The organism is Xenorhabdus yunnanensis, from assembly GCF_028598805.1.
Classification (GTDB): Bacteria; Pseudomonadota; Gammaproteobacteria; order Enterobacterales; family Enterobacteriaceae; genus Xenorhabdus; species Xenorhabdus yunnanensis.
The window spans coordinates 1-57,671 of the sequence record NZ_JAQRFI010000024.1 but is presented as its reverse complement, the minus strand read 5'-3'; the positions used below and the strand labels follow the sequence as shown (position 1 = coordinate 57,671).

At 40.4% G+C, this 57,671-nt stretch carries 49 protein-coding genes, 2 tRNA genes and 1 pseudogene (1 of these 52 running past the window's edge); 30 read left to right on the top strand and 22 right to left on the bottom strand.

Annotated features, from left to right (window positions below):
• Positions 1-129: the 5' end (the start) of a murein biosynthesis integral membrane protein MurJ gene (gene murJ / locus PSI23_RS11750; RefSeq protein ID WP_273555264.1), read on the bottom strand. The gene continues 1,407 nt to the left of window position 1, outside the view; only the first 129 of its 1,536 coding nucleotides appear in the window; its start codon is at positions 127-129; its stop codon lies beyond the left edge, outside the window.
• A gap of 171 nt (positions 130-300) precedes the next feature.
• On the opposite strand from murJ, the gene PSI23_RS11745 reads away from it, so the two are divergent.
• Positions 301-678 (top strand): IS1096 element passenger TnpR family protein, encoded by a 378-nt coding sequence (locus PSI23_RS11745; RefSeq protein WP_273555263.1) that lies wholly within the window; start codon positions 301-303, stop codon positions 676-678.
• Positions 679-825: 147 nt separating this feature from the next.
• Positions 826-1,706, top strand: a pseudogene (locus PSI23_RS11740) (ISKra4 family transposase); the annotation flags it as partial.
• Positions 1,707-1,786: 80 nt separating this feature from the next.
• Here PSI23_RS11740 and rimJ read toward each other — a convergent pair.
• Complete coding sequence (rimJ, locus tag PSI23_RS11735; RefSeq protein ID WP_273555262.1) at positions 1,787-2,374, bottom strand: ribosomal protein S5-alanine N-acetyltransferase; 588 nt, start codon at positions 2,372-2,374, stop codon at positions 1,787-1,789.
• Positions 2,375-2,549: 175 nt separating this feature from the next.
• Between rimJ and mdtH the strand changes: the two genes are divergently transcribed.
• Together mdtH and PSI23_RS11725 are read left to right on the top strand one after the other, a co-directional pair.
• On the top strand, positions 2,550-3,755 hold the full coding sequence (gene mdtH, locus PSI23_RS11730; protein WP_273555261.1) for a multidrug efflux MFS transporter MdtH: 1,206 nt from the start codon (positions 2,550-2,552) through the stop codon (positions 3,753-3,755).
• Between the two features lie 84 nt (positions 3,756-3,839).
• The gene (locus tag PSI23_RS11725) at positions 3,840-4,406 is read left to right on the top strand and encodes a lipoprotein (RefSeq protein ID WP_273555260.1); all 567 of its coding nucleotides are present in this window, start codon (positions 3,840-3,842) and stop codon (positions 4,404-4,406) included.
• A gap of 84 nt (positions 4,407-4,490) precedes the next feature.
• On the opposite strand, the gene PSI23_RS11720 is transcribed toward PSI23_RS11725, so the two are convergent.
• Together PSI23_RS11720 and ghrA are read right to left on the bottom strand one after the other, a co-directional pair.
• Positions 4,491-5,033, bottom strand: a complete 543-nt coding sequence (locus PSI23_RS11720; protein ID WP_273555259.1) for a TorD/DmsD family molecular chaperone — start codon at positions 5,031-5,033, stop codon at positions 4,491-4,493.
• Positions 5,034-5,115: 82 nt separating this feature from the next.
• Positions 5,116-6,063: a glyoxylate/hydroxypyruvate reductase GhrA gene (ghrA, locus tag PSI23_RS11715; protein WP_273555258.1), complete on the bottom strand. Its 948-nt coding sequence runs from the start codon at positions 6,061-6,063 to the stop codon at positions 5,116-5,118.
• Between the two features lie 311 nt (positions 6,064-6,374).
• Between ghrA and PSI23_RS11710 the strand changes: the two genes are divergently transcribed.
• Both PSI23_RS11710 and PSI23_RS11705 read left to right on the top strand, forming a co-directional pair.
• Positions 6,375-6,464 (top strand) — tRNA-Ser (locus tag PSI23_RS11710).
• A 137-nt stretch (positions 6,465-6,601) separates the two neighbouring features.
• Positions 6,602-6,691, top strand: a tRNA-Ser gene (locus tag PSI23_RS11705).
• 267 nt (positions 6,692-6,958) lie between these two features.
• On the opposite strand, the gene PSI23_RS11700 is transcribed toward PSI23_RS11705, so the two are convergent.
• The 4 genes from PSI23_RS11700 to PSI23_RS11685 all read right to left on the bottom strand — a co-directional run bounded on the left by PSI23_RS11700 (position 6,959) and on the right by PSI23_RS11685 (position 9,918).
• On the bottom strand, positions 6,959-7,468 hold the full coding sequence (locus tag PSI23_RS11700) for a DUF6622 family protein (RefSeq protein ID WP_273555257.1): 510 nt from the start codon (positions 7,466-7,468) through the stop codon (positions 6,959-6,961).
• A gap of 399 nt (positions 7,469-7,867) precedes the next feature.
• Entirely contained in the window at positions 7,868-8,203 is a 336-nt protein-coding gene (locus PSI23_RS11695; protein WP_273555256.1) for an alpha/beta fold hydrolase, read from the bottom strand.
• 24 nt (positions 8,204-8,227) lie between these two features.
• Entirely contained in the window at positions 8,228-9,073 is an 846-nt protein-coding gene (locus PSI23_RS11690; RefSeq protein WP_273555255.1) for a VOC family protein, read from the bottom strand.
• Between the two features lie 158 nt (positions 9,074-9,231).
• Positions 9,232-9,918, bottom strand: coding sequence for a helix-turn-helix transcriptional regulator (locus PSI23_RS11685; protein ID WP_273555254.1), 687 nt, complete (start codon positions 9,916-9,918; stop codon positions 9,232-9,234).
• A gap of 266 nt (positions 9,919-10,184) precedes the next feature.
• Here PSI23_RS11685 and PSI23_RS11680 point away from each other — a divergent pair, with 266 nt between their 5' ends.
• From PSI23_RS11680 to PSI23_RS11655, 6 genes are all read left to right on the top strand, one after another.
• On the top strand, positions 10,185-10,784 hold the full coding sequence (locus PSI23_RS11680; protein WP_273555253.1) for a CDP-alcohol phosphatidyltransferase family protein: 600 nt from the start codon (positions 10,185-10,187) through the stop codon (positions 10,782-10,784).
• 33 nt (positions 10,785-10,817) lie between these two features.
• A complete protein-coding gene (locus PSI23_RS11675) occupies positions 10,818-12,629 on the top strand; it encodes a bifunctional alpha/beta hydrolase/class I SAM-dependent methyltransferase (RefSeq protein WP_273555252.1) in 1,812 nt (603 codons plus the stop codon).
• 30 nt (positions 12,630-12,659) lie between these two features.
• Entirely contained in the window at positions 12,660-14,015 is a 1,356-nt protein-coding gene (locus PSI23_RS11670) for a dual specificity protein phosphatase family protein (RefSeq protein WP_273555251.1), read from the top strand.
• Between the two features lie 11 nt (positions 14,016-14,026).
• On the top strand, positions 14,027-14,425 hold the full coding sequence (locus PSI23_RS11665; RefSeq protein ID WP_273555250.1) for a hypothetical protein: 399 nt from the start codon (positions 14,027-14,029) through the stop codon (positions 14,423-14,425).
• Positions 14,426-14,603: 178 nt separating this feature from the next.
• The gene (gene dauA, locus PSI23_RS11660) at positions 14,604-16,292 is read left to right on the top strand and encodes a C4-dicarboxylic acid transporter DauA (protein ID WP_273555249.1); all 1,689 of its coding nucleotides are present in this window, start codon (positions 14,604-14,606) and stop codon (positions 16,290-16,292) included.
• 584 nt (positions 16,293-16,876) lie between these two features.
• Positions 16,877-17,176 carry a hypothetical protein gene (locus PSI23_RS11655; RefSeq protein WP_273555248.1) on the top strand — a complete coding sequence of 100 codons (300 nt, stop codon included), beginning with the start codon at positions 16,877-16,879 and terminating at the stop codon, positions 17,174-17,176.
• 179 nt (positions 17,177-17,355) lie between these two features.
• Here PSI23_RS11655 and PSI23_RS11650 read toward each other — a convergent pair whose 3' ends face one another.
• Positions 17,356-19,281 (bottom strand): sigma 54-interacting transcriptional regulator, encoded by a 1,926-nt coding sequence (locus PSI23_RS11650; protein WP_273555247.1) that lies wholly within the window; start codon positions 19,279-19,281, stop codon positions 17,356-17,358.
• Positions 19,282-19,581: 300 nt separating this feature from the next.
• Here PSI23_RS11650 and PSI23_RS11645 point away from each other — a divergent pair, with 300 nt between their 5' ends.
• The 7 genes from PSI23_RS11645 to PSI23_RS11615 all read left to right on the top strand — a co-directional run bounded on the left by PSI23_RS11645 (position 19,582) and on the right by PSI23_RS11615 (position 25,613).
• Positions 19,582-20,064, top strand: a complete 483-nt coding sequence (locus tag PSI23_RS11645) for an MSMEG_0572/Sll0783 family nitrogen starvation response protein (protein ID WP_273555246.1) — start codon at positions 19,582-19,584, stop codon at positions 20,062-20,064.
• Positions 20,065-20,220: 156 nt separating this feature from the next.
• Positions 20,221-21,213, top strand: coding sequence for a Nit6803 family nitrilase (locus PSI23_RS11640; RefSeq protein WP_273555245.1), 993 nt, complete (start codon positions 20,221-20,223; stop codon positions 21,211-21,213).
• A 27-nt stretch (positions 21,214-21,240) separates the two neighbouring features.
• Positions 21,241-22,356: an MSMEG_0568 family radical SAM protein gene (locus PSI23_RS11635; RefSeq protein WP_373567320.1), complete on the top strand. Its 1,116-nt coding sequence runs from the start codon at positions 21,241-21,243 to the stop codon at positions 22,354-22,356.
• Positions 22,357-22,368: 12 nt separating this feature from the next.
• Positions 22,369-22,932, top strand: coding sequence for an MSMEG_0567/Sll0786 family nitrogen starvation N-acetyltransferase (locus tag PSI23_RS11630; RefSeq protein WP_273555244.1), 564 nt, complete (start codon positions 22,369-22,371; stop codon positions 22,930-22,932).
• The gene (locus tag PSI23_RS11625; RefSeq protein ID WP_273555243.1) at positions 22,932-23,963 is read left to right on the top strand and encodes a sll0787 family AIR synthase-like protein; all 1,032 of its coding nucleotides are present in this window, start codon (positions 22,932-22,934) and stop codon (positions 23,961-23,963) included. The genes PSI23_RS11630 and PSI23_RS11625 overlap by 1 nt, the downstream gene beginning before the upstream one ends.
• A 57-nt stretch (positions 23,964-24,020) precedes the next feature.
• The gene (locus PSI23_RS11620) at positions 24,021-24,311 is read left to right on the top strand and encodes an MSMEG_0570 family nitrogen starvation response protein (protein ID WP_273555242.1); all 291 of its coding nucleotides are present in this window, start codon (positions 24,021-24,023) and stop codon (positions 24,309-24,311) included.
• Between the two features lie 12 nt (positions 24,312-24,323).
• A complete protein-coding gene (locus PSI23_RS11615) occupies positions 24,324-25,613 on the top strand; it encodes an MSMEG_0569 family flavin-dependent oxidoreductase (protein ID WP_273555241.1) in 1,290 nt (429 codons plus the stop codon).
• 102 nt (positions 25,614-25,715) lie between these two features.
• On the opposite strand, the gene kdsA is transcribed toward PSI23_RS11615, so the two are convergent.
• The 5 genes from kdsA to hemA all read right to left on the bottom strand — a co-directional run bounded on the left by kdsA (position 25,716) and on the right by hemA (position 30,729).
• Positions 25,716-26,570: a 3-deoxy-8-phosphooctulonate synthase gene (gene kdsA / locus PSI23_RS11610; protein ID WP_273555240.1), complete on the bottom strand. Its 855-nt coding sequence runs from the start codon at positions 26,568-26,570 to the stop codon at positions 25,716-25,718.
• A 104-nt stretch (positions 26,571-26,674) separates the two neighbouring features.
• Complete coding sequence (gene sirB1 / locus PSI23_RS11605; protein WP_273555239.1) at positions 26,675-27,484, bottom strand: invasion regulator SirB1; 810 nt, start codon at positions 27,482-27,484, stop codon at positions 26,675-26,677.
• A complete protein-coding gene (gene prmC, locus PSI23_RS11600; protein ID WP_273555238.1) occupies positions 27,468-28,343 on the bottom strand; it encodes a peptide chain release factor N(5)-glutamine methyltransferase in 876 nt (291 codons plus the stop codon). The genes sirB1 and prmC overlap by 17 nt, the downstream gene beginning before the upstream one ends.
• A complete protein-coding gene (prfA, locus tag PSI23_RS11595; protein WP_273555237.1) occupies positions 28,343-29,425 on the bottom strand; it encodes a peptide chain release factor 1 in 1,083 nt (360 codons plus the stop codon). Before prfA ends, prmC begins: the two co-directional genes overlap by 1 nt.
• A 41-nt stretch (positions 29,426-29,466) precedes the next feature.
• Positions 29,467-30,729 carry a glutamyl-tRNA reductase gene (gene hemA, locus PSI23_RS11590; protein ID WP_273555236.1) on the bottom strand — a complete coding sequence of 421 codons (1,263 nt, stop codon included), beginning with the start codon at positions 30,727-30,729 and terminating at the stop codon, positions 29,467-29,469.
• A 303-nt stretch (positions 30,730-31,032) separates the two neighbouring features.
• Between hemA and lolB the strand changes: the two genes are divergently transcribed.
• From lolB to PSI23_RS11565, 5 genes are all read left to right on the top strand, one after another.
• On the top strand, positions 31,033-31,650 hold the full coding sequence (gene lolB, locus PSI23_RS11585) for a lipoprotein insertase outer membrane protein LolB (protein WP_273555235.1): 618 nt from the start codon (positions 31,033-31,035) through the stop codon (positions 31,648-31,650).
• Positions 31,651-32,592: a 4-(cytidine 5'-diphospho)-2-C-methyl-D-erythritol kinase gene (gene ispE, locus PSI23_RS11580; protein ID WP_273555234.1), complete on the top strand. Its 942-nt coding sequence runs from the start codon at positions 31,651-31,653 to the stop codon at positions 32,590-32,592.
• Positions 32,593-32,651: 59 nt separating this feature from the next.
• The gene (gene prs, locus PSI23_RS11575) at positions 32,652-33,599 is read left to right on the top strand and encodes a ribose-phosphate diphosphokinase (RefSeq protein ID WP_273555274.1); all 948 of its coding nucleotides are present in this window, start codon (positions 32,652-32,654) and stop codon (positions 33,597-33,599) included.
• Positions 33,600-34,307: 708 nt separating this feature from the next.
• Positions 34,308-36,308, top strand: a complete 2,001-nt coding sequence (locus PSI23_RS11570; RefSeq protein WP_273555233.1) for an autotransporter outer membrane beta-barrel domain-containing protein — start codon at positions 34,308-34,310, stop codon at positions 36,306-36,308.
• Between the two features lie 282 nt (positions 36,309-36,590).
• Positions 36,591-38,573: an autotransporter outer membrane beta-barrel domain-containing protein gene (locus PSI23_RS11565; protein WP_273555232.1), complete on the top strand. Its 1,983-nt coding sequence runs from the start codon at positions 36,591-36,593 to the stop codon at positions 38,571-38,573.
• Between the two features lie 85 nt (positions 38,574-38,658).
• Here PSI23_RS11565 and ychH read toward each other — a convergent pair whose 3' ends face one another.
• The gene (ychH, locus tag PSI23_RS11560) at positions 38,659-38,934 is read right to left on the bottom strand and encodes a stress-induced protein YchH (protein WP_273555231.1); all 276 of its coding nucleotides are present in this window, start codon (positions 38,932-38,934) and stop codon (positions 38,659-38,661) included.
• A gap of 347 nt (positions 38,935-39,281) precedes the next feature.
• On the opposite strand from ychH, the gene pth reads away from it, so the two are divergent.
• Positions 39,282-39,872, top strand: coding sequence for an aminoacyl-tRNA hydrolase (pth, locus tag PSI23_RS11555; RefSeq protein ID WP_273555230.1), 591 nt, complete (start codon positions 39,282-39,284; stop codon positions 39,870-39,872).
• Positions 39,873-39,984: 112 nt separating this feature from the next.
• Positions 39,985-41,076, top strand: coding sequence for a redox-regulated ATPase YchF (ychF, locus tag PSI23_RS11550; RefSeq protein WP_273555229.1), 1,092 nt, complete (start codon positions 39,985-39,987; stop codon positions 41,074-41,076).
• 107 nt (positions 41,077-41,183) lie between these two features.
• Here the strand turns inward: ychF and PSI23_RS11545 are convergent, their stop codons facing one another.
• The 3 genes from PSI23_RS11545 to PSI23_RS11535 form a co-directional block, all read right to left on the bottom strand.
• Positions 41,184-42,647 carry a M60 family metallopeptidase gene (locus PSI23_RS11545; protein WP_273555228.1) on the bottom strand — a complete coding sequence of 488 codons (1,464 nt, stop codon included), beginning with the start codon at positions 42,645-42,647 and terminating at the stop codon, positions 41,184-41,186.
• Between the two features lie 264 nt (positions 42,648-42,911).
• Positions 42,912-44,300 carry an amidohydrolase family protein gene (locus tag PSI23_RS11540; RefSeq protein WP_273555227.1) on the bottom strand — a complete coding sequence of 463 codons (1,389 nt, stop codon included), beginning with the start codon at positions 44,298-44,300 and terminating at the stop codon, positions 42,912-42,914.
• 165 nt (positions 44,301-44,465) lie between these two features.
• Entirely contained in the window at positions 44,466-44,924 is a 459-nt protein-coding gene (locus PSI23_RS11535; protein WP_273555226.1) for a DUF7823 domain-containing protein, read from the bottom strand.
• Positions 44,925-45,298: 374 nt separating this feature from the next.
• Here PSI23_RS11535 and PSI23_RS11530 point away from each other — a divergent pair, with 374 nt between their 5' ends.
• From PSI23_RS11530 to PSI23_RS11520, 3 genes are all read left to right on the top strand, one after another.
• Positions 45,299-46,231 carry an AraC family transcriptional regulator gene (locus tag PSI23_RS11530; protein ID WP_273555225.1) on the top strand — a complete coding sequence of 311 codons (933 nt, stop codon included), beginning with the start codon at positions 45,299-45,301 and terminating at the stop codon, positions 46,229-46,231.
• A 136-nt stretch (positions 46,232-46,367) separates the two neighbouring features.
• On the top strand, positions 46,368-46,946 hold the full coding sequence (locus PSI23_RS11525; protein WP_273555224.1) for an NAD(P)H-dependent oxidoreductase: 579 nt from the start codon (positions 46,368-46,370) through the stop codon (positions 46,944-46,946).
• 552 nt (positions 46,947-47,498) lie between these two features.
• Complete coding sequence (locus PSI23_RS11520; RefSeq protein ID WP_273555223.1) at positions 47,499-47,678, top strand: hypothetical protein; 180 nt, start codon at positions 47,499-47,501, stop codon at positions 47,676-47,678.
• A gap of 252 nt (positions 47,679-47,930) precedes the next feature.
• On the opposite strand, the gene PSI23_RS11515 is transcribed toward PSI23_RS11520, so the two are convergent.
• Positions 47,931-48,761, bottom strand: a complete 831-nt coding sequence (locus PSI23_RS11515) for an alpha/beta fold hydrolase (RefSeq protein ID WP_273555222.1) — start codon at positions 48,759-48,761, stop codon at positions 47,931-47,933.
• A 451-nt stretch (positions 48,762-49,212) separates the two neighbouring features.
• Between PSI23_RS11515 and PSI23_RS11510 the strand changes: the two genes are divergently transcribed.
• Positions 49,213-49,458, top strand: a complete 246-nt coding sequence (locus tag PSI23_RS11510; protein WP_273555273.1) for an FAD-dependent oxidoreductase — start codon at positions 49,213-49,215, stop codon at positions 49,456-49,458.
• Positions 49,459-49,621: 163 nt separating this feature from the next.
• On the opposite strand, the gene PSI23_RS11505 is transcribed toward PSI23_RS11510, so the two are convergent.
• The 3 genes from PSI23_RS11505 to PSI23_RS11495 are packed head-to-tail and all read right to left on the bottom strand — an operon-like array spanning position 49,622 to position 57,101.
• On the bottom strand, positions 49,622-50,026 hold the full coding sequence (locus tag PSI23_RS11505) for a hypothetical protein (RefSeq protein ID WP_273555221.1): 405 nt from the start codon (positions 50,024-50,026) through the stop codon (positions 49,622-49,624).
• A gap of 5 nt (positions 50,027-50,031) precedes the next feature.
• A complete protein-coding gene (locus PSI23_RS22960) occupies positions 50,032-54,162 on the bottom strand; it encodes an Ig-like domain-containing protein (RefSeq protein WP_273555272.1) in 4,131 nt (1,376 codons plus the stop codon).
• Positions 54,163-54,176: 14 nt separating this feature from the next.
• Positions 54,177-57,101, bottom strand: coding sequence for an inverse autotransporter beta domain-containing protein (locus tag PSI23_RS11495; protein WP_273555220.1), 2,925 nt, complete (start codon positions 57,099-57,101; stop codon positions 54,177-54,179).
• Positions 57,102-57,671: the final 570 nt, after the last annotated feature.

Below are 57,671 nucleotides of genomic sequence, written 5' to 3'. Positions count from 1 at the left end.
AACGAAAAAGGCATCCGTTGTCATGCCAGCACCAAATATACGAGCAATGATGGCATCACGAATAAAGCCCAGAACGCGGGAGAACATCGTCATTGAGCTAACCGCTGCCAGTGATTTCAGTAAATTCATGGTATTTTCTAAAATTGATTTTTATGAAATGAACATAAGAGATATAAAAGCATTAAGCCAAAAAATCAAGATAATGTTATTGTATATCAATGAGTTCCATTCATTCCAAAGTTGAAAAGAATTGTGAACAATCTACATACAACCAAATGATTTTACAAGATATTATTTTTTTTGATAACCCCTACAAAATTACGCTTGATGACTTTGAATTTGATGCCGGTGACCGTTTTACCTAACGAGTACAACTTTTTCGAGAACTGGCTTCACGACATCCGTATTGAAGCTATTCTCGGTAATTCTGACCTGAAGTCCCCTTTTTGTTTGGCCGGGAATAGAATGCCCGGAGCGACGTTAGCTGATGAAAACGCTAAGACACTGGCATTGCTTAACGCGATTATTCATACCGATGAAACGGCAACAGTCAGAGAGATTCGTCCATTGATTGATGCTCTTGATGCTGTCAGATTTAACCGTCCAAAGGTTAACAGCCAATTACATAAATTTAATCTTGATTCACCTGAACTGGAGCCGATTGTGATATGGCTGTAGCGGATAGGGGTGATCGGTATCCCTAAAGGGATAAAATTAAAGCTGGCCTGCGATAATGTGGGATTAGGTGTTTCTACATATTATAAATTGCGTCACCGGCTAAAAAACGGGGATATACAGTAATCACAGCCCCGGGAGGACAGTATCATACAATTCACGATCCAAATAGCGGTGGTCGATAAATCAGGTCATAGCCATACTGAGAAACTATTCACGATAGAAAAACAGAACGATACCCCAAATGACATTAGGCTTTCCCTGTCTGAATCCAAATTACTCCTGAAGGCTATCCAGCAATCGGTGATCCAGAAACAGGCATCTGAATACCTGGATGAACATCGTGCTTGTCCTTGCTGCCAGCGAAACCGTCGGATAAAAGGCAAACAGAAAATCCAATATCGAACCTTGTTTGGCATCATCCCTGTGGAGGGATTTCGGGTTTACGGGTGTGCTTGTGAGAAAAATTCAACCCAAACCGTTAGCTTGCTCAATAACTGGTGTGATGCGCATACTCACCCGGAACTTAAGTATATAGAAACCCGATGGCTTCACTGATGTCTTATGGGCTGATGGCCAATCTGCTCAAAGATATTCTGCCGATGGGTGAGCGTTGTAATGCTGCTACAATCAGAAATCACCTCTGTCAGACCGCCAAAAGACAAGAGGCCGAATTAGATGGACTGCCTGATTTTCTTCCCGGCGCTCCCAGAGAATGGGAAAAATTACTCAAACCGGGAAAACCAATGACAGTGGGCATCGATGGGGACTACGTCAGAAACCGGGACGACAGAAAACACCATTTTGAAATCATCGCCGGAAAATCATTCGCGGCTAATGTCCCAACCAAACGTTTTGGTTTTGTGCAGTGTCTGGAAAATCACCCCAGAAGAAAACTAATAGCCCAGTTATCTTCACTGAGTATGCAGGCTAATCAACAAATTACTTTCTTATCGGATGGTGCCGATAATCTCAGGGATCTGCAATTTAACTTGTACCCTGAATCCCAGCATGTACTCGACTGGTTTCATGACAAAGGCGCTTACCGCATAAGTGTCCCACACATTTTTATGCTCTCGATCATCACCTTAAACAAAATATTGCTATCAACTCATAAACTCACATTACCCCATAAATCATCAATCAAGGATGTCAGCACATGATCTTGCCAAACTCCATCAATCATTAAATAATTCTTGGCGTAACCTTCCCGTTCAAAACCGAGCTTCTTAAGTAAATTCCCACTGCGATGATTATGTGGCATGTAATTAGCCATAATTCGGTGCATTTTCTGGTGACGCTGCATATAACGGATTGCTGGTTGCAACGCTTCATACATTAGCCCTTGCCTCTGCCATTTTTCTCCCAAAGAATAACCAAGGTAACAAGAATAAAACGCTCCTCGCACAACATTAGTGAAATTAGCAACCCCCATCACTTCATTTTCATTCGAATCCAATAGCAAAAAATTAAATGTAGCTCCCTGCCGTTGCAATTCCGCAATATAACTCAACCTATTTGTCCATCCAGAAGGTTGATAAAAACTACCATCCCTTGTCGGTTCCCACGGCTTAAGAAAATTTTTATTCTCTGCATAATATTCAGCCAGTCTATAAGCATCCCGTTCATACACCATACGAACAACCATTCTATCCGTAATAAAGCGAATCTTGGGAGATGTAGAACGATAACCAAACATGTTTTCTCCTGATATTTACCTCGAAAAATTTTTAAGTAATTTAACGCTTACAGAATTTTTTATCATCTCCGACGATAAAAAAATATCATCTATATTCCCTCTACCTTAATACTTAAATTAAGTCCAAAATAACAAAAAATTCACATTTGTTTTTTTCATATTTCGATGGTGCAAAATGTCATTAGTTTCACAAGCGCGTAGCTTGGGTAAATATTTTCTTTTGCTCGATAATTTATTAGTTGTTTTAGGATTTTTTGTTGTTTTTCCCTTAATTTCCATTCGTTTCGTCGAGCAACTTGGCTGGGCTGCCATTATTGTCGGTTTCGCTCTGGGCTTGCGGCAACTTGTACAACAAGGACTGGGCATTTTGGGTGGCGCGATTGCAGATAGGTTCGGTGTCAAGCCGATGATCGTTACGGGAATGTTACTTCGTGCGATGGGTTTCGCCCTGATGGCTCTGGCATCTGAGCCTTGGATATTATTCCTTTCCTGCATTCTGTCTGGATTAGGCGGAACATTATTTGATCCCCCAAGGGCTGCACTGGTCATTAAATTAACCCGTCCCCATGAACGAGGGCGTTTTTATTCACTTTTATTAATGCAAGACAGCGCCGGAGCTGTAGTCGGTGCACTGATAGGAAGCTGGTTATTGCAATACAATTTCAATATCGTTTGCTGGATTGGTTCAGCTATTTTTGTACTGGCAGCATTCATTAACGCATGGCTTCTGCCTGCTTACCGCATTTCAACCAGCCGAACACCGATCAAAGAAGGTATAGGACGCGTTATTAAAGATCGTCGGTTCTTTTACTACGTGCTGACATTGACGGGTTACTTTGTTCTGTCTGTACAAGTCATGTTGATGTTCCCCATCATTATCCATGAAATTTCCGGCTCACATACTGCTGTTAAGTGGATGTATGCCATTGAGGCCGCGATTTCCCTGACTCTGCTGTATCCTATTGCACGTTGGAGTGAGAAACATTTCCGACAGGAACAACGACTAATGGCAGGTCTGTTTTTAATGAGTATATGTATGTTCCCAATTGGTTGGATTAATCAATTGCACCTTCTATTTAGCCTAATTTGCCTGTTTTATTTGGGCTTAGTGACCGCAGATCCTGCACGTGAAACACTGAGTGCTTCACTGACCGATCCACGCGCACGTGGCAGTTACATGGGTTTCAGCCGACTGGGGCTGGCATTGGGGGGCGCATTGGGTTATACCGGCGGTGGATGGCTCTATGATACAGGCCGGGCTTTAAATATGCCGCAACTACCATGGCTTTTACTGGGGTTGGTGGGCTTAATCACTATTTATGCTCTTCATCGCCAATTCAATCAGAAAAAGATTGAACCTATCATTATTGATAAACATTAATATTGACAAACGTTAATCATCCATTGAACTTATCACTTCATAAATAGTGTAAAATCTGCTCGTTGAAAATTAAGAGGAGACAACATGAAAAAATTTTTTTTAGGGGCAGTATTGATACTAGTTGGATTAATCAGCGGCTGTGATCAATTCAAGGCAACCAGTATCAATGAAAGCCAGCTCAATGATTATTTATCGAAAACAGTTCATTATCAAAAGCAAATTGGCCTACCCAACCTAGCCAAAGCCGATGTCACACTGGGAAATTTAACCAGTCAGATTGGTCGCCTTGATCCGAAAAAAATTGAATTATCAACTTCAGCCAAAGTTCAATTAGTGACTTCGCTGGGTTCAGCTCATGCTGATATGAAATTGATCATTAGAGCTAAACCAGTATTTGATGCAGGAAAAGGCGCTATTTTCCTTAAGGAGCTAGAAATCGTCAACGACAAAACTACACCAGAATCAGCTGCCACATCAATTAAGACACTGCTCCCTCATTTGAAGGCTTCTTTGAGTGGGTTCTTTGATGCTAATCCGGTTTATGTTTTGAGCCAAGACAAAAGCAAAACTGAAGCTGCTGCTTCAAAACTAGCCAAAGGATTGGAAGTTAAACCTGGTATATTGGTTATTGATTTAGTTAAGAAAAAATAATTTTTATTACCAATAAAATAATAAGGGCAGGTTATTTAATTACCTGCCCTTATTTTTAAACACAAACAAAATAACGTGACGTTGTCACTCAGGCTCCAATTCTTCACGTAACGCCTGCAATGCTTCGCGGGCAACAATCGCCAGAGTTCGATAAAAACCGCTGGTTGCATGAGCTTCAACTTTACCAAGAAATTGCCCGCACCAAGGTAACAAATACTCATCAAACAACGCAATCTGGGCCTGAACTTCATCTTCTGCGGCCTGATCTTCCAACCACGATGCAGCCAACAATAAGGAGCCAAACTGATCAGCAGGAGTATTAGACAAAGGCATGCCTCGCTCCACTAAAAACTCACGTATTTCGCTTTCATTCTTATCGGTATAATCAGAACGGCAGACTGCCACGTTCGCAGACTCTCCGGTAAACAAAGCATGATAATCGGCTTCAATCACCGATAACTCACTGTTTTGCTGTAACCTATCCAACAATTCATCCTGTTCCAAAGGCCATGCTTGTTTCAATTTTCCCCCAGCAATCATAGCAATCACAGGTTGCAGAACAGGATCTTGTGGTGCTCGGTTAAACAATGTTCCTAATATGCGGCAAACTATAGAAAATTCGTTCATGATTTAATCCAACCCAATAACTTACCTAAATAATGGATGTTGTTATTGTCCCTAATCGCCTACCTTGCTGTAAAGCTACTTATTAATAACCAAGAGTCATATCAACGAGACCAGTGGGTAACTCACCTTTTTCCATTCGCCGGATATTTTCACAAATCACATCTATAGCTTGATCAGGGATCGTATTTGCCGCGATATGTGGAGTGATATTAATGCGCGGATGAGTCCAGAAAGGATGAAAACTTGATAATGGTTCTTCAACAAATACATCAAGAGTCGCACCAACAACATAACCTTTATCAATGGCAATCAGTAAATCTTGCTCTACGAGTTGCGCACCTCGTGCAATATTGATCACATATGAGCCAGTCTTTAGCTGTTTGAATAATGAAAGATTTAAGATGCCACGAGTTTCTGGTGTATCTGGCAGGATATTAATCAACACCTTACATTCAGAAAGAAAATCACCTAGCTGCCCTTTCCCGTAAAAGCTCTCGACATGATCAATTTGTTTTGGCGTTCGGCTCCAGCAGCGAACAGTAAAATCAAATTCATTCAATTTTTCAATCACACTACACCCTAAAACCCCTGCTCCCAAAACACCAATGACAAATTCCTTTCGATTGTGGGGCGGCACGGGATTCCAAAGACGTTGTTCTTGGTATTGTTTATATTCATCCATGCGGCGGAAATAGTGTAAAACAGAAGAAAGTGCGTACTCCTGCATTTGCCGCGCCATGCCTGTATCTTCAAGGCGTATTAGTGGAATCCCCTTTGGTAACGTCCCCGGATTTTCCAATTCTTGTTTAAGGATGGCATCCACACCAGCACCGAGTGAAAATATCCCTTTTATATCCTGACGATTGGCTAACATTTCATAGGGAGGCAACCAAACTAAAGCATAATCAGCAGGAGCATTATCACCACTAACCCATTGACGAACGTTAGCCTCAGGTAATCTAGTTTGTATTCCCTGAATCCATTCATCAGAATTAAAATTAAAGGAAGGGTGAAAAAAAATGATGTTCATAAAATCTCATTCCTTTTTGTTTTTCTAATAGGGTTAACTTATTGCTGAAAGGTTGCAAGCCTCCGATAAGAAGACAGGAATGAAAATATTGATAATGTTATCTGGTTAACAAATTTGTCATGACTCGTTGCAAAAAGAGAACTTTTGCTATCGTAATTGCTTGCCAAGCACTCAAATTGTTTTTTATTTGTCTAATCAGTCAAAAAGCCTGAAAAAATCCTCATAAGCCTGTTGACGCTTACCACTCTTTTCCCTATAGTAGCGCCCCGTTGTAGCGATGAACTGAAAAAACCACTGCAACAACAAAATATGGTGAGGTGTCCGAGAGGCTGAAGGAGCACGCCTGGAAAGTGTGTATACGTGAAAACGTATCGAGGGTTCGAATCCCTCCCTCACCGCCATTTTCTATGAAAGAGCCTGAACACAATGCTCAGGCTTTTTTAGTGTCTAACCAAATAACCAGAGTATTCAGGTTAAACAAAATAGTTAGACATATTGCAGTAACGTATTCTTATTGAATGCACCAGAAACAAAATTCGGTGAGGTGTCCGAGAGGCTGAAGGAGCACGCCTGGAAAGTGTGTATACGTGAAAACGTATCGAGGGTTCGAATCCCTCCCTCACCGCCATTTTCGACGAAAAAGCCTGAACATGAGTTCAGGCTTTTTTGCATTCAAATTCCTGCTGATGATTTAATATCACAACAAACGGCACTGGATAACCCTGATACTTTTCACTAATAAAAAATTAGCCGCTAAAAATCATGGCGTTATTTATTGTAGAATCTGTGGGTAAATAGCCTGTCGTTTTTATATCCGCTATGGATTTAAGTTAAGTGGATATAACCGTTATCTATATTTGCCCTTCCCAATTCGACTAATGAAACTGTATTAATCTTATAATTTTTTCTTATTCCTATAATAATGAATAAATAAATTAAGTGTTCCACCCCAAAAAACACCATCTGATAAACCACATAAAAAACCAAACATTAAATTAAAGTTTAAAGAATGTAATAAAACAGCATTAATACTTATCATAGCAGAAAGAATAAACTTAACTATAAAGACGATAAGAATAAGGCTCAGAGTTAAAGGTGTTCCTGAACGGATGATTAAGTTACTTTCATCTTTTTTTCTTAATCTTGGCTGATTACGCCATAAGTACCATCCTATGCCACCACCCGCGAATACCCCTAAAATAAGCGCTAAAAAGGCAAAATTTGAAAATGTCGTTTCATGCCATACACTGTAAACAGCCCATATGAAAAACAAAATTGGCATAAAAAACAGGCGTTCAATACGCATTTCCCGATCATATAACGCATTGATACCTCGTTTAATTAGAAAAGCAAATAAAACCCAAACCCAGATAGGAGTACCTTTAATGATGTCTAAAATTGACATATCATTCATCCTTCTTGCATTAATCATAAGATGTTAAACATAAAGTTTTTCATAGTTTAAAAAATAGACCATCATTTATATTAGTACCAAAGATAAACCAATTACTTTTGTATTTATACCTAGGAGAATAAGACAATGCTTTTCAACATAACAATTTTCCCAAAAAAAATATGCCTGAAAAAAATCTGTTTTCTTTCCAAGAAAACATCATCATATATCTCAGGCATAATAAATTTAATCGCTTGAAATTAATGGGATAAAAATTCTTTCAAAAATGGCATCAATAATTCAGGTTTTTCTTCATGTGGTGAGTGCTCGGTAAAAGGAATATTTAATAGACTAGAATGAGTGATTTGGTTGGCTAACTCAGTTAAGTGAGTTAGCGATACTAAACTATCCTTATCGCAACGCAACTATACCTCCATCGCTGTGACCAATAATACTGCATTTCCCTAACCTTAAATGTCTGACTATCGCTTCTACATCTTGTTGAAGGCATTTGTACGATAGGATTTTTTGTCCCAAAGTTGATTTTCCCTGCCCTCTGCTATCTATACCAATAAGTTGATAAGTGTTTCCAAGATCGCTTAACAAATGGTTAAAAGTTTCAATATGACTTAAGCCACCATGCAGAAAAATAAGTGGGTAACCATTGGCATTGCCTTGGATCTCATAATAAATATGAGCACCATCCATTTCTAAGTAACGACCATCTTGATGATTAAAACCGTACATAAAACTTTATCTCCTTCATTTTCCTTAATCCAAAGGACACACTCGAATCATATGACCATCAGGATCTTTCACGAGGAAAGTACGACCAAAGACGTCAGTGTAGGGTTCCTGCTGGATTTCAATGTTTGGATTCTGTTGCCATTTTTCGAAGAGCTGATCAACAGCTTCACCAGAAGGTAACATAATACCCATCTCTGAAAACCGTGGAACTGTGTTATCTGGCTTCGTACCTCCACTCCAAATAGCAAAAATGGCTTCTTTGCCTGCATTAAACGCCACATAACGTGGGCTGGAGAAAACCGGTTCTGTGTTGAAAATCGTTGTATAAAATGCCGTAGAACGTTCGATATCAGAAGAATAAATCAATTGAAGATTAGGTTTAACAAAAACGGATTTTTCTGCATCATTTTTTTCAACTAAATCAGTTCCTTCAATTAAATCTTTTTCTTTAACTACTGCCTTAAGTCTTGAGAGTGTTTCAACCAGATCTTGTGTCACCTGCTTAAAAAAACTTATGGCTTGTGCATCAGAAATATTGTCTTCAGGCTCAAAAGAAACACTTACCTGAATGCAATTTGCCATGTTACTTTCGTCGGTCAAAATTTGGTGGCAGAAAGTTAACATCCCCATCTGCGGCAGATTGACCTGATCGGTAAACTCTTTATTGACTTCAATGTTTGCAAGATAGAAACGAATTTCCGGCATACCACTTAATGCCATCCGGCCGTATTGCCCCGTTTTCACTTCACCTTCAAATTCAAAATACTCGAGATCAATCTCCCATTTTTTCCGCAAATCAAAATCAATATAATGCGCCCAAATCTCAGATGGCTTTGTATTTACCGATGTAGCAAAAGTTAAGGTCAACATAATAAAACTCCAACAGCCTGATGGCTGACTCAGAACATTAAGGAGCCTCAGAGTAGCAATCTGATGTGACAGTTTTTGTCAGTAGTTATTCTGTGTTATGAAACAGAGGAAAATATTCGACAACTCTATTAATGGGCCTTTCATGGATTATATTGTAGTTAGTTTGGTATTTTTTCCGTTTCTCGCCATTCTTTAAGCAACGATTGTCTTGAGCGGGGATAACACTGTGGTTCTATCTTTAAATCGCTCATTCTATCCGATCTGAAATGGCGAAATGTTTTTCTTAATTCACACCATCCAATAACAATACTGATATTCTCAAAATATCCCAGCGCAAAGGGCCATATTGTTCTCATTGATTGATTACTTTTAAGATCTAAATAAGCAAAAGTAATTTTATGCCTATGACTAATCGCTTGCCGTATCCGGGGGATATCAACAGAAGTTTGAACCTTTGTAGCCGCTGGCCCAATTAATAATGAGTTCGTCTCAAGATATTGTTTTAGTTCTGTTGGGATCACTGCCGCAATTTTTTTTATTGCGCTATTTGCCGATGCTTTTAGCTGTGGATCGGCACGTTTGACCACCCAACTGGCTCCTAATGCCAAGGCTTCTATTTCATTTTGCGTTAGCATTAATGGGGGTAAAACAAACCCCGGCCGTAACACATAGCCTATACCCGCTTCCCCCTCAATGCTTACACCTTGAGCCTGTAAGGTCGCAATATCCCTATAAAGTGTTCTTAAGCTGATATTCAACTTGTGAGCCAATACCTTTCCCTGTACGGGAAAATGATAACTACGCAATATTTCCATAAGAGATAACAAACGTTGTGCCCTAGACAATTTACCATTTCCTTTATATTAATTGTTCAATCCAATCAAACTTATAAAACTCATTATCGTCCCGTCATCGATTTTAAACTGTATCATGGCAGAAAGGCTGTCACTGAACAGTGGAAAGGTATAATCACAAACGAAAAATTAATAATAGCTTGATTTAAATCATAAATTATTGTTCATCCGAACAAGATTTATTTTATTTGATTGCTCTTTTTTGTTATTTATTTTATTAGTAAAAGCAGTTTAGTCTATAAAGGACTCAAGGTAAGATGACTATCTACAATCTAAAACCGCGGTTCCAAAACCTATTGCGCCCTCTCGTCACTTTTCTACACAAATATGGAATCACTGCCAATCAAGTCACATTAAGTGCAATGTTTTTGTCAATCGCTGTTGGTTCATTTCTAAGTTTATTTTCTTCTGCCGCTTTCTATTGGCTACTACCTATTTTTCTATTTATCCGCATGGCACTCAATGCAATTGATGGCATGTTGGCACGAGAACATCATCAACAATCTCATTTGGGAGCTATTTATAATGAACTCGGAGATGTGATTTCCGATGTTTCACTCTACCTCCCTTTCTGTTTTTTACCTAATGTCAGCGATATCAGCCTATTAGTGATTTTATTTCTGGCTATCCTGACCGAGTTTATTGGCGTTCTGACACAAACTCTTGGCGCATCACGGCGCTATGACGGTCCAATGGGAAAAAGTGACCGGGCTTTTGTCTTTGGTGCTTACGGGTTGGTTATAGCGCTTTTCCCTTCAGCCTTGAGCTGGAGCCATTATTTGTTTCCTTTCATGATCATTTTACTCTTGATAACTTGCTACCAGCGCGTTATCAAAGCATTGCATGAAGTCAAATAAATTGAATAGTCACAATCTAAATAAGGCATTACCATGACGCTTTTATCAAAGACACATTCATTTAAGACATATTCATCAAAAAAACCAGCGTTAAATCAACGCGTTGACGAAGAACATTATTTCATTGCATCAGATCAGGCTTCCCTGTTTTATCGTTATTGGCCACAAGAGCAGGATAAAGCAGAAAGAGCCATTATTATTTTTCACCGTGGTCATGAACATTCAGGGCGTCTCCAGCATATCGTTGATGAACTTAATCTTCCCGATGTGCCAATGTTCGCTTGGGATGCCCGTGGGCATGGAAAAACAGCAGGGACACGTGGTTATAGCCCATCAATGGGTACATCTATTCGTGATGTTGATGAATTTGTCAGGTTTATTGCCACCCAATACAGCATTGCAATGGAAAATATCGTGGTAATTGGTCAGAGTGTCGGGGCAGTTTTAGTCTCTGCTTGGGTACATGATTACGCGCCAAAAATCCGCACCATGATACTTGCTGCTCCCGCGTTCGATATTAAATTATACTTTCCTTTTGCGGTACAAGGGTTGCAATTGATGCAAAAAGCACGAGGTGTTTTTTTCGTCAATTCCTATGTAAAAGCGAAATTCCTGACTCACGATGAAGCCCGCATTGCTTCTTATGACAGTGATCCGCTGATTACCCGTAAAATTGCCGTCAATATTCTGTTGGAGCTTTATCAAACCGCAGAGCGCGTAGTGAAAGATGCCAGCGCTATTACATTGCCAACACAACTATTTATTTCTGGTAATGATTATGTAGTGAGCCATAAATCTCAACACCAGTTTTACCAACGATTGAATACCCCGATTAAAGAAAAACATGTTATGGAGGGGTTCTATCACGATACGCTGGGCGAAAAAAATCGCCATTTAGTTTTCGATAAAATACGTACTTTTATTGGACGAATTTTTGCTATCCCACGTTATCAACATGATTACAGCAATGAAGATATCTGGAGCCATACAGCCGATGAATTTCGGGCGCTCACTCTTCCATTACCACTCCTGTGTCCCAAAAACCTTGGCTATAAATTGATGCGTAAGGCGATGAATACACGCTGGGGCAAGGCTTCCGAAGGTATTCTCCTCGGTCTTGAAACGGGTTTTGATTCCGGTTCCACACTGGATTATGTCTATCGCAACCAGCCAAAAGGTCAGGGAATTTGGGGACGGTTAGTGGATCAGCAGTATCTCAGGGGTAACATTGGTTGGCGCGGCATACGGCAACGTAAAAGCAATATAGAAACATTAATTCGTCAGGCCATTCACCATCTACATCAACAAAATATGCCTGCCAATATTGTCGATATCGCCGCCGGACATGGACGCTATATCCTTGATGCAATCAAAGATTTCAGCAAAATCGACTCCATTTTGTTGAGGGATTATAGCGAACTCAATGTCAATCAAGGCCAAGCCTATATTGCAGAGCATAATCTCACGGGTAAAGTCCGTTTTGTGATCGGTGACGCTTTTGATACTGAAAGCATTACATCCATCACTCCAACACCAACATTGGGCATTGTTTCCGGTCTTTATGAATTGTTTTCCGACAATACATTAATCGGAAACTCCTTGCGCAGTCTTTCTGATGCCATCGCAGAAAATGGATATCTGATATATACAGGACAACCCTGGCATCCACAGCTTGAAATGATTGCCCGCGTTCTTTCCAGTCATCGTGAAAATCAACCGTGGATCATGCGCCGACGCACCCAAGGTGAAATGGATGCGCTGGTAGAGGCGGCTGGTTTTGAAAAACAATTTCAATTAACTGATGACTGGGGAATTTTCACTGTATCAATCGCCAAGAAAATTTAATGATAAGAATATAATGATAAGAATAAATAGATGAGAAACTCGACAAAACTCTCGCATAATGATCAGCATGATAGTCGTCAGCGTTTGTGGCTGACAGCCGTTATCTGGCTGTTATTTCTCGCGCCACTCTTTTTCATTACTTATGGGCAGATCAATTCATTCACCGCGCAAAGAGACAATGTGGAAGTTATGGTGTTCAGTTGGGAACATGACATTCCTTTCTGGTCATGGACGATTATTCCTTACTGGAGTATTCATTTATTTTACGGGATATCACTATTTATCTGTACCAGCCGCCGTGAACAATGGCTTCACGGGTGGCGATTAGTGATGGCATCACTGATTGCCTGCGCCGGATTTTTGCTATTTCCTGTGAAATTGTCGTTTTCCCATTCTATGGCAGAAGGCATTTTTGGGTGGTTATTTAAGCAACTGGGACTGTTTGATCTGCCCTATAATCAAGCTCCTTCCTTACATATTATCCTGCTATGGTTACTCTGGCTGCGTTATTCAGCACACCTTCAAGGCCATTGGCGTGTGCTGCTGCATATCTGGTCTATCTTAATTGCTTTATCAGTTTTCACGACTTGGCAGCATCATTTTATTGATGTGATCACCAGTTTTACTGTGGGTGTTGTGATTAGTTACCTGCTACCTATTTCACACCATTGGCATTGGCAACCAAGTCAAGATAGCTATGCCAGAAAATTATTTGGCTATTATGCAGGAATCAGCCTGTTTTTTGCTCTGGTGGCATTTGGGCTAGGTAACATTTTCTGGGTCTTGTTGTGGCCTGCAATATCATTATTGATGGTTGCTCTCGGCTATGCCGGATTGGGCAGTTCAGTGTTTCAAAAGCAATCAGATGGCCGGATGTCACCGTCAGCACGCTGGATAATGGCACCCTATCAATTAGGTGCCTGGCTCTCTTATCTCTGGTTCCGGAAAAAAAGTGCGCCATATAATCAAATTACAGAAGGGATCATTCTTGGTTGTTTGCCACATCAATCAATTATCAAATCAGCTAAAACAGTTAGTGTTTTGGATATGACAGCGGAATGGCATAGAAAACCGGATATTTATACAGCAAATTATATTTGCCAACCTCAAATCGATTTATTGCCGTTGACACCGGAAGCGCTACAATCTGCTGTTTGTGCACTGGACAAATTGCATGAAAAAGGAAGCGTATTCGTTCATTGCACACTCGGATTATCCCGTAGTGCAATGGTCGTGGCAGCATGGCTGCTAAAACAGCACCCTGAATATGATATTCCCACCGTTATCACTATGCTGCGTCAAGCCAGACCCCATGTTACTTTCAGGCAAACACACCTGAATGCCCTTGTTCAATGGGCAGAATATTATCAGCACCGAAGGGTATGAAAGAGTATAGTATGCAACCAGAAACACTGACGGCTAAAATCGTTATTGCCACACTACAAAGCTGGCGCTTTATCTCTGGTTTATCTGCATTTGCAACTCTTATAGCGACAGCAATATTAGTGGCAAGCTCAAATAATATTGCGATTTATGCTATGTCGATATTCTTCTCTCTACTCAGTCAGTACTATTGCTGGCGCATTTGGCTAGACTGTCACTATTTTCAGATCTTGAATTCGCATCCTGAAAGGAATGCCGAGTTAGATCAAACATTATTGCTGATATTCAATAAACCACCCAGACCACGAACACAAAACGATCGCTTTAAAGGCTCAATAAAATTGTTAAAACGAGCAATGATAAGTTTGATCCTACAATTAGGGCTATTTTTACTGTTTATAGTAGTAAGATAAACACTTTTGTTACATTTAATTAGCAATATGAATTTAATTATTTGATTTTTATTTTATGAACGCTAACCTATCAGTTAACTTTTTGACACATAACACCTTTCTGATCTGATAAAAGCGATATGCTGGCATCACTTTTCTCAGAGCATCATCTGATATCTTATTTTTGGTTTTTAATTAAATGAATACTCGTAAAATTAAGAGGATACGTCCATTTAGTGCGCTTATTGACGCATGTTGGAAGGAAACTTACTCTTTTCCTCGTTTGATCAAAGATATGATTGCGGGGATCACCGTGGGGATTATTGCTATCCCACTGGCAATGGCGCTGGCAATCGGCAGTGGCGTTGCACCACAATATGGCCTCTATACTGCAGCCATTGCAGGTATTGTTATTGCCATTAGCGGAGGATCACGTTACAGCGTTTCCGGGCCAACTGCCGCTTTTGTGGTTATCCTCTATCCAGTCTCACAGCAATTTGGCCTGAGTGGTCTACTGATCGCGACGCTTATGTCAGGCGTTATTTTGCTCGTTATGGGATTGGCACGGTTTGGCCGACTTATTGAATATATCCCTCTGTCTGTCACGCTTGGGTTCACTTCCGGCATTGCAATTACTATCGCCATCATGCAGGTGCAGAATTTCTTTGGCTTAAAACTGGAACATGTGCCGGAAAATTATATTGATAAGGTGATTGCCCTCTCTCAAGGGCTTACTTCACTACAATTCAGCGACACACTCATCGGTTTAACCACTCTTCTGGTATTGATTTTCTGGCCGAAACTGGGATTAAAGTTACCGGGTCACTTACCGGCTTTGATTGCGGGCACAGGTATCATGGGCATCATGCATCTGTTAGGTCATGATGTGGCAACGATTGGTTCATCATTCAGTTATACGCTGGAAGATGGTACACAGGGTCAAGGTATTCCGCCCATCCTTCCTCAATTTGTGCTGCCGTGGAATCTACCAGATACCCACTCTTTTGATATTAACTGGAATACGATATCAGCACTGCTACCTGCAGCATTTTCTATGGCAATGCTAGGAGCAATCGAGTCCCTGCTGTGTGCTGTTATTCTGGATGGCATGACCGGAAAAAAACATCATTCCAACAGTGAATTGATTGGTCAGGGAATGGGTAATATTGTGGCTCCCTTCTTTGGCGGGATCACCGCAACTGCGGCTATTGCTCGTTCAGCCGCCAATGTCCGTGCAGGTGCAACTTCACCCATTGCCGCAGTTGTTCACTCTCTGCTGGTTTTATTGACGTTGTTGGTTCTTGCTCCAATGCTTTCTTATCTGCCGCTTGCAGCTATGTCTGCTATTTTGCTAATTGTGGCATGGAATATGAGTGAAGCTCATAAGGTTGTGGATTTAATCCGTCGGGCTCCCAGGGACGATATCATCGTCATGTTGTTGTGCCTGTCATTAACCGTTCTGTTTGATATGGTAATCGCAATCACTATTGGTATTGTTCTGGCATCGCTCTTGTTCATGCGCAAAATTGCCAATATGACTCGAATCAGTATTTCGCCTCTAACAAATAATGATAAAGATTTACTGATTGTGCGAATTAATGGTCCGCTGTTTTTCGCTGCCGCAGAACGTATTTTTGCTGAACTCAAAGAAAAAAGTGCCGATTATCAAACCATTATCATGCAGTGGGATGCCGTCCCCGTTCTGGATGCTGGTGGACTGCACGCATTTCAGGGGTTTATCCGTGAGATGGGAACAGAGAAACATATCATTGTGTGTGATATCCCCTTCCAACCATTGAAAACATTGGCAAGAGCCAAGATCGAGCCGATTAAAGGGCAATTAAGTTTTTATGCCGCTTTATCCAAGGTATTGGAAGAAATGGATTAATCTAAAGATCACTGAAATATTCGTAACTGGAGAACCCTCATGCTTTCAATTGTCTGCTTCTGACCATTTGGCTTTGGTCTGCCTGGGAGCCGAATAGAAAGCTCCCATTTGACCTATCGTGTTCGGATAAAAAATCCCAGAATGAACTGTAACACATACCCATTGCATTACCCCTAAATTTAGATTGCGTTCCTGTATGAAAAATATAGATATATCACCAATGAAACAGAATTCTCTCTTCAAATCAATTCTGTTAAAGAATCGTTTACAACATACAGTTTATATTAAATATCGCATTAATTTTGGATTTTATAGCAATAGTAATGTAAGTGAACACTGTTAACAAAGCTATAATTTAAAATTTATAGAAAACACATTGAAACAACAGGAGGAAAATAGATGTTTATTAGAAACACATATCTTTTACGATTAATAAGAATATCTTAACTAATTGTAAATAAAATATAAATCGCAAGCATGGAAAAAATAATGTAATTTTTTAAGTATATTGAAACACCAAGTGATTAATTTTATCCATGCTTAGAGTGTTATTATTAATAAAATTTCTCAAATAAGGATGAAGAATGAAATTTATAGAAGAGAAATTCGAAATTTTGCATGAAATAAATAAAGAGGTTGCATCATTCTTGTTAATAGCAATGAATCAAGCAGCTAATGAGGGCTTCGATATCATAGATTGCCATATAGATATTCATCTTGTAGAAGCCCCAATAGATGCTCGAAAATATTACGCCGTGAGCTTTTATCCAATAAAAATTACGTCTGAAAATGTAATGGAATATAATGAGATGGCATTAGATTATTTTAATGTTAACATTGACGCTAACACAAAAAATATCATCACAACTCACTCTAGAAAATAACCAATTTATAATCTAATGATATTAGGTTAATAAATTATTTATAAAGCCAGAAAGTTATTGTAATCTGTAAAAATAAGATTACCGTATATTACCGACTTTGATTATTTGATTAAAGAAATCAAAGATAAGAGGTAAGGATAAGGGGGATGAAACACGTTTTCCAATCTCAAATGAGATTTTTAATAATCAATCCCCAATTTTTTTAAGCGTGAGATCAATGTTGTTGGGTTGATTCCCAACAATTTTGCTGCCCCTCCATCACCAAAAATTTTTCCTTTGGATTGTTGAACGGCAAGAGAGAAATTTTTCATTTCCAACTCCTTGATTTGTTCTATAGTTAGCACGTCTTCGGTTTTTTGTAGTTCATTGTGAATACTTTGACGTGAAATTTTAGATAGTTGTTGATCTTGCTCTAGCAAATAGGTAAAGGAAACGGCGCCTTTTTTTGCTGTAATTAGTGCCCGTTCAATGACATTTTGCAGCTCACGGATATTGCCGGGCCAGTCATATTGCTGTAATTCCAAAATATGCTTTTGTGAGAATGGTAGATAATTTATTTTACGATTGTCACAAATCAGTTTGGTAAAGTGTGTAACCAAAAGCGGAATATCTTCTTTACGCTCACGTAAGGCCGGTGCATAAATCGGGAATACATTTAAACGAAAATACAGGTCTTCGCGAAAGCGTTTGTGTTTCACTTCTTCTTTCAAATTGCGATTAGTGGCAGCAATAATCCGCACATTCACATGCCGCGTTTTTTCTTCGCCTACCCTCTCAAAGGTTCCTTCTTGCAACACACGTAGCAATTTACTTTGTTGATCTGGTTGAATTTCGCCAATTTCATCTAAAAATAATGTGCCCTGGTCTGCCAATTCAAAACGTCCGACACGGTCACGCACAGCTCCAGTAAATGCACCTTTAACATGCCCGAAAAATTCACTTTCAAATAGTTCCGAAGGAATGGCTGCACAGTTGACCCGAATAAGCGGTTGCTGTTTACGGTGACTGGATTGGTGAATAGCACGGGCGATCAGCTCCTTGCCTGTACCTGAATCACCATAAATCATCACATTGGCATCGGTTGGGGCGACTACATTGATTTTCTCAATAATCTGTAAAATGGATGCACTGCTGCCGACAATTTCATGGTATTTATTTTCTTGTAAAATTTCTTCTTGCAGATATTCGTTTTGCTGTTCCAGTCGGCTTTTTAAATCTTGCAGCTCTTCAAGGGCATGAGTCAGTTGTTTTTCGGTATTCAGCCGATCAGTAATATCGCGGAATACCACCACCGCACCGATAATTTCACTATCACGAATCACAGGAGTACTGGTAAATTCCACTGGAAAGTAACTTCCGTCACGGCGCCAAAAAATTTCCTGAATACCTTCATACACAATACCGTCATTTACCGCCGCATAAATCGGACACTCTTCTACAGGATAGTGTTCGCCATTTTCATGGGTATGATGGTGAATCTGATGGATATTGTTACTCAGTACATCTTCAGGCTGCAATCCCAACATTTTAGCCCCTGCGGGGTTAATAAAGGTACACAACCCTTGTTTATTGATACTGTAAATACCATCACCGACTGAACTCAGTAATAAATGCTTGCCAGTATCAGAATCAATAAACAATTCTTGTAAAGCCTGGCATTCTTTTGAATCTGTATGGATGACGTTATCAGCATTTTTATTTAGTTGGCGTTGTTCTAACACTTTGACATCCACCAGCGACCATATCAGCAATGTTTTATTTTTATAAGGCAGTGAAATAGAAGTAATATCCAGCTGGATTTTTCCACCATTCTTATCAAAAGCATACAGCTCATTGCTACTGGCCCAATCTTTTTCCAAAGCTTCTTCAGTGAATGCCAAGAGGCTTGGCAATTGACTGAAATGACCGAAAATGGAAGTTACCGTTTTTTGAATAATTTCATGACGTTCATATCGTAATAGTTGAGTAGCACTGATATTCACATCAATAAACTGGTTTTGGTGTGGATCTAATACGATTAATGCCTGTGATGTGTGTTCAAACACCAACGGGCGAATCGAATCTTCAAACGTTACCCAGTCCGAGATAAAGTCAGTTGTATTCATATTGTTCTGCCGGATTAATATTATTTACTTCAAAACCGTTTAATTAAAACTATTCTGCCTGTATTCATACTATGAAACTTCATAATTGAAACTATCAAATTTCGTAATACTACGAAAAATTATAATCTTATAATCGTTCGATTTATCTCCACAAAAAAATTTCAAAAGAAATTAAATAATATTTTTCAATGAGATAAAAACACACACTCTTCCCTCAATATAACTTGGCACAGTTTTCGCTTTAACTCCGGTAGAACACATGTTGATTCATTCCAAAATAGCATTTAATTAGGAGCTGTTATGCCAAAAGTTGATATCGAACAGTATAAAGATGGCGATTTTCTTGTTGATTATGAAGAAAAGGTGTTTGAAGACGTCAAAGCACAGCCGGGTGAAAAGGCATTGGTTACTTTTCATACTGTTGCATTTGAAGGGTCAATTGGCCTGATCAATGTGTTGCAGGCAAAGCGTTTATTGCGCAAGGGCTTTGAAACCAAAATATTGCTTTATGGCCCAGGTGTGCAGCTGGGTGTACAACGTGGTTTTCCAACTTTAGGAGCGGAAGCTTTTTCAGGCCATTTGACCGTCAATAATCAGTTGAAAGCCTTTATGGAAGAAGGTGGAGAAGTTTATGCCTGCCGTTTTGCGTTGCAAGCTATGTATGGTCAAACCGAAAAAGCGCTTATTCCGGGAATCCGCCCAATTAATCCATTGGATGTGATGGATTTAAAACTGCTGATGCGTCGTGACAATGCCTTAATCATTGATACTTGGACTGTCTAAGTAAGACATAAACTATTACCCAATGGATTTCAAGATGCATCGCGGCGGCAAGGGAACGAATCTCCGGTCACATAGTTAACTATGTGACCGGGGTGAGTGAGCGCAGCCAACAAAGAGGCAATTTGAAAGACGAAGGGTATATAAGGGGAATAAGACATGAACCGAATCATTAAAGCCGCCGCAGTGCAATGCAGTCCAGTGCTTTATAGCCAAGCCGCAACGGTAAAAAAAATCTGTGGCATTATTTCTGAGCTTGGAAAACAAGGAGTGCAATTTGCCGTCTTTCCTGAAACCGTAGTGCCTTATTACCCTTATTTTTCCTTTGTACAACCGCCATTTGCCATGGGCAAAGAACATTTAAAACTATTGAATGAATCAGTAGTTGTACCTTCAGAAGCAACCTTAGCGATTGGTCAAGCCTGTCTCGAGGCTGACATGGTGGTGTCGATTGGCATCAATGAACGTGCAGGCGGTACGATTTATAACGCACAACTGTTATTTGATGCCGATGGTTCAATCATTCAACATCGCCGCAAAATTACCCCAACTTACCATGAACGAATGGTATGGGGACAAGGTGATGGCAGTGGTCTGCGGGCCATTGATTCTGCTGTGGGGCGCGTTGGCTCATTGGCATGCTGGGAACATTACAACCCGTTGGCACGCTTTGCCTTGATGGCAGATGGTGAACAAATTCATGCTGCCATGTTTCCTGGTTCGTTGGTAGGACAGGTTTTTGCCGATCAAATCAGTGCAACCATTCAACACCATGCTTTAGAGTCCGGCTGTTTTGTGGTCAATGCCACCGCCTGGCTGCATCCCGAACAGCAACAACAAATTATGCAGGATACTGGCTGTAATATCGCTCCAATTTCAGGAGGATGCTTTACCGCCATTGTTTCTCCCGAAGGCAAGTTCTTAGCAGAACCACTCACGCAAAACGAAGGTTATTGCATTGCCGATCTGGATTTCAGCCTGATTGATAAACGCAAACGCATGATGGATTCAGTTGGACATTACAGCCGACCTGAATTGTTCAGCTTATTGATTGATCGTCGTCAGACACATGTATTACACGAGCTGCAAGCTGAAACGCCAGATCAAAGCCATCATGAAAAACTCTCAAAACTTAAAGAAGTACATATCTAAACCGCATTGATTAAATAGGGGGTAAGGATGTCTGCAATACAACGGTTGCCCGATCCACAATCATTGATTGATCCACAACTATTGACCGATTTGCAATGTAATGGCCTGAAATGGGAAGGCAAAGTTGGTTTGTCCCGTAAAGGTGGTGCAGGGCCAAGCGATCACAAGGCACTGAGTCTTAACGGGCAAACCATGATGATTCCTGTGCTAAACCTTGCAGCACAAGATTCGCCCTATACCGCAAAGCCTGAGACGAACTCCGACAAGGTGATTGTCTTTAAAAACCGGATCCCTGTGGCAACTTTAACTGCACCTGCACGACCACGTTTTTATGATTTAAAAACTGCCGAAGGTATTGCTTATGAGCAAATTGCGACCTTACACAGCCATGACGTATTAGCAACGACGGTGTTACAGCATTGCATTCGTATGAATGACCAAGCAACTGCATGCCAATTTTGTTCAATTGATCAGTCTGTAAAAAATGGTCGAACTTTGATCCGCAAGCATCCACAACAATTGGCAGAAGTCGCTAAAGCAGCCGTTGAGCTGGATGGTGTCAAACAAATGGTGATCACCACAGGTACACCAAATAAGGCGGATCGTGGTGCAAAAATTTTATATGACTCGGTTAAGGCGATTAAGGCACAGGTCGATTTGCCAATACAGGTACAGTGTGAGCCACCCGATGATTTTGCATGGTTTCAGCGTTTAAAAGACGCAGGTGCTGTGTCGATTGGAATGCACCTTGAAGCAGTAAGCGAGAGAATACGGCAGAAAATTATGCCCGGTAAAGCCGAAGTATCATTGGAAAAATATTTTGCCGCATTTGAGGCAGCCGTTGCCGTGTTCGGTCGGGGACAGGTCAGTACCTACATTTTGGCAGGTTTGGGCGACACCGAACCGGAAATTGTAGAGATGAGCGCCAAATTAACCAAAATTGGGGTGTATCCATTTGTGGTGCCGTTTGTGCCAATCCAAGGGACTCCATTGGAGCATCACCCTAAACCTGACCCAGCTTTTATGCAGTCGCTTTATCCTAAAATCGGACAACAACTCAAACAACATGGTTTGAACTCAGAAAATACTCAAGCAGGTTGTGCCAAATGTGGTGCTTGCTCTTCGCTGAAGGCATATGAATAAGGAAAATGTGATATGGAACTTTCTCACTATTCTTGGCGGCTTGAGTTAAATGAAAAGCTGAAAAAAATTCTTAGTGGCGACATTGTCATCAAAACTGTGTCGGAAGATTGGGAGCTTCGTCAATATTATGGTTTACGTGAAGCGACTTTCCGCGATGAACAGAAAATATTAAAGGAAGATCGTGATGAGTATGATTTTAAAGCATTAGGTATTATTGCCATTGGGAAAATATTCGGTGAGCATAACCGGGTGATTGGGGCGGTGCGGATCTTCCCTGATATTGAACAAACGTGGTATGGCGGGCGTTTATGCGTAGATCCTTTATATCGACATTACCATGCTATTGGTAAAGCGCTAATCAATGCAGCGGTATCGACGGCCAAAAACTTAGGCTGCCGTACTTTCTTAGCCACTGTGCAAAATCAAAATGAACGCTATTTCCAAAAATTGCGTTGGGATAGTTTGCGTCAATTAAGCATTGCCAACATTCCCCATATATTGATGCAGGCTCAGATTGAACATTATCCGTTACAGCATATCCCGATGCACGTCTATATGCAGAAGGAGGCGTGCTGATGGAACTCAATCAATTACTTGAAATGCTAAGACATACACCCGCTATGCAGTCCAAGCAGGCGATTTACAGTATTTCAGCCAATACAACTTGCCATGTGGATTCATTGGACAGCTTATATGCCTATCCCGGAGATGATACGGCGGCGCTATTATTAAATAATCAAACGTTATTAAATGAGCAATCATTAAATAGTCAATATATATTGCATGCCTGTGAAGGTATGTTGCCGAGTTTTGTAGCCAATCATCCTTATTTTGCCGGATGGTCAGCGGTTATGGCGAATATTAGTGATATTGCAGCAATGGGCGGTCGGTCAATGTCTGTTGTGAACAGTCTTTGGCATACCAGTAACGAACATACCCAACAGCTAATGCAAGGCATGCAGGATGCCTGTAATGCTTATGGTGTGCCATTAGTTGGTGGACATACCCATTTTGAAGCAGTTTCTCAACCCACTTTATCAGTTGCGATTCAAGGCATAGCGCGAAGACTGCTCTCGGTATTGCATGTTAAACCCCAACAAAAAATTCTGATTGCTTTAAATCTACAAGGACAATTCCATCCCAATACCACTTATTGGAAATGCTTTGAACGTGTATCTGCCCGAATTTTACAGTCACAAATTGCCTTGCTGCCGCAATTGGCAGAGAAAAATCTGGCTCATTCCGCCCGTGATATTAGCAATGCCGGCATTTTAGGCAGTTTGTTGATGCTGCTCGAAGCTACAACATCAGGTGCAGATATCAACTTAGATGCCATTCCTAAGCCTGATGATGTGGATTGGTTTAAATGGCTACAAATTTTCCCCAGTTTTGGTTTCTTACTAACTGCCGATGTAGATAAATGTGAAGAAATTATCAGGCTGTTCCACAGTCAGGGCATTGCCTGCTCGGTAATTGGTGAAACCAATGTCAGCGGTGTGATTGCAGTACAGCAGAAGCAACAGAAACAGCAAAGCATATTTTGGGATTTTAACAGCCAAGTATTTACCGGTTTTTGTTATGTTAATGTCTTAAAAAAAATATCTTAAAAAAATTAGCTTGAGAAAAATTAGTTTCAAAAAAAAGAGTCAGCAGGAGTTTATGTTATGCCCAGTGTGAATTTTACCGTGAAGTGGCCTAATGACGAGCTGTTTCAATATTACTCCCCTTCAACGGCGATTTATGAATATCTGTCCATTGGTCAGCGTTATCCAAGTGCGCAGTTTTTGCATCAAGTTGAAAATGGCCTGCACGCCGCATCAGAAAGAGTACATGCACGTTATGGCTTTACCTGTAGTTCAGCTATGGACAATCTGGCGATGATCAAACGCCAAATCAAAATTTTCGGGCTAAGCCCAGAAGATCAAATTGAAGTCATTGAAATGAAGAATAAATGAGAAGGATGTTCCATGTTAAATATCCAAAATCAAATGTTACAACCAAGTTATGATGTAGTGATTGTGGGTGGTGGTCAGGCAGGTTTATGTATCAGTCACTATTTGCAGAAAGCAGGCATTAACCATGTGGTCTTGGAAAAAGAAACTGGGTTGACCCATAGCTGGCGCCGTAAACGTTGGGATAATTTTACCTTGGTAACCCCTAACTGGCAGTGCTTATTACCTGAACATCCTTACCAAGGGCAAGACCCTGATGGCTTTATGATAAAGCATGAAATAGTGGAATATTTCGATACATTTATTAAAAAACTCAATCCCCCTGCCATTCTAAATATTCAGGTAGAACATGTGAAAAAAGTGGCAGCACATAAGTTTGTCATTAAAACCAATCACGGTACAACCACCGCCAAACAGCTTGTGGTCGCAGCAGGCGGGTATCACACCCCGATTTACCCAAAACTAAATGATACCTTGCCTGAGTATATAAAAGTGATGCATTCGGAAGAATATTTAAACGCCGATCAACTGCCTGAAGGTGCGGTGTTGGTGGTCGGATCAGGGCAGTCCGGCGCACAGATTGCCGAAGATTTGCATCTGGCAGGCAAGAAAGTCTATTTATCGACAGGTGATGCACCACGTTGTGCTCGATTCTATCGCGGTAAAGATGTGATGAAGCGGCTATTCGATATGGGTTATTACGAAACTACTGTCAAAGATCATCGTTATAGTGAAGAAGTACGTAATAGTACCAACCACTATGTCACGGGACGTGACGGTGGGCATGATATTGACCTGCGTAAATTTGCTTTAGAAGGTATGCAGTTGTTCGGACGTTTTGATGATTTTAAAGATGGTCAGCTCTGGTTTAGACCTGATTTATCAGAAAATCTCGATCGTGCTGATGCCACTTATAATCGTATTAATGCCTCAATTGATGAATATTTAGATAAAAATAATATTGCAACCAATGAACCTGCATCAGTGTATCAGCCTGTTTGGCATCCTGAGCAGGAAATCACACACATTGATTTAGCAAAAGAAAATATTACTTCAGTGATTTGGTGTATCGGTTTTAGACCTGATTATTCATGGATTGATTTAGATATTTTTCAGGCTAATGGTTATCCGAGACATGACCGTGGAATTACTATTGATCCGGATGTCACGTTTATTGGTTTGCCGTGGTTATATACATGGGGTTCCGGGCGTTTTCTGGGGATCGATCAAGATGCCGCTTATGTGGTGCAGCATATTGAGCAACAAATTCGTGGCAACGCAGACAACTTAACATCTTGTGGATGAAATATCCCAAAACTGGGGAAATAAAAAAATTAGCGGTTACAGAACAAAATACCTGTAACCGCTTTACCAAACTTTATCAAGAAACCCTGACGGATTGAGTGATTATTTGTCGGTATCCAGATCTGGGAAATTTTTCACCACATCATCAATAGCTTTCATCTGCATCAGGAATGGTTCCAGTTTTGCCAGAGGCAATGCCGATGGGCCATCACATCTTGCATTTTCTGGTTCAGGATGAGCTTCAAGGAACAGCCCCGCAATCCCCACCGCCATACCAGCACGCGCCAATTCAGACACTTGCGCACGGCGACCACCGGAAGCTGCACCTAATGGATCACGGCACTGTAAAGAGTGAGTAACGTCAAAAATAACTGGTGAACCATTAGTTGCCTGCTTCATGACACCAAAACCCAACATATCAACCACCAGATTGTCGTAACCAAAGTTACTGCCGCGGTCACACAAGATAACCTGATCGTTGCCACCTTCCTTAAATTTCTCAACGATATTACCCATTTGACCCGGGCTGACGAACTGAGGTTTTTTGACGTTGATGATTGCGCCTGTTTTAGCCATCGCTTCAACCAGATCGGTCTGGCGAGCAAGAAAAGCAGGAAGCTGGATTACATCAACCACATCTGCAACAGGTTGGGCTTGCGCAGGTTCATGCACATCAGTGATGATTTTCACGCCGAAAGTCTGCTTCAGCTCCTGAAAGATTTTCATTCCCTCTTCTAAACCCGGCCCACGGTAGGAATGGATCGAGGAACGGTTAGCCTTATCAAAAGATGCCTTGAAAACATAAGGAATGCCCAGTTTTTGCGTTACGGTCACATAGTACTCACAAATACGCATTGCCAAATCCCGTGATTCAAGGACATTCATACCACCAAACAGTACAAAAGGCAGATCATTTGCGACCTTGATGTCACCAATATTAACCACTTTCTGTTGCATGCTTATACCTTCTCTTGTTAAGGGCAAATAAATTTGCAGTATTCATAAAAAATAAATAAGGAGCAAAGAAATCCCGTCTTATGACGACATTCTTATAACGACATTTAATGGAGGATAATCGCTCTCTGCTCAATGGAGTTAATCTGCATTTTTAGCATTTCTGAGACAGGATCCTCAGGGCAGTGCTCCACGAAATAACTTAAATCCGAGACAGCAATGTGACTACAGTCGAGCTGTGCATAGATCAGCCCTCGGTCACGGATTTCATACGGATCATCGGGGTCAAACATCAGCACGATTTCGTTGGCTTTAAGTGCCAACTCCATCTTTTTCTCTTGCATCAAGGAAACTTTGATGGTGTCGGTAACTTTTCGCACAACACTGGCATTATCGGCTTCCTGTAAGTCTTTATTTTCCAAGCAAACCGTCGGGCCGATATTGCCTTTCAACCAGACATCAAGTGTATGTTCGTTGAGCGTATCGCCATTCATTGGATTAATAAACCATGTTGGCTCATCAGTTAAATCAATTCGCAAGATTAACTGGGTCGGGAATATGACAGGCTGTACGGGTAATCCCAGCGCCTGAGCAATGTGTGAAAATACCGTCCCCAATGCTACGGGTGCGCCTTGATGTGAATGCAGTACATGATCCAACCATAGAGTATCAGACAAACAATACACCCCATTCGCTCCGCGAAATTTCCACTCTCGATAAAAAAGCGTCAATAACGATTGCAATTTTGTTTTAGTGTCAGTTATGGAGGAAAGTTTTTGCTGTGCTTCTTCAACCAAGGCGGTTAATTGCTCAGTCACTAATATTTGAGGAAAATCAGGACGAATGGCCCGTGTTACTAGAATAATACCGTCTATCAGGGAAGCATTATTGAATTCATAATTAACTATGGTTTTCATTTTTATTCCATCGACCTGCCGTGATACGTTCGTTACCACCATAATCCTGAAAGGTCTCTATCTGTTGATAACCTTTTTCCAAAAATAGGTTTCTGACAACGATTCCCTGTTTCCAGCCATGCTCCAATAATAGCCATCCATTCGGTAACAGGAAGTGGCGAGCCTGTTCCACAATTGTCTGCAAATCTGCCATGCCATTTTGGGCAGCAATCAATGCAGTGGCCGGTTCAAACCTGACATCTCCTTCACGCAGATGAGGATCAAGCTCATCAATATACGGAGGATTACTGACAATCATATCAAATTGTCGTTTCCTAACTGCTGAGAACCACTCACTTTGCAAAAAATCCACATTATGGAAAGGTTGATTACGGCAAGATAGCTTTTCAGCATTTTTTTCAGCATTGTGCTGTGCCAATGCTACAGCATCAGGATTGATATCCACCCCTGTTATATGGCAATCATGCCGCTCACTCGCCAATGCCAATGCAATAGCCCCCGTTCCCGTACCAAGATCCAGAATCTGTGCAGGTAAGTCAGGCAGCAATTCCAAGGCTTTTTCAACTAAGCATTCCGTATCAGGGCGTGGGATTAAGGTTGCTGGTGATACCGCAAGGGGTAACGACCAAAATTCGCGTTCCCCTACAATATAAGCAATCGGCTCTCCCTGAATGCGGCGAGCCAGAAAAGCCTCAAGTTGGCTGGCTTCTTCGGGGGAAATAGGCGTTTCATTGAATGCAATCAAATAAGTGCGGGAACGCCCTGTTACGTATTGCAACAAAATTTCTGCATCACGCTTAGGACTGTCACTTTCAGTCAACTGCATAGCCGCATGCTGGAGCCAATGTTGATAATTCATCAATCCTGCTCTGACAATGCAGATAATTGGTCCGCTTGATATTCAGTAATGATAGGCTGGATAAGCATGTCCAGTTTACCTTCCATCACTTCTTCAAGACGATATAACGTTAGGTTGATACGGTGATCGGTAACCCGTCCCTGTGGGAAGTTATAAGTGCGGTTGCGATCTGAACGGTCGCCAGAACCGAGCAAATTACGGCGTTCAGAAGCCTCGGCTTCCTGACGCTTTCGCATCTCAGCGGCACGAATACGCGCAGCCAGCACAGACATCGCTTTTGCTTTATTTTTATGTTGTGAACGCTCATCCTGACATTCCACAACAATTCCCGTTGGAAGGTGGGTAATTCGAATTGCAGAGTCAGTGGTATTGACGTGCTGCCCACCCGCACCGGAGGAACGAAAAGTGTCAATTTTCAGATCGCTTGGGCTGATTTCCGGTAATTCCGCTTCTGGAATTTCTGGCAGAATAGCCACTGTACAAGCAGAAGTGTGAATACGCCCCTGAGATTCGGTTTCCGGCACACGCTGAACACGATGACCGCCAGACTCAAATTTCAGGTGACCATAAACTTGCTCACCAGAAATTTTGGCAATCACTTCTTTATATCCACCATGTTCGCCTTCATTGGCGCTCATGATCTCAACTTTCCAACGGCGGGATTCTGCATAACGGCTGTACATGCGGAATAAATCCCCGGCAAATATTGCAGCTTCATCACCACCGGTTCCAGCACGAACTTCAAGGAAACAGTTGCGTTCATCATCCGGATCTTTTGGTAATAACAGCACTTGCAGTTGCTGTTCCAACTCTCCATTACGAATTTTTGCGCCCTTGAGTTCTTCCTGCGCCATTTCCCGCATTTCGGGATCATCAAGCATCATCTCGGCTGTTTCTATATCATCCTGAACGCTTTTCCACGCTTTAAAACAGTTAGTCACATCAGTCAATTGAGCATATTCTTTTGAGAGTGCCCGAAAACGCTCTTGATCAGTGATCACTTCAGCATCACCGAGGTGAGCCAAAACTTCTTCATGGCGTTCTTGTAATGCTTCCAATTTAGCGACAATAGAAGGCTTCATTCGTAATATCAGACCTTATTTAGAATAGGTTTAGAATAGGGTTAGTTATGATCCAGCCCAAGGCTGTCCCGTAATAGATTCAGGCGTTCCACATCGCCATCGCTGGCAGCTTGTTGGAGAGATTTAGTCGGTGTGTGGATCAGACGATTCGTCAATTGATGGGTCAATTGGTTAATGATCTGTTCAGCATCAGCACCCTGCCTTATGGACATCAATGCTTTTGCTGTCATCTCAGCCCTGATTTTCTCTGCTTGTTCCCGATATTCGCGAATTGTATTAACAGCACCTTGAGAACGCAACCAATCCATGAAATGGCTGCTTTCTTGTTGAACAATACCTTCTGCAACAACCGCCGCAGCTTTGCGTTGGGCAAGATTTTGCTGAATGATAGCCTGTAAGTCATCCACGCTGTACAGATAAACATCACTCAATTTTTCAACATCCGGCTCAATATCACGGGGAACGGCAATGTCAATCAGCAGCATCGGCTGGTTGCGTCGTAATTTCAACGCCCTTTCGACCATGCCTTTGCCAATGATCGGCAAGGGGCTGGCAGTGGAGCTAATTACAATATCAGCTTCGGCCAATCGGGTATCGATATCCGGTAGGGAAATGACTTCTGCATTGACTTCACTGGCAAGCATTTGTGCACGTTCTTTCGTGCGATTGGCGATCATCATGTGATGCACACCATGTTCTTTGAGATGTCGGGCTACCAGTTCAATCGTCTCCCCTGCCCCCACCAACAGGATATTCAGTTGGGAAAGGGATTCGAAAATTTGTCGTGCCAGTGTGCAAGCAGCAAATGCCACGGAAACGGCATTTGCACCAATTTCCGTTTCTGTTCTGACCCGCTTGGCCACCGAGAAAGATTTTTGGAACAAGCGTTCCAGTTCACCTGACAGTGATTGATAACTTTGTGACTCAGCAAAGGCCTTTTTCACTTGTCCTAAAATCTGCGGCTCGCCCAATACCAGAGAATCCAGGCCGCTGGCGACCCGCATCAAATGGCTGACGGCCTCATTATCCACATGCCAATAGAGGCTTTGTGTTAAATCATCAGGATTAAGCCGATGATATTTACATAGCCAATTAATTAACTGTTCTTTAAAATTACCCTGCTGCTCAACGCTGAGGTAAAGCTCCGTGCGGTTGCAGGTGGACAGCACAACGCCGCCTCGCACCAGTGGTTGCTGGAGCAAGTCATCAAGCGCTAGCCCTATCGTGTCAGGAGAAAAGGCCACCCGCTCACGTAAGGAAACAGGTGCTGTTTTATGGTTGATACCGAGTGCTAATAAAGTCATCTTAACTGCATTGAGTTATCACAGGGGGCAAGGTCATGATGATATTAATAATTATTCTCATAAACTCATACCCTTCACAAGGACTCTCATTAGTCGAGCATTCTACTTGATGCATCAGTTCAATAAAAGTCAATCGGACGGTTCTACGATAATTTATTCGAGAATTCTTACCAAATTTTCGCTAAATTACCCTCCTGATTATAAACTGGGGTGACACACCCTAAATTGTCATATTTAAATACTGCCATATTTACAACCAATAAAATTCAAGTTTCAAACTTTCCTACCACCAAGGGTTACCGTATGAAAATGTCTTCGTTTTTTCGCTTACTTCCCCTCTCCGGTGTTTTACTGACGGCCTGTACAATCACACAACCCCCAATGGGCACGGGATCAGCGGATACCCCACAATGGCATGCCCGTGAACAACAACTGGAAAAGCTGGAGCATTACCAAACCCGAGGTTCTTTCGCTTATCTGGCAAATGAAAGAAAAGTGTATGCTCGTTTTTTCTGGCAACAATATTCGCCTGACAATTATAAATTACTGCTGCTCAACCCACTGGGTACAACAGAATTGGAATTATTCGTCGAACCGAACATGATTCAAGTCACTGACAATAACGGTAAAAAATATCTCAGTGATGAACCAGAATCTTTAATTTACCAGCTTACCAATATGAATATCCCTTTGGATAACCTAAAAAGTTGGATTATCGGTCTGCCCGGCAGTACCAAAGATTTTCAGTTGGATGCCAACTACCTGCTTAAATCCGTGAGTGACAAACAAAATGGTGAAGTTTGGCGAGTCAATTATCAGGGATACGATACATCGATCACACCAGCCTTACCCACCCGACTGGAGCTTACCCAAGGAAAAAACCGCATAAAATTAAAAATGGATAACTGGACGATTCAATAAATGACTGTAACCTGGCCCTCTCCGGCAAAATTGAATTTATTTTTGTATATCACAGGACAACGACCTGATGGCTACCACGAACTGCAAACGCTGTTCCAATTTCTGGATTATGGCGATGAAATCACCATTTCACCGCGTCAAGATAATGAAATCCGCTTACTGACTCCGGTTGCAGGCGTAGCCCATGATGATAATTTGATCGTGCGGGCAGCCCAATTATTGCAGAATCATATATTACAAAAACGCACACTATTACAAAAAAACACGCTATTACAAAAAAATACATTGCAGAATCGCAATGAGAATGCTCAATTCGGAACTGAATGTTTGGGGGCCGATATTCACATCGATAAATGCCTGCCTATGGGCGGAGGCTTGGGAGGCGGCTCTTCCAATGCTGCGACGGTATTGGTTGCCCTGAACCATCATTGGCAAGCCAATCTGTTCGATGATGAACTGGCACAGCTTGGAGTCTGTCTTGGCGCAGATGTTCCCGTATTTGTCAAAGGTCATGCTGCTTTTGCCGAAGGTATTGGGGAAAAACTCCAGCCTGCCTCACCAGAAGAGAAATGGTTTTTGGTTGCCCACCCCGGAATTGAGATATCAACTCCGACGATCTTCACAGATCCTGAATTAAAAAGAAACTCTCCAATTCGCACTCTACCCGCATTATTACAGGCACCATTTGCAAATGATTGTGAACTAATCGCAAGAAAACGTTTTCGTAAGGTTGAACAGCTTCTTTTATGGCTGCTAGAATATGCACCGTCACGCCTGACCGGAACCGGTGCATGTGTTTTCGGCGAGTTCGAATCAGAAGCATCGGCCCGTAAGGTGTTAAATCAAGCCCCAGAGTGGATGCAGGGCTTTGTTGCGCGTGGCGCTAACATTTCTCCGTTGCATACATTCCGCTCTGGGATACCCGTGTTATTGAACCAATGAGCAATGTTTGTTTGATTGGTCAACAATATCTCTCTGGACGCAAGCCTGAGGTTTTTCTCGTGCCCGATATGAAGCTTTTTGCTGGTAATGCTACACCTGAACTAGCACAACGTGTTGCCAACCGCCTGTACACTACCCTGGGAGACGCTGCTGTCGGTCGTTTTAGCGACGGTGAAGTCAGCGTTCAAATCAATGAAAATGTACGCGGTGGTGATGTTTTCATCATCCAGTCCACTTGTGCACCAACCAACGACAACCTGATGGAATTAGTCGTTATGGTCGATGCGTTACGTCGTGCTTCTGCTGGTCGTATTACCGCTGTTATTCCTTATTTCGGTTATGCTCGTCAGGATCGCCGTGTCCGTTCAGCACGTGTACCTATCACTGCCAAAGTGGTCGCAGACTTTCTGTCCAGCGTTGGTGTGGACCGTGTTCTTACCGTTGACCTACACGCCGAGCAGATCCAAGGTTTCTTTGATGTGCCAGTTGATAATGTATTTGGTAGCCCAATTCTTCTGGAAGATATGCTCCAGAAAGGTCTGGAAAACCCGATTGTTGTCTCTCCAGATATCGGTGGTGTTGTGCGCGCTCGTGCAATTGCCAAACTGCTGAATGATACAGATATGGCTATCATTGATAAACGTCGCCCACGTGCAAACGTTTCTCAAGTTATGCATATCATTGGTGATGTTGCAGGCCGTGATTGCGTTCTGGTTGATGACATGATCGATACAGGTGGCACATTATGCAAAGCAGCTGAAGCATTGAAAGAGCGTGGAGCAAAGCGTGTATTTGCTTATGCAACCCACCCTATTTTCTCTGGCAACGCAGTGGAAAACATCAAGAACTCAGTGATCGATGAATTTATTGTCTGTGACACAATTCCTCTGTCTGATGAGATCAAGGCGTTGAACAAAGTTCGTACTTTAACACTGTCTGGTATGCTTGCTGAAGCTATTCGCCGTATCAGCAATGAAGAGTCTATCTCAGCTATGTTTGAGCATTAATGTTTAAACACGAATGTTTAAGCTTTAGCGTTAATATTAAGCGCTAACTTATTCAAATGATTAAATAAATTATTGCCTGAAAAACCCCGTGGCTGCATTTGCAGCGGCGGGGTTTTCTGTTTATTTTACATGTATAAATAATATTTTCATTAAAAATGAATAACACCAATAGATATTAAAATTGGGTTAATAATTAATTTTATCAATAAGTTAACCTAAACATCGTAAATCGCTCTCAACAAAATAATATGGTTATTTTACATACAAACTAAAATTAATATCTCATAATCATTTCAGTTCATCTGGTACGTCCAGTTGTCAAACCTTCTCACAATACTGGTGTCATTGAATAGTTGCTGCTAACCTTTTAAAAAATCAGTGATGGTAGATTTTATTTCCTTACGTCACACAGTCGTATCGAAAAACAAATATTGTTGCCTAACTTTAAAAATAAATTTTTCTAATAAATCGACAACTGAGAGTGAAGTGATAATTCTTTTAGTTTTAATCTAACTAAGGTTATTTTTCATCAGGCTATTTTAGGAAGTATTTAAGAGTTGGGCGTTTTAACATCACATTTTATATAAAAAATCAGAAGCAATACATATCAGCACCTCCAACTTCCTCAGGGAAGAATCACTGGATACTTTTTTATTCAAAGGCGAGATGCTGATCAATAACAAAAACTACTTTTTAAGGAGAGTGCCAATGAAAAAGGCATTTTTATTCACACCTGCACTGTTAGCACTTTCAATCAATGCCATTTCTAATGCTAATGCTTATTCCTATGACAAAGTCTATGTCTTTGGTGATAGCCTGAGTGATGGCGGGAATAACGGAAGATATACGACAGATGGAAAAACCAGCCAGTTATACGATGAGTATATTGCTAAACAACTCACGGGGACTGATCTAACGCCATCCATTAAAAAAGATGGAACTAATTATGCTCAAGGTGGTGCAACAGCTCTAAAAATACTACGCCAAGATCCTAAATTGAATGCTTTTAACCCCAATACAAAAGAACAAGTTGAACATTATTTCAATAAGCATAATCAGCAAGCAGACTCCAACGGCATCTATATCCATTGGGTAGGTGGCAATGATCTTGCCGAGGCTTTAATTGCTGGTCAGAAAGATCCTTTTAAGGCCGTTGAAATTGTTGATACCAGCGCTACCGAAGCCTCTAATCAAATCAATAAACTTGTCGAAAAAGGTGCTGGTTTAGTTATTGCCCCAACCGTTCCTGATGTTGGAATTACCCCTAAGCTACTGGAAAGCCTAATAGAAACAGGTTTAAAAGATAAAGGGATTCCTGAAGATGAAATCAATTCTATTTTGCAAGAAGTTCATTCAGAAATTAATAAACATGAAATCCCCAATGGTGCAGCTCGCGAGCTTGCACTAAAAAACATTTTTTATACGTTAGCACAAAAAGGTGCAAAATTAATTCCAGGAGCTTCTGCTGACCAAATTGAAAAAGAACTTACAGAGGGCTATGAAAAAGTTAGCAAAGATGCTTCAAAACTCACTGATACATACAACAATCTAGTCGACGAAAAAATCAGCGAAAAAAATGGCAATATCCTGCGTGCTGATATCAATGGCCTGCTGAATGAAGTAATCGCCAACCCTCTGATTTATGGCATCCACAATACGTTGGGTTATGCCTGTGAACAAGGAAAAAGTGCTGCTGAATGTACCTCTAAAAATTCAGGATTCACAAAGGATAAACAGTTCTTATTCTCCGATAACTTCCACCCAACGCCGTTGGGACACAAAATAATGGGTCAATATATTACCTCTATTTATAATGCGCCATCACAGGTATTGACCCTGAACCAGGTTAACCGTGCACCAGTTAAAAGTGCCCTCTCTTCCCTTGATGGTCACCTGCAACAACTGCGCAATGGCGGCAATGCTCAGGGCAAAATCGGCGTCTTTGGTGGCTATACTGGCAGCCAGAACAAAACCTTTACACTGGGTGGCGACTATCAGCTGATAGATAATCTGCTGTTGGGTGCAATGTACTCTGACTATAAAGATGAGCGCACTCCTGCCGCTAATTTCTCTTACGAAGGACGTGGGCATGTTCTGACAGCTTATACGTTGTGGAACTACTATAACAACGGTTGGCTGAGCGGTGACGTCCATTATTCGCGCACCAATTATGACAGCCTGACCCGTGCCATCCAGCTTGGCAACGCCACCCGCAGGGAAACAGGTTCTAGCACGGGTAAACAGTGGGGAGCTCGAATTACCGCTGGTTGGGATATCCCTGTCACTAACTATCTGACCACCAGTCCAATCGCCCAATATGCTTGGAGCAAAGGTGAAATCGATGGCTACCGTGAATCCGGCAACAATAACACTTCTATGAATTTTAGCGATCAAGACTATACTTCTAAAGTTGGAACACTGGGCTGGCGAGTAGATACTAAATTTGGTCGTTTCAATCCTTATACCTCTGTTCAGCTCAATCATCAATTTGGCGATACAAGCTATAAACTGCGCAGTGCCATTAACTCCACCAAAACTTCTTTTGTGCAGGAAAGTGGTAAACAGAGCACTAATTGGCGCCAATATACTGTCGGTATGAACGCAAACCTGTTCAATAACTTGCGTGGATTTGCTTCCGTGACTCGCAATGAGGGCAGTGCCCAAGATCCTAACTATAATTTCAGTTTTGGCATCAATGCTAGTTTCTAATACTGTGTAAATAAGACGATATTAATAAACTATCGAACAACAGAAAGGGAACTTTCACTCAGAGACGCAGGGCAATAAATATTATTGCCCTGCGTTTTTGTTTAATTATAAATTAATTCTGTTATTAACATTTTGTTGAATTTTCGTATATATAAATGGAAGTAATATCTAACTGAAATACGCAGGAAATCAGTCATCAACCAGAGAAATAATTGAATGATCTTTTAACTCAATGTGTTGAACTGATGCCAAAATAACATGCTGTTTTTTCAGGAGAACGATATGAAAAAGGTACTCTTTTTAGTATCAGCTACAACTGCATTATTAATAAATTTCACTTCTAATTCTTATGCCTATGACAATGTATATGTTTTCGGGGATAGTTTGAGTGATGGTGGGAATATCGGAAAATTCACAACAGATGGAAAAAACGCTGAACTATATGATGAATATATAACTAGAAAACTCACAGGCGAAAAACTAATGCCATCTGGTAAAGGCGGAACTAATTATGCCTACGGAGGCGCTACAGCTAATGGTTCAGGTAATCCAATCTTAGACTTTATTTTTCATCCCACAGAAAAGCAACTCAATGATTATTTAAAAGCACATTCTGAACAGGCTGATCCTAATGGTGTGTATATACATTGGGTCGGAGGCAATAATATATCTAATGCTCTGGAATATTTAGCGAAAGGCGATAAAAAATCTGCACAACATCTTATCAATGACGGTTCTGAATCAGCAGCATCGCAAGTTAATCGGCTTCTTAAAGCTGGCGCAGGTTTGGTTATTGTACCTAATGTCCCAGATGTTGGAACAACCCCCAAAATTCTGGAAGAAGTGCTTAAAATTTCGTTGGAGAAAAAGAAAGTCCCTGAGGAAAAGATCGCTCAAACCCTGAAACAAATTCATGAAGCTATTAACCAGTATCCTACGCCAAATACCGAAATCCGGAATCAAATTATCGAAGGCGTCTTTAAAAAAATTGCCGCAAACGCATCTCCCCAAGATCCCCAAAAAGCTAAAGAAATTTACCACCAATTACATGATGTTTACGATAATGTCAGCAAAACTGCCTCCCAACTTTCTGACAAATATAATCAAATTGAAGAAAGCCGACTCGGTAACGGAAATATCCTTCGTGCCAATATCAACCTTCTCTTACGAGAAGTGATTGAGAACCCGACTATTTATGGTATCTCCAATACCCTGGGTTATGCCTGTCAACAAGGTAAAACGGCTATGCTTTGTTCTTCTTCCGACCCTGAATTTGATAAAAGCCAAGCATTCTTATTTTCCGATAACTTCCATCCGACCCCTTATGCACATCATGTGATCGGTCAGTACATTATGTCGATCTATAACGCTCCGCTACAGGTGATGACATTGAACCCTATCAATCGCATTCCAGTCAAAGTCGCCCTATCCTCACTTGACAGCCACTTGCAACAATTACGCAATCGTCATAAAGAACAAGGTAAAATTGGTGTATTCGGCGGTTATACTGGCAATCACAATAGTACCCTTACATTGGGGAGCGATTATCAACTGACGGATAATTTGCTATTAGGGGCAACAATTTCACGTTATAGAGATGAACAAAATGCAACGCCTAATTTTAATTATGCGGCGACAGGCCATGTTATAACAGCTTACACTCTATGGAACTACTATGACCACGGCTGGCTAAGCGGTGATTTCCATTATTCACGCACCAATTACGATAATTTGTCACGTTCCATCCAACTTGGTCAGGCTACACGTAGGGAATCAGGTTCAACGATGGGTAAGCAGTGGGGTTGGCGTATTACGGCAGGCTGGGATATCCCTGTCACCCGTTATCTGACCACCAGTCCAATCATCCAATACACTTGGGACAAAGGGAATATTGATAGTTATCGTGAATCTGGTAACAGGAGTACTGCCATGCATTTTGGAGATCAACACTATCATGCCAGAATTGGCTCGTTGGGCTGGCGAGCAGATACACAATTAGGACTTATTAATCCTTATGCCTCTATCCTGTTTAAGCATCAATTCAATGATGAACACTATGCTCTTCGCAGCGCGATCAATTCCACCCAAACAAGTTTCGTACAACAGGGGAAAAAACAGAAGAGGGATCGCGTTCAATACACTGTCGGCATCAATGCCAATCTGACCAATAATCTTCATGCATTTGCGGCTGTATCACATGAAAAAAATGATAATGAGCCAAACCATGACTATTACTTCAATCTCGGCCTCAATGTCAGATTTTGATATGCCAATACTTTCACAAGCAAAGGTAAGGCGGTAGCAAATTGCCGCCTTACCTAAACCTACTGAATTTTAACGTCTAAAATAATTACGGATGTCGATGTTTCTTACGACGATAACGCTCATCGTAATTTTTCAGCCACCAATATCTATCAGTAACCTGTTCCCGACCACCAATCCTGGCGCCTACCAGCCAAATAAATGCCCCAACAAACAATCCCATTAATGAGATACCTGTAAGAAATTCAGACTGACCAAATTTGAAAATATGGCTAAGCAATACATAAGCCAGACTAGCAAGCATTGCCGTCATTCCCGTTCCCATGAGAATATTGCCAAAAATAAAAGCCTTTTTACGTCTCATAAACAACCTCCAATACTTTTTGTGAACGCTAATTTGCAAACACAACGAACTCAAAAGCACGAAAGTAGACATCTTTCTTCATGTATTAATTATAGCCCTATCATATAAAAGGTTATTGCGGCAATGATCACAAGATGTACAAATTTAAGCCTAATTTTTTACATTCCACCAAAATAATATTTATTAAAAAGGACAGTCTTATCGGAAATAGTCAGAGAGATTAGGATTAATGCATCCGGTAAAACAACGAGTTGAAAGATAAGGCTATAATGAATTTTGTACTCAAGCTTTGAGATAGGTAAACTATTCCCCTTTTTTGTTCAATTGCCAATAAGCGAACCTAAACCGTGAGTAACATAAAATTAATCGTTGGCCTGGCAAACCCCGGGGCTGAATATGCACAGACCAGACATAATGCCGGAGCATGGTTTGTCGATTTGTTAGCACAACGTCATAACCAGTCCCTGAAAGAAGAGAGTAAATTTTTTGGCTATACCGCCCGCATCAACATAAATGGGCAGGATATTCGTTTACTGGTGCCAACCACTTTCATGAACCTCAGCGGCAAATCTGTCCTTGCTCTTGCTGGATTTTATCGCATTCAACCGGATGAAATTTTGGTTACCCATGACGAGCTGGATCTACCGCCCGGCGTGGCAAAAATGAAACTAGGCGGCAGTAATGGCGGTCATAATGGCCTGAAAGACATTCAAAACAAATTCGGCAATAACCCTAACTTCCATCGTCTGCGTATCGGCATCGGCCATCCGGGCGATAAAAACAAAGTTGTGGGTTTCGTCCTTGGTAAGCCCCCTGCCAGCGAACAAAAACTGATTGACGATGCGATAGATGAAGCATTGCGCTGTACTGACATCCTCATTAAAGAAGGTATGAACAAGGCAATTAACCGCCTGCATGCCTTTAAAGCCAGCGCCTAGCTGGGAGTGCGTGGCGCAACGGGCTATTGCGTGTATAATAGCGCCAATTTTGTATAACTTACCGACAAGCATATTGTTCGTTGGTTTATAAGTGATTTAAGGTGATAAATATATGGGATTCAAATGCGGTATCGTTGGCCTGCCTAACGTTGGGAAATCTACATTATTCAATGCGCTGACCAAAGCAGGTATCGAAGCAGCAAACTTCCCGTTCTGCACCATCGAGCCAAACACAGGTGTTGTGCCGATGCCAGACCCACGTCTCGACCAATTGGCTGAGATTGTTAAACCACAACGCATACTGCCAACCACCATGGAATTCGTGGACATTGCTGGTCTGGTAAAAGGCGCTTCAAAAGGTGAAGGTTTAGGAAACCAATTCCTGACCAACATCCGTGAAACAGAAGCGATCGGTCATGTGGTACGCTGTTTTGAAAACGACAACATCATCCACGTTTCTGGTCAGGTTGATCCTGCTTCAGATATTGATGTTATCAATACAGAACTGGCCCTGTCTGATTTGGATACCTGTGAACGCGCCATCCAACGTGTACAGAAAAAAGCCAAAGGCGGTGATAAAGACGCTAAAGCAGAACTGGAAGCCTTGGAAAAATGTCTTCCTCACCTTGAACAAGCAGGTATGCTGCGCTCTTTGAATTTGAGTGCAGAAGAAAAAGCGGTTATTCGCTACCTGAGCTTCCTGACCCTGAAACCAACCATGTACATCGCAAACGTCAATGAAGATGGTTTTGAGAATAACCCACACCTTGAGATCGTTCGCGCCATTGCGGAAAAAGAAGGCTCTGTCGTTGTTCCCGTTTGTGCGGCCATCGAATCCGATATTGCAGAACTGGAAGATGCTGATCGCGAAGAGTTTATGGCGGAATTGGGTCTGGAAGAGCCGGGGCTGAACCGTGTTATCCGTGCTGGTTATGAATTGCTGAACCTGCAAACCTACTTCACTGCGGGCGTGAAAGAAGTTCGTGCCTGGACTATTCCGGTCGGTGCAACAGCACCACAAGCTGCGGGTAAAATCCACACCGATTTTGAAAAAGGCTTTATCCGTGCTCAAACCATCGCGTTTGATGATTTTATCACTTATAAAGGTGAACAAGGCGCGAAAGAAGCTGGCAAAATGCGTGCAGAAGGGAAAGACTATATCGTTAAAGATGGCGATGTGCTGAATTTCTTGTTCAATGTCTAAATCATTTTTCTTGTCTTAAGACATTTTAGAATGTCTTATCGAGACTGATAAAATCCACGCAGTTGCGTGGATTTTATCAGATGGCTCATTGCTATGTAATTTGATGTTTATAGTGTTGATTTTGGAAGATTAAGAGCCTTGATGTCATCACGGGTTTTCTTATTAATAACCCACTCCCAACCGGTAAAGAATTTCGTCAAATCAAAACCTGAAATCAGGCTTGCACGTAAGGCAAACATGTTAATTTTCTCTTCTTCATTGGCTGTATTCTTCAACGGGTGGTGCCGATAATAGCGGTGAAGCTTACGATAAAAGTCAGTCCCCAATCCTTTCCTCAGTTGCTCAAACATTACCAGTCTTATCCAGAGCATTTTGTCATTTTTATCTTCATCTGAACTCTCACTGTTGAAATTATGATTAGGAAATTTCTTGAGTTCCTTGAATTCCTTCGCAACTTCATTCCAGATTAGACCGTTATCCATTTTTTTGTCTAATAGAGAAGGAAAACCTAATAGCGATTGAACATACAGAGAATAAATATTAACTGTGGTTTCTACGACGGGTTCCCAAAGCCAATCATCCTGTTGATAATGATGGCCAATTTCGTGCCATACCCCCCAAGCGGATGATAATCTGTCCGGGTTAAGTACATCCAGTGAACTGTCTCCTGGCATACCTATCATGTATTTTTCCGCATACATATAAGCATTACCAATATTTTTTGATGTGGAAAAATTATCCTCAATAAAATGAACTTTAAGCGGAGATGAGCGATCTTTATTATCGCCCTGAGCCGATAAACCAGAGATATCATCGTAGGCATTTATGATACGTTCAATTTTACTTAGCAATACTGCCGGATCTGCCTTTGCAGAACGATTATAAGTCTTTCGTGTTACGGTAATTATGCTTCTGCGATCGGTTATCTCAATAAATGGCGACTGACTGTATTTCTTTAACATATTTCGCCATTCATTGAGTGTTGTCTGACCCGCGACATAAAAAGGAACAGTTTCACCGCCCTCAATAACCTTAATCGACGCTTTCGCGGAGTTTAGTGTCTCAGAATAAGGCAGGGCATAGCGAAAATACATCATCCCACTCGCAGGAGATGTAAAAGTACTGATGTTATCCTTTGAGGATATGAGAATAGAGTTAGTAACCGAATTATCAAACATCTCTTCCGATGTCTTGGAGACAGGGAGCATCGGGGAACCAAAAAAGATCGCAACAGTCTTCGCTCCGGTTAACGATAGGCGAATAGTTTCACCTTTGCGGACATATAAGCCGGAGGAGAAATAATCTGCCAGCTTCATCGTGCGTAGACGCTCCGATTCTTCAATGGCGAAAGGCAAAGCGGGTAATAGATAGCGTTTCTCCACATTGTTTAAATACGCATTGTTTAAATACGAATTGTTTATATATGAATTATTGTTCCCCTTTATGCTGGCCCAGTGATTTTTATCAGTCACATTATCATTAATGGATTGTTTTGCTTGTACGTTCCTTGAAATTAAACAAAACATAAAAAGGAAGCCAAAACGTAGCATATTGTCAGTGATATTTATCATAATTTTCTTCCATAAATGGTAAGTATGAAATTTTCGTGGCCCGCCATTAAGTAACCACATTGATTATCACTTGCCAACATTACCCTTAGAATCTGTCTATATCAACAAATTTTAATCGACCATTAATAGGCTGATTAATAAAGAAAAATCCTATAAACCCATAACAGATAGCAGTATACGGAGTGGAGTTTGTCACCTTGAACGAGGTCAATTGACCCAGAGTTATTCAATAAAATCCACGCAACTGCGCGTGGATTTTCTAACTTATACCGTTTTCTCCACACTCCCCCACACCATTTCCCCTTTATGAAACGTCGCAGTCCGTGGCGAAATACGCGCCACTGCTTCGGCGGAACAGGAAGCATCCACTAGCACAAAGCTGGCATCATCCTGCACTTTAGGCCATACACGTTCGCCTTTATCATTAAGTGGCAACACATCACCGGTGGCAATTGCTAGCGCGCGCGATAACATTTGTTCGTTCGGATGAACATATAGCTGTGCGTACAGGTTAGCTTTTTCCAACATGTCACCCAAACCATACGGCGACCAGTGATCAATCACACTATCGGTGCCGGTCATCACAAATACACCTTTATCGCGTAACTGTTTGAGTGGCATATGCAGCGTACCAATAGGCACAGTCGAAGCAATAGTCACCTGCTGTATAGCCATGCGGGCAGCTATCTCATCCACCTGCTGTTCATTAAGAGTCGCCAGCGCAAAGGCGTGGCTGATGGTCAGTTTGCCTTTCAACTGAGGTGTTTTTTCCACAGTTTCTACCATGTAATTAATCGCTGCTATGCCTGCCGGACTGGTTTCATGCAAATGAATATCCACCTCTTTGCCGTGATCCAGTGCAATCTGGAACATTGTATCGAGGGATTTTTCCATTGAGTCGTCAACATTAGCTGGATCGAGACCACCCACATAATGCGCCCCCATTTGCATTGCTTCACGCATCAATGGCTCCGATTTAGAAAGTAATAAACCGTGTTGCGGAAAAGCCACAATTTCGCAACTGAAACCAGATTGGCGACGCGCCAGCACTGCTTGCAAGTTTTCGAGATTTTTCAGACCAGAAACTGGTTCAATATTGCAGTGGCTGCGGGCAATAGTAGAGCCTTTCGACTGGAGAAGATCAATCAGCTTTTCCGCGCGTTCTTGAGTATACGGTTGCAGTTCTGGCAAAAGTTTCTGCTCTAGTTTGATCATGTCCTGAATCGTGGTGCCTGCGGGTCGGTTAAGGGCACGCCACGGGCCACCATAAAATGTTTTATCCAGATGAATGTGCATATCCCGCATCGCCGGAAGCATCAGCTTGCCACTCGCATTGTAACGAGGTAGTGTGCTGTCCGAATACTGTTTGTTCTCACGCAGAGCAACAATTTTTCCATTGTTGATTTCCAGCGTTTTCAGCTCAGTAAGCGTGCTGACAGTTTTCTGCCCCTCAAATACAAACCCTGACTCCAGCAAAACGTTATCCAGATAGTAATGTTTATCGGTTATCTTCGTAGAATCACTCGCCTCATCATTTGCTGTAGCTGACTGAGCAGCATATGCGACAGGGCTGATTGCACCAAACAGCGCACAAGCAGTGACCATTTTGCCAGTCTGACTTAAGAACTCACGACGGTTTTTATTTTCGTTCATATTTTTTCCTTTTCAGATGTTATATTCACTTAATTCGGGGTCCAAAAATGCTGGTATGGATTGATAATAATATTATTGTTAATTACAACAGACTCTTTTATATCATTGTCCAAATATGAAAAAGGCCACGCATTAGCGCAGCCTTGGATTCAATGTAAGTTGTAGTTAACTCCAGTTAAGGTAAAAACGCTTGGTTTCCCCTATTTGCTCCCTTTCCATTACAGCAAATAATTTCATTACATCTGTTCCACTTGCGTTAGTGTACGTAAAACCAAGCGTAATCGAAGAAGCTACAATGATACCGCTACCAATATGATAGACCACATCATCGACTGTTATATCAAGTTTTTTTTCAGATAATTCTATTATAGCATTTTCATTTTCTTGAGGAAATTTCATTTCCATAACCATATATATAGTAGGATTATCAACACTACCTTGCGATGAAAGTCCGAACGACGATATACCTCCGATCACTGTATTATTTTCGATTATATTTAAAGCGCCATAGCCATCCTTCAAATACCCCAACTCTTTTTCAAAATTTTCAGGCATTAAAATTCCTGGTTTAATATCAAAAGATAACATGTAACCTTTAGACTCTGGTTTATTAACTTCAGACATAAATTCCTCACTTATTATTCGTTAAAGTTCAAGGTAATTTCATTCCTCTGTCAAATGACCAACTCACATTACTTATGTCAACTTTTTATAGCAACATATCACAATCATTCAGAGATTAATATACGTTAAAATATGGTTATTCATTATAAAATAAATTCATTGGTCTAATGAACAATTAGCTGATTTGTAAATTCAAAGTTTGCTGCTCATGAAAACTTCATATAATTAGTAAGGTTTATTTGAAAATACATCCTCCACAATTCTTGCCTAATCCTCCAATCAACCGCTGTTATTGATACAAATTTCCACCGTCTAGCGATATGCTGCATAACGCACTAATAAACATGATTTTTATATAAATAAGGAAATAGAAAATGAATGCATTGCATCACCAATCCGATAGAGCAGAAATCGCAATCCAGTTACAGCTATTGGCAGGAAAAATGGCTAAGTTAACACGTCCTAATACTCACGCGCTAAAAACAGTGATTCCTCAATTGACGCTCTGCCATTTGGAGCAGCCAACAGATCCGATAGGCCAGCTGTACGAATCCAGTATTATGGTTATTGTCCAAGGGGCTAAACGGGTGACAATTGGAGATCGTTCTTATTGTTGCGATTTTCAGCAAATTATAGTGACTTCGACAAATATCCCTACCATTACCCAGATTTGCACCGCATCTAAGGAAAAACCCTTTTTAGCCATGATGTTGCAACTCGACATACAAGAAGTTTCAAGATTAATGGTTGAAAATAAAGTTATGATAAAACATCAAGCGCAGGATACATGCGCATTAGCTATAACCCCTGCCACCGCTGACTTATTGAGCTGTTTTAATCGGTTATTAGAAATATTGAACACACCAGAAGATATTCTCGTCCTCTCTCCCTTGATACATAAAGAGATCATCTATCGACTACTGAAAAGTGAGTTAGGGGGGCGTTTACAACAAATGGCTTCTCAAGAAAGTCCAAGCCACCAAATCAACCATTCGATTAAATGGCTAAAAGAACACTTTGCCGATCCGGTCAAAGTCGAGCAACTTGCTCAAATCGCCAAAATGAGCCCCTCTTCTTTTCATCACCACTTTAAAGCTGTTACCTCTATGAGTCCATTACAGTACCAGAAGTGGCTGCGTTTACACGAAGCAAGGCGAATATTGCTGACACAGCACTACAATGTATCAACCACCGCATTTCAGGTTGGTTATGAAAGTACTTCCCAATTCAACCGTGAATATAATCGCCTTTTTGGAGAACCTCCTTGCCGAGATATCAAGCGATTGCGGGCTATCCAAAAACAGTAAATATAAAAAAATAAATACAGAAAATAGATATTACTGGAGGATCAGGCAATGATTAGCAATAAATAGGCACCCACTCAATCAAAATCAGTTTTAAGATAATCCGTGATTTATCAGCGGAATAAAACAGAGGATTATTATGGGCAATATTTTAGTGATCAATTCAGCAAAAGATTTTGGCGAATCGAAAGGAGAACTCAATAATACCTTAACCGAAATTATTAAGGATCACCTGACAGAGATAGGCCACGATATTCAGGTAACGCATGTAGATAAAGGTTATGACATTGCTGCCGAAGTTAATAAATTTCATTGGGCTGATAGTGTGATTTACCAAATGCCAGGCTGGTGGATGGAAGCTCCGTGGATTTTAAAAAAATATGTTGATGAGATCTTTAGTGCTGGTCACAGTACTTTATTTAAGGATGATGGGCGAACCCGCAATAATCCTGCCAAAAAATATGGCTCAGGTGGTTTGGCACAAGACAAGACTTATATGTTTTCAGTCACCTGGAATGCGCCATTGGAATCATTTGAAGATCCCAATCAATTTTTTGAAGGAAAAGGCATTGACAGTGTTTACTATCCTTTTCATAAAGCAAACCAATTTTTAGGTATGTCGCCATTACCAACATTTGCTTGCCACGATGTAATAAAAAACCCACAAATTTTGCAGGATATTAAACGATTAAAAAAACATTTATCAGAATTTTTCTAAAAATTTATTTATTTTCTATATCCAGTCACTTCTGTGTAATAATTTGGAATATAAAATCATATATATCCACTTGTATATCAGGTGGATTCTTGCTTCTTATAGTATTAATCCCAAGATTCACATAATAAGTGCAATATTATTCATTCCTCCAAAAAATAACATGATCAATTATCACATAAGAAATAAAATATTTTATTAACACCTCCAATAGATTAAATATATCAAAAAATTATTTACATCTCTTCTGTCACCACTTTTTTCGATAAAAAAATGAGGAAATACTGTTACTATTTCGTCAACACATTATCAATACGATGAAAAAACCAATAGCCAAAATACAGAACCTTTGCAAAAATTAGCATGTTGACGTTAACGCTATCTACATAGTTAATTTTTTTGATTGAAAGTAATAGATACAGAGAACAGAGTGCTTTTTTAACATTATATGCTGTTAAAAAAAGAATAATTTTCTATCCGATATCAGAAGTGGAATTCATATTGAAGTGAATCCTTTCAGATAACCAGATGCACATCTATATAAGGTATGAAATTATGAACAGAAAACTAGTTGCTTGTATACTTTCATTAATCATAGGAACAACCATTGCAGCAAATGCAACTGCAATGGCTTGCAATATGTTAGCTGAACCACTACAGCCTGCATGTAAAGCTGTATGTGAAAAAATACCTGGTGATGGTGCTTTAGGCTTACTTAAAGCCGCTTGTATCTAATCTAGTATTATTAGAAGGATAAATGGCATATATCCAGTTTATTTCATTCAGCACTGGTTGGTACATTACCCCTTACCAAACCTGCATTCGCAAAACAATAGATATATGCAAATAAAAATAAGGATATTCTTTAATAAAGAATATCCTTACCACTAGATAGAATTCAACAGATAAAATTAAACTATCAAACAGATAAACCACAACTATAATTTTCACAACTATAATTTTCTCAAGCTACGTAATGAAGACGCTTCATTGAAAACCTTTAAGAAAATCAGCCAAAATTGGATTAAATAACTCGGGTGACTCCAAGAAAGGTGCATGACCAACACCAGCCAAATTAAATACCTTCCCTTTCCAAAGATTTTGGTAATTCAGTCCATTAATATAGTCAAAATTAATATATGGGTCATCTGCTCCATTAACGATTGCTAACGGTATTTTACTGGTTTCAGCCAATAATTTTTGATCAGTTGCCTGAGGAGAAAGAAAGGCTTCAAACATATACTGCCGTGCCAATCCATCTGTTCTTATCACCGCTTCAACAATCAAAGGATCATGGGGAGCATTGATCCCATAGGTATCAGATACAAAATTCTTGATGTCTTCCTCCGTAAACTCTGCTTTGCCGGCAAGCCCCACACCAGGGCGAAAACCAAGAGCCACGTTATCTGCACCCACTGATACTGGCGGAGTACCGCAAATCATTAAGCCAATCATCTTAGGAAATAAAGCCAACATTTCCAACCCAATATGACCACCTAATGACCAACCAAAAACCACTATTTTGTTAATACCTATTTGTTCCAATACCTCAATAATCGTGTGTGCATAACCAGGCATTGAATATGCTTGACGTGGCTCGCTGGCATTTGATGACGAACCATGTCCCGGCAAATCTAGTGCCAAAACTCGATACTTTCCTTTTAACTGGTTAATCTGATGACGGAATACTTTTTTACAACTTGAATTGCCATGAACTAAAAGAACAGGCAGCCCATTACCTCCTGTATCTATTACCGAAACAGATGCATAACGGGTTTTAATATCATAATGATCAATATCATTGTGTATAGTAGCCATTATTCTATCTCCTCTAGATAAATATGAATTTTATTCATAAAGCCTGATTTTTTTATTCTCTGCAAGATTATATAGTGCTCTTACTTCACTTAAAATCTATCAGTTACTTCATATTTTTCGTTTATTTTTTCATACATATAACACTCCTATCACAATTTTCAATATTGAACTCTGAACTGGATATGTAATGCTGTGTAGAAAATAAGAACAATGAGGAACATCCTAAAAATGTATGACGTGATTATCATTAGTGCGAGATTAGTCGTCTTGGCTCTGCCCTGCAAGAACAGCACTTGCGCTTGCTGATATTGGATAAAGAAAATGGCCTATACCCAATGGATTTCAAGATGCGTCGCGGCGGCAAGGGAGCGAATCCCCGGGAGCATAGATAACTATGTGACTAGGGTGAGTGAGTGCAGCCAACAAAGAGGCAACTTGAAATACGAAGGGTATATATTACGACCGTTGCGATAAGGTGATTGTTGCCACGCAACTCAAAGAGCTATCTTTGCTGGAAAATATCTATCAGCGAGGGTTGAAAAACGGCTTTGAAATCAGTCTACTTTCGCAAGCCCAGCTGAAAAAGCACGAGCCTTATATCAATGGGCTTGAGGCAATCTTGATGCCGGATGCAGGGATCGTACATTACCCAGAAATTGCGGCAAAACTGGCGGAAATAATTCAAACCAGAATTTGATTATCCTTATTATCCTTATATCTATTACTATGAGTTAATGATTAGCTTTTTTAAAAATTCATAAAGGATATGGGTTTTTAAAATAAATTAGCTATATAATAGAAGTGAGCCTTATAGCTCACTTCTATTATTAAGGAATAATAATTTACGATTATTTATAACCTTAATATTCTCTAGTCCAAATGGTATTTTTATTTAATATACCTTGACCATCTCCATTACCACCAAACCCATATCCCTTCTTATCACCACCCACTGATGCATATTTGTATTCTTTTCCTGCATACTTAATAAACACTTTTACTCCATATCCTTCTACATGATCACTCCAACATCCGGTACTAATAATCGCAACTTTGACTCCCACAGGATTATTTGTCGGCGCCCCAAGATAAGTAGTCTTCGAGATATGATCAAACACGGTTTTTTTGACCGCATCCTCACTATCCTTATCAAGATAGCTAAAATAAGAATTTTCAATACGTTTATTACTCGCTTCATAAAATAATTCCATTGGAGAAAGTAATACCTTGTTTCCAAAATCTATTTTACTGTTTTCAGCCATCATAACCATTACATGATGTGGGTTACCCAACACAGTTTCTTGGCAGGAAGAATCCCAATAATTGCCCTGTAATACAGCAAATGCTTAAATTTTACTACAGTTTCAATGATGAAAGCAGACCATATTTCATCTGGGATAAGATTCGTCACAAAAATCTTTTGGGACAATTTTTTCGTCTCAAATTGTTCGAAACCTTTAGCAATTAATTTTATCTGAAGGTTCTTTCCATAATATTCAGGTTTAGAATTAAATTTAGTAGATTTTGATTTTATCGGAGAAGATATTTTATAATCCTGATTATCAATTACTTTTCCAGATAGAGTATCCACTAACTGTACACTTACATGATATGTTGGTTTATATTTATTTGAATAACTGACATTCCAATTTATAGATATTGTGTCGTCAGTAAAGACCGGTTTCCAATCTCCTGCTGAGAATACCTGTCCTTTACTAGAATATTTGAGTGTTCCCAGATTTATGTCAGGTTTATCATATAATTCCACATAGTAACTATTGTAATTAGACTTATAATAATCATTTTCGTCAACATGTAGCGTCATTTTTGCTGCACCAGCTGCTTTTCTCGTCCAAACTCCATTAGTTAATACTCCTATGATGCTTTCATTGCCACTTTCCCAATGCCCTTTAGCATATTTAGGCAACACAATATCTTGTTTTATGCTTCTTTTCCCATTTAATCTATCTACTATTGTAGAACTGGGAAAACTGATATTCACTTTTCCTTTCTTCAATAAATATGTAATCTTGGTAGACGATGCCTTAAATTGTTCTGTCTCTGGCGTACTGATGGTTATCATAGCAGTTCCGGGTTTCACTGCCGTAAGATTGCCATGTGTATCCACTTTCACCACATTATTGGCAGAACTGGAAAATTGGCTCAGTTTCAATAAATTGTCATAATCCACATCATGATTCTCGAACTTGATTTCAGCCTTGCGACTTACTCCATCATTCCATACTGCAACAATTTGTATATCCCGGCTCTTTAACTGAGGAGCAGCCCGTTCTACCGTCAACTGATAACTCGCATCCGCCTTGTTATACTGCCCATTGGTTCCTGTTTGTACCGTAATGGTTGTTTTACCCGCTTTTCGCAATGTGATATTCCCGTTGTCATCCACATCGGCAACGTCTGGTACTGAACTTGTCCACATCTTACGTACATCGTGTGGTAAATTGTGTACTTTTTGGGATTTCGTATAGTTTTTGGTGTAAATTACCATTACATCTTTATTATCAAAACGCAAAGCTGGCGTAATAGCCCCTACGTTGATAACTAATGTATTCCCTATTTTTTGCCCATTAACCTCAGCCTGAAGTTCAACCACTCCTTTATTGCTTGAAGTCGCTGACGCGGTATAAGTACCATCGCCATTATCTTTGACCGAACTTACGCTGAAACCATTTAGCTTCTTCGATAAGTCGATTTTGACGTTTTTCCCACTAATAGGATTATCATATTGATCTGACAAATTAACTGTCAGTACTGCTTCTTTCTGTTTGCCAGCTGTACCAATCTTCGTCACATCTGTCACAAATGTCGACTTTCGCATGTCAATGGTCGATGAAGTCACCGTCAGCTCTGGCATGTCCTGATGTGTATTTCCATCCAAAGAGGCTTCAAGAATGAATTTTCCAGCACTAATGGGCTTAATGTTCAGCACGGCGATACCTTGCCCATCAGTCTGACTAGCTGATCTCGGTTTATACGCCTTATCATAGGCCATGTCTGATGGTAATCGCCATGAAACCATCATGCCTTCCAATGGGTTATTATTGGCATCAATGACTTTTACAGAATATGTAACGAGAGTGCCCGCCTCCATTGAACGCTGACTAAGAGTAAAGTCAGTCATCTTTTTAGACTTTCCATCGCCAACAAAGGTAAGAATCGGTTTCCTGACTAAATCCACCCCATTAACCGATACGGTAAATTCTTCATTACCTATTTTCGTCCCTTTAATTGGAATATGGTATTCACCAGAGTGAACATTATCTTCAACAACTTGTGGAGAAATATTAATACCCTTCCCGTTTTGAGGAATTACCCGAATCTCAGTTGATCGGTTAGGTATCACATTTCCTGATGTATCATACAATTTCACAATAAGAAGCGTTTCGTCATTACCATCGGCAATTATTTTAGATTTAGATAATATGACTGCGGAGTTTTGTGTATCTAACTCACCAGCGGTAAATATCACGGCTTGCGTATAAGATTTCCCACCTGGCAGATTGACCGTCACTTTAGCCATGCCAGTTTTATTACTAATCATTTCGACTTTGGCCATACCTTTATCATCCGTTAATACACTCGCCGCACTTAATACACCTTCACCTTCAACCGACCAATAAGTAGGGACATCTTTGCCTAACGGATTACCATTTTCATCCACCAATGGAATGGAATAATTTACTGTTTCATCAACAGCCACACTATCCCCATCTTTAAGAAGATCGTTTCCGCCTTGTTTATTTACAGTAAATGGATTTTGCTCATCAACCGCTTGGGGCTTTGTATGATCAGCCACAATCTCTAATTTGACGGGATGGTCAATTATTAGGGAATAAGCATTAGAATCAGCATTAATAGTAATATCCGTATGACCTACATTTTTGGCTTGAATATTAGCGACATAATCTCCCAAACTATTTTTCTGAAACTGAGGTGGATTAGGCGTGATACCTAAATCATTTGTATACTCTAATGCTATATTTCCTATTATTTCTGTCAGTAAATTGCTGTTTATATCTTTAGGTGTAAACGTAATCTGAATCTCTTCACCGGCAGCCGCAATATTTTTTGAGATATTCACTAATGAATGTGATTTTGACAGTGCCCCAGCAACAAATCTCGCCTGAGTTTGAGCGGTTTTCTCTCCACTGCCCAATACCGCAGTAACTTGTGCACTTCCTGCCTGTTTACTCGTCAATGATATTTCTGCAATACCATTTGCATCGGTTTTACTCAATATTGAAGACAAATTCCCCAATGTGGTTTTCCAGCCGACAGCAACATTAGGCAGTGCCTTATTTCCGTTATTATCTTGAAGTTGAGCTTTAATAACGACACTACCCTTACCATCTGCATTAACAGAAATAAATTGTAAGTTGTTTGGGTTATTAGAACCTGCTTTCATCATTGTGACAGATGCCAGTTGAGCTGTTGTTGCATTGGCAACAAAACCTAGCGTTGCATCAAAATAGAGTTGTTTTGTTACTTCAGCATGGCTTATTACTTCAGCACGGATAGTAGCCAATCCTTCCTGCGTCCCAGAGATAGATACCGTATAAACACCCGGTGCAGATTCCTTTTGATTATGGAAAATAATGCCGTTGGCATCCCCCGAAATAACTGAATATGAAATTTTGTTATTCTGGTTAGGAACTAAATTACCGTACTGATCTTTAAGAACCAGCTTCGCTTCTGCCTTAATTGTTCCATTTGCCACAATGGATTGCGGCAACAATGTAAATTGGCTTTGCTTTTGCGTACCAACTACATCGGCATTTTTAGAATCCGGTTGAATGGCGGTAAAAGTCACCGTATGTTTTGCTTTGGCTTCATTCATAAATATCGCTTCAATAACGATATCTCCAGCCTGCGTACCCGAAATAACTGTACTCGCCTTCCCTTGTGCATCAATCAGGCTTGCAACAGGATTCAACTGATTATTTTTTTCCGAAGAACGCCAAGTAATATGCTTACCAGACAATGGGTTATTATTTACATCAATAACCGTTGCAATCACTTTAATCCCATCATAGCCATCCGCTACAGCTTCGCTTTTATCACTGATGAGCGAAACTTTTGCAGTATTCCAATCCGCAGCCGCATTGACTTGAATAGCTTGAATATTATGCGTCCCATCACAGTTTTCGTAAGTTGCCGTCACAATGATTTCACCCGATTCAGTAGATTTCAGTGTTGTTTTTGCGGCCCCATTTTCATCTGTAATACTTGTTTGATTAACCACCGCCCCATTTTTATCAGTTGTCCATGTAACTTTGACTCCTTTCAAAGGATTACCGTTTTTATCAAAGACTTGCGAAGTTAACTCCACACTATCTTTACCATCTGCAACAAAGTCTTTATTAGGATTTTCTTGTTTTATTTCAGCGACTATTCCTATGGAAGCATCTCCTTAAACTTAATAGGTTCTGAGGTGCTTGAACTTCTCTCTGAACTCTTATTCGTACTGGCAGTGATTCTTACATCGAAAGCTTCTGTACTCGTCACTGTAGCAAAGGCGATCCCATTGTCATCTGTATCAGATTGTGAACTTCCTAGCCTAACTATATTCCTGTCTCGATCTGATTCCCAATAGATTGTGACCGATGTCAGTGGGTTGCCATTTTCATCAACAACAAAAGCTTTGACAGTAACAGGTGTTTTACCATCTGCAAGATAGTTACCCTCAGGATCAGGCTGGTTTTTACTCTCATCCAGCTCAACTTTTAACACTTTGACCGTCGCTTTATGCCCGATAAACGTCATTGGAATCTCAACCTGTATAGCGCCTCTCCCCGTGTTAATAGTCGCTGTCACCGTTGTGGTTCCAGATTTTGTGCTGCTTATTGATGTTTCTGCCACTCCTTGCTCATTTGATTTAACTCTTTCCTCTGTAATACCCGCCTGATTATCAGCGTGGAAAATCACCTCTACATTAGGAACTAAGTTACCCGATTTATCTGTCACTATTGCTTCAATTGGATATTTTGTTTGCCCATCAGCAACAAAAGTATCGCCTTCGGTCACAATAGATCCATCTGGATGCATAAGTTGTAAATTGCCCTCTTCAATACGTGCTGTTTTTTCGTCTGGTGTAAATACAACTTCTACAGCGTACTCTATACCTCCTACGTTAACCGTAACTGTAGTCATCCCTGCATTGGTATTTGTCACCGGCATCACTAATCGGCCATTCACATCGGTGGGGCCTTCTCCTTTAATATCAGCGCCATTGTCTGCATTAAATGTGACGACATAATCAGGAATTGGATTACCAAACCTATCAGTTACAGTCATTTCTATCTGGTTAGGAGTGTTACCATCCGCCGGCACATTTTTCTGTAAAATATTCAATTGGCCGGGTTTGATTTTTGCTGTTTTTTCATCCGCTTTAACCACGATATGTGCTGAAGAAAAAATAGTATTTCTCACCGATAGGGTCAGCGTTAACGTTTCAGTACGCGTACCTGCTGTCACCGTGGCAACATATTTCCCTGCTTCAATACGCTGAAAAGCTAAAACCTGAGTAGATACGACGGTTCCAGTAGCAATAGATTTCTTTGCAGTAGCATTCCGAGAAGCAGGAACCTGAGCAGGCAGGCTATCTGGTGTTTTCTGCTCTGATTCAATGTTAATATTGATTTCTTCAGCATTAACATTAACAGGCAAATTCCGTTTATCTCTAATCTCTAACGTTATTTCTCTGGTACTTTTGCCATCTGCGGGTAACTCAATTTTTGTCGGTGATAGTGTGCTTTGAGTTTTATCTATTGCCGCAGAAGAAACGATAACCTGAAGGTAAGCCCGATCTGAATAATTGCCTTTTTTATCAATAGCAACAGCAGAGACTTTGTATATATTATTAGCCTCTTGACCATATTGGTAATTTGGCAGCAAAATACGGTAATTATTCTCCCGTTTTTCAATAACCTTGCCACCATTAGCTGTCAATAAAGCAAAATCCCAATCAATGCGCTCAAGACCATATTTTGAAGCTATAGCAACCTTTAATGGCTTCTCTTCACCAGCGTAACCCTCGATCACTTCATCTAATTGCAATCGAATTACTTCTTTTTTCTGATATTCCAAAACGATGTTGTTATTTCGCTCAACAAAACTATAACGATTACCAGATAATTTACGCAAAGAAGAAACAGCATCAGTTGAAATTTGTTTCAGCCACGGGATACCAATTTGATAATTTATTTGAAAATTCAATTTTGCATCATTTTTACCGGATTTACCTTTCCGTGTCTCAGCACCAATAGTGATCAGAGGTACTGGCGTATAAGTAATACCTGCTGTAAATGCATGGGGTTTTTGCTGGCGATTATCCTTACCAAATAACGCCGCCTCATTGCCATAATATTGTTCATAAATCAATTTTGCACCCAACTGAGGATATTGCGGTAAGTATCCCTCAGCCCGAATATCCCAGCCATTAGCTGGTCGTTCACGATAATCCTCAAGATCAGAGGAATCTTTCCAGCTACTGATTCGCATATAGCCATTTGCATTCAATTTTAAATAATCACGCCAATACTCTATTCCTAAACCAACGCGGGAATGGTGTCGTGATAAATCGTAATCAAAAAATACGTTATGACCAAACATATAATCAGAAGTGAAATGACGCCAGCCAAAACCCACATTAGCTTGCGTTCTGCCATCTGTTCTGTGAAGACTGTTTTGATTAAAGATAAGATTTTCCTTTTCATCCCATAAAGGAAACAGCAAATCAAATTGAGAACCTTTAAACGAAAAATTCTTATCGGTATTCAATTGAATACGGGCATTACCAAATTGTTTAACCCATTGCTCAATTTCATTATTAGCTTTATTGACGAGGGCTGAGCGAGCAAGAACCATCGCAGAATCAGTGCTTGGGTTATTCTTCAAAAATTGCCCTGTTTGTTTTGCAATATCAGCAAGCTGCCTTTCTCTCTCCTTTGATTCATTTTGATTATCTGACAATTTCAACCATTTTTTAGCTTCGGGCAAAAGAATACGTTCTCCTGGGATTAATACTGTTTTTCCTTCAAATGGTACCAATTGATGATTGAGTACTTTTATTTCATCGACTGTTAAATTGTGCTTTTTAGCAATATCATCTAATGTTTCATTCTGTTGAATGATATACCATCGGCTATCTTGTTGAAGCTCTGAACTTGGTTGGACTTGACTATTCGCATTAGCAACCATGACAGAGGTTAAACTTCCTGCAATAGGGAATAATGTTTGCAATGCAATATTAAACCATGCAACACGGCGAATAAACCCTCCACGTTTCATGTTTGTTTCATTTATATTATCTTTATCCATATTTGAATTCCAACAGATCATTTTAGTAAATAGATTAATTCATCACAAATTCAAAAAATTATGACTATTACTTTTTAATCATCTATTTGGAAAACTTCAATATCTATAATTCACTCAAAATTAAGGTCTATTTTATTTACCCCAATATCCATAAGAATAAATTTACAAATAATTATATTTATCCCTCCTATCATTTCACTTAACACTATCACATAGTAAACCTGCATTACAAAAACATGCATAAATACCTTAACAATGATTCATGGGAAAAATGAAAGGTTATTTCAAAATTAATAAAAAACCACATCACATGTGATAGAGCTTATATTAAATGAAATAAAATAATAGATATAATATTTGTAAAGTCGAATTTATCATACAAAAAACAAATACAATTAAATGTAATTATAGTAATGCATACAACATATAAAAAACAAATAAAATAAATCATTTTGATAATTCTTGGATTCACATATTAAGCGCAACACCGTAATGAACGAAGTAAATGAGTGGGTACTCCTTTAAATAACTCATTCGGTGTTTTGTAATCTCGTGTTTTACGAGGGCGAT

What these genes read in the sequence shown, in the direction of transcription:
- PSI23_RS11655 (WP_273555248.1), top strand. Translation starts at nt 16,877, where the DNA reads ATGAAATTTATAGAAGAGAAATTCGAAATTTTGCATGAAATAAATAAA.
- kdsA (WP_273555240.1), bottom strand. Translation starts at nt 26,570, where the DNA reads ATGCAACAGAAAGTGGTTAATATTGGTGACATCAAGGTCGCAAATGAT.
- PSI23_RS11675 (WP_273555252.1), top strand. Translation starts at nt 10,818, where the DNA reads ATGACGCTTTTATCAAAGACACATTCATTTAAGACATATTCATCAAAA.
- PSI23_RS11645 (WP_273555246.1), top strand. Translation starts at nt 19,582, where the DNA reads ATGCCAAAAGTTGATATCGAACAGTATAAAGATGGCGATTTTCTTGTT.
- PSI23_RS11535 (WP_273555226.1), bottom strand. Translation starts at nt 44,924, where the DNA reads ATGTCTGAAGTTAATAAACCAGAGTCTAAAGGTTACATGTTATCTTTT.
- PSI23_RS11680 (WP_273555253.1), top strand. Translation starts at nt 10,185, where the DNA reads ATGACTATCTACAATCTAAAACCGCGGTTCCAAAACCTATTGCGCCCT.
- PSI23_RS11635 (WP_373567320.1), top strand. Translation starts at nt 21,241, where the DNA reads ATGTCTGCAATACAACGGTTGCCCGATCCACAATCATTGATTGATCCA.
- ychF (WP_273555229.1), top strand. Translation starts at nt 39,985, where the DNA reads ATGGGATTCAAATGCGGTATCGTTGGCCTGCCTAACGTTGGGAAATCT.
- PSI23_RS11615 (WP_273555241.1), top strand. Translation starts at nt 24,324, where the DNA reads ATGTTAAATATCCAAAATCAAATGTTACAACCAAGTTATGATGTAGTG.
- PSI23_RS11625 (WP_273555243.1), top strand. Translation starts at nt 22,932, where the DNA reads ATGGAACTCAATCAATTACTTGAAATGCTAAGACATACACCCGCTATG.
- PSI23_RS11720 (WP_273555259.1), bottom strand. Translation starts at nt 5,033, where the DNA reads ATGAACGAATTTTCTATAGTTTGCCGCATATTAGGAACATTGTTTAAC.
- lolB (WP_273555235.1), top strand. Translation starts at nt 31,033, where the DNA reads ATGAAAATGTCTTCGTTTTTTCGCTTACTTCCCCTCTCCGGTGTTTTA.
- rimJ (WP_273555262.1), bottom strand. Translation starts at nt 2,374, where the DNA reads ATGTTTGGTTATCGTTCTACATCTCCCAAGATTCGCTTTATTACGGAT.
- PSI23_RS11665 (WP_273555250.1), top strand. Translation starts at nt 14,027, where the DNA reads ATGCAACCAGAAACACTGACGGCTAAAATCGTTATTGCCACACTACAA.
- PSI23_RS11505 (WP_273555221.1), bottom strand. Translation starts at nt 50,026, where the DNA reads ATGATGGCTGAAAACAGTAAAATAGATTTTGGAAACAAGGTATTACTT.
- PSI23_RS11525 (WP_273555224.1), top strand. Translation starts at nt 46,368, where the DNA reads ATGGGCAATATTTTAGTGATCAATTCAGCAAAAGATTTTGGCGAATCG.
- mdtH (WP_273555261.1), top strand. Translation starts at nt 2,550, where the DNA reads ATGTCATTAGTTTCACAAGCGCGTAGCTTGGGTAAATATTTTCTTTTG.
- PSI23_RS11540 (WP_273555227.1), bottom strand. Translation starts at nt 44,300, where the DNA reads ATGAACGAAAATAAAAACCGTCGTGAGTTCTTAAGTCAGACTGGCAAA.
- ispE (WP_273555234.1), top strand. Translation starts at nt 31,651, where the DNA reads ATGACTGTAACCTGGCCCTCTCCGGCAAAATTGAATTTATTTTTGTAT.
- PSI23_RS11650 (WP_273555247.1), bottom strand. Translation starts at nt 19,281, where the DNA reads ATGAATACAACTGACTTTATCTCGGACTGGGTAACGTTTGAAGATTCG.
- PSI23_RS11695 (WP_273555256.1), bottom strand. Translation starts at nt 8,203, where the DNA reads ATGTACGGTTTTAATCATCAAGATGGTCGTTACTTAGAAATGGATGGT.
- PSI23_RS11545 (WP_273555228.1), bottom strand. Translation starts at nt 42,647, where the DNA reads ATGATAAATATCACTGACAATATGCTACGTTTTGGCTTCCTTTTTATG.
- PSI23_RS11700 (WP_273555257.1), bottom strand. Translation starts at nt 7,468, where the DNA reads ATGTCAATTTTAGACATCATTAAAGGTACTCCTATCTGGGTTTGGGTT.
- PSI23_RS11515 (WP_273555222.1), bottom strand. Translation starts at nt 48,761, where the DNA reads ATGGCTACTATACACAATGATATTGATCATTATGATATTAAAACCCGT.
- sirB1 (WP_273555239.1), bottom strand. Translation starts at nt 27,484, where the DNA reads ATGAAAACCATAGTTAATTATGAATTCAATAATGCTTCCCTGATAGAC.
- PSI23_RS11640 (WP_273555245.1), top strand. Translation starts at nt 20,221, where the DNA reads ATGAACCGAATCATTAAAGCCGCCGCAGTGCAATGCAGTCCAGTGCTT.
- PSI23_RS11520 (WP_273555223.1), top strand. Translation starts at nt 47,499, where the DNA reads ATGAACAGAAAACTAGTTGCTTGTATACTTTCATTAATCATAGGAACA.
- PSI23_RS11565 (WP_273555232.1), top strand. Translation starts at nt 36,591, where the DNA reads ATGAAAAAGGTACTCTTTTTAGTATCAGCTACAACTGCATTATTAATA.
- prmC (WP_273555238.1), bottom strand. Translation starts at nt 28,343, where the DNA reads ATGAATTATCAACATTGGCTCCAGCATGCGGCTATGCAGTTGACTGAA.
- PSI23_RS11630 (WP_273555244.1), top strand. Translation starts at nt 22,369, where the DNA reads ATGGAACTTTCTCACTATTCTTGGCGGCTTGAGTTAAATGAAAAGCTG.
- PSI23_RS11620 (WP_273555242.1), top strand. Translation starts at nt 24,021, where the DNA reads ATGCCCAGTGTGAATTTTACCGTGAAGTGGCCTAATGACGAGCTGTTT.
- prfA (WP_273555237.1), bottom strand. Translation starts at nt 29,425, where the DNA reads ATGAAGCCTTCTATTGTCGCTAAATTGGAAGCATTACAAGAACGCCAT.
- dauA (WP_273555249.1), top strand. Translation starts at nt 14,604, where the DNA reads ATGAATACTCGTAAAATTAAGAGGATACGTCCATTTAGTGCGCTTATT.
- PSI23_RS11690 (WP_273555255.1), bottom strand. Translation starts at nt 9,073, where the DNA reads ATGTTGACCTTAACTTTTGCTACATCGGTAAATACAAAGCCATCTGAG.
- PSI23_RS11670 (WP_273555251.1), top strand. Translation starts at nt 12,660, where the DNA reads ATGAGAAACTCGACAAAACTCTCGCATAATGATCAGCATGATAGTCGT.
- PSI23_RS11495 (WP_273555220.1), bottom strand. Translation starts at nt 57,101, where the DNA reads ATGGATAAAGATAATATAAATGAAACAAACATGAAACGTGGAGGGTTT.
- PSI23_RS11570 (WP_273555233.1), top strand. Translation starts at nt 34,308, where the DNA reads ATGAAAAAGGCATTTTTATTCACACCTGCACTGTTAGCACTTTCAATC.
- hemA (WP_273555236.1), bottom strand. Translation starts at nt 30,729, where the DNA reads ATGACTTTATTAGCACTCGGTATCAACCATAAAACAGCACCTGTTTCC.
- PSI23_RS11725 (WP_273555260.1), top strand. Translation starts at nt 3,840, where the DNA reads ATGAAAAAATTTTTTTTAGGGGCAGTATTGATACTAGTTGGATTAATC.
- PSI23_RS11530 (WP_273555225.1), top strand. Translation starts at nt 45,299, where the DNA reads ATGAATGCATTGCATCACCAATCCGATAGAGCAGAAATCGCAATCCAG.
- ghrA (WP_273555258.1), bottom strand. Translation starts at nt 6,063, where the DNA reads ATGAACATCATTTTTTTTCACCCTTCCTTTAATTTTAATTCTGATGAA.
- ychH (WP_273555231.1), bottom strand. Translation starts at nt 38,934, where the DNA reads ATGAGACGTAAAAAGGCTTTTATTTTTGGCAATATTCTCATGGGAACG.